Genomic DNA, 52,568 nt, shown 5'->3' on the forward strand with positions numbered 1-52,568 from the left:
CCCTGCACCCCGCTTACGGGGGCTGCGCCCCCGCCCCCGCTTCGGGGCTCCGCCCCGCACCCCGCTCCTCAAACGCCGGAGGGGCTGAATTCGCCAGGGCGCCGCCCCTCGCACGCCGGAGGGGCTGAAGGCGCCTGGCCCTCGCTCCCCTCACGCCGGAGCGGCTGAACGTGCCAGGGTGCCCGCCCCTCGCACGCCCGAGGGACTGGAGTTACCTAGGGGCGCGGGGAACCGCGCGACCAGCCCCCACCGAACCCGCAGACAAACCCCGGACCGGAAAAGGCGCGCGGAACCGCGCGACCAGCCCCCACCGAACCCACGGACGAACACCGGGCCCGAGGCGCAGCCCCCCGCGCTGAACCGGGTGGGCGTGGCACCCCGCCCCACGGACCCGGTAGCGTGGCTCGATGATTCCGTAGTCCCACGCGTAGGAGTCCCGGTGACGCAGAGCCGACAGGGTGACGAGCCGCAGCTGCCCGCTGTACGGCCCGCACACGAGGGCGTCGTGCTGCCCGCCGACGGATCCGCCCCGCTGCCCCCGGGGCCGCCCGGGGCTCAGCCCTGGGGGCAGCCATGGGGTCCGCAGGACCCGGCGCCCGTCTGGGGACAGCCCCTGCCCGCCGAGAGCGGCGACGCCACGCAGTACATCGCCCCCGTCCCGGCGGACGGCGGCGGCGCCGAGGAGACGCAGTACCTCACCCCGCCCCCGGCGAACGCCTCGGACGCGACCCAGTACATCGCGCCCGTCCCGCCCGCCCCCGGCGCCTCCGACGCCACCCAGTACATCGCGCCCGTCCCAGCCGCCCCCAGCGCCTCCGACGCCACCCAGTTCCTCGCGCCCGTACCCCCGGCATCTCCGGGCGCCCTCCCCCCGGAGGCCCCCGGCGGCGCCGAGGCGACCCAGTACCTGCCGCCGGTTCCGGCCGCCCCGCAGGACACGCCGTACGGCATACGTCCGGGCGCGCCCGAGGAGCGGCAGCCGCCCGCCGAGTTCGACAGCCTCTTCCGTACCGACGGGCCGCCGCAGGGCCAACGCCCGGGTGAGAACCAGCAGTTGCCCCGGTTCGCCCCGGCCCCGCCGGTCCAGGTCCAGGTGCAGCCCCAGCAGCAGGCCGCCCCGGCGTACCAGCCCCCGCAGCACCAGGCCCCGTACGACTCGTACGACGACGAGCCCCCGCGCCGCTCCCGTCTCGGCCTGATCGCCGCCATCGGCGTCGGCCTCGCCGTCCTCGGGCTCGGCGCCGGGTATCTGATCAGCGGCACCGGCGGGGGCGGCGGCGAGAAGAAGAACGACAACGCGCCCATCGCCGCGAGCACCCCGACCACCGGCGGCGGTGACGGCAAGGCCCCCGCCGACCCCGCCAAGGCGCAGGCCGTCGAGCTCGACAAGCTGCTCGCCGACAGCAACAACAGCCGCGACGCCGTCATCGGCGCGGTCGCCGACATCCGCGGCTGCGACAAGCTGGACGCGGCCGCCACGAGCCTGCGCGACGCGGCCCGCCAGCGCGGCGAGCTGGTCACCCGGCTCCAGAAGGTCGCCGTCGACAAGCTGCCGAACAACGCCAGGCTCACCGCCGAACTCACCAAGGCGTGGCAGGCGTCCGCGTCCGCCGACAACCACTACGCCGCCTGGGCCGACCAGTCCGGCAAGGACAAGGGCTGCAAGCACGGCCACGCCCGCCGTACGCCCGACGCCGCCCAGGGCGACCGCGCCAGCGGCGAGGCGACCCTCGCCAAGAAGCAGGCGTCGGGGCTGTGGAACGCGATCGCGGGCAAGTACGGCCTGACGAAGCGGTCTTCCGCCCAGCTCTGACCCGTAACGCCCCGCAGGAGCGCGTCAGCCCAGGGCCGACGCGTCCTCCAGCGTCGTGCTCACATCCGTGAAGCCGCGCTGCGCCGCCGTCAGCCGCCCGGCCTTCACCACCTGGAACGTCACCTCGCGGTTGACGATCCGGGGGAAGCCCGGCGCCGCCAGCATGTCCTCGAACTTCCACCGCAGCGTCGGCGTCAGCCCGCCCGTCTCCACGCTGACGCCCTTGTTGAGCGCGCGGACGAGGTCGTGCGCGGCCACGTCGTTCTTGTTCAGCGACTCGACGACCTTCTTCAGGACGGTGTACGCGATCCAGGTCGTCTGGACGCCCGCGTCCGCCGCGTCGATGGACTCGTCCCGGAACGCCTGCTCCCGGATGACCTGCCGCATCGGCCCCCAGCGCGCATCACCCGCCTCCGGGTACCAGCCGGTGATGTACGCGCCCTCGAACGGGCCGTCCGCGCCGCCCGTGCGGTCGATCAGCGGCTGCCCGACGGAGCCGAGCACCGAGGCGATCTGCACCTTCTGGCCGTCGTCCTCGACGCGCCGGAACGAGTCGAAGAACGTCTCGGTACGGGCGCCGAGGACCGCGGTGACGCACCCCTTGCGGGCCCGCTCCGCGGCCGCCTTCCTGCCGATCCTCCCGGGCAGTTCCGGGTCCGCCCCGGCCCGTACCAGCGCCTCCTGGGCCTGCGGGGTGTAGTCGCCCGCGTCCTCGGTCGTACGGATGTCGGCGGACGGCTTGCGGTGGCCGGTGGTCAGGCCGGAGTCGAGGAGTAAGGGCATGAGGTCGCCGGAGACGGTGTCCGGCCGCACCAGCGCGACCTTCTCGCACCACACCGCGAGCTGCTTGCCGGTGCCGGCGAGCAGGGTGGCCTGGCCGCCGTTGACGGGATAGGAGAGCGCGCTGGTGAACTCCTCGTCGGAGACGCCGTAGCCGCCTATGTACGGGATCCCGGCGGCCTCCAGGGGGGCCATGAAGGCGCGGCCGTGCTGGCTGTAGGAGCCGACGACGGCGACCGCGTTCTCCTTGACCGCGCGGCGGGCGCACTCGGCGGCGTCGGTCGCGGTGTTGTGCTCGTTGCAGGTGAGGACCTGGAGCTTGTGCCCGTCGATGCCGCCGTGCGCGTTGACCCATCGCGCGTACGCCTCCGCCATGGACGGCATTCCGGGCATATTGGTCGCACGGGTGCTGTCGGGCGCCCAGGTCATGACCGTGACGGGATCCCTGGAGCCCCCCGTGGTTCCAGGGATCACGCCACAGCCGGTCACCAGCGAGGCTCCGGCCGCCGTACACACGGCGACCAGCGCGACCGCCAGGGAGTGGAAGGGGCGGGGGGAGGAGGAGCTGCGCCATCCGGTCATGTCCCTGCACAATTCCGCCTCATGGGTAACGGCAGAGTGAGCACTTCTCAACGCTGGGTAACGCGCGGGTGAATTACGGGGGCGCCTGGGGGCCGGGAGAACATGAACGTACGATCGAACGCGTGCAGCAAGGTTCAGCCAGCTCTTCCCGTCGCGGCCGTCGCTCCCCCACCATGGGCGGCATGCCGTTGAATGACATGCCGTGGTGGCGCTGGCGCGCGAACGTGCGATCCGCGCTGCACATGCTCTCCGACGACGCCTTCCAGCAGGAGGTGTGGCTGGCCGGGCAGGAGGGGTACGGGGACATCACCGACGCCGTCTACCGGCTGGTGGAGGACACCTGGCTCGACAACTGGTCGGCCGAGAAGTACGTGGGCACGGTCTTCCGGGACTCCGGCGAGGCCGCCCTCGTCGACGTGGTGGTGCTGCGGGTGCTGCGGATCATGCACCAGGTCGGCGCGGACGCCCCGGTGTCGGGTTTCCTGGCCCACCACGGGTGGCCGGAGGCGGTACGGGCCGCGCGCGAGGCGCACGTACGGCTGGCGGTGAACGACGGGGACGACCCGGACGTCCAGCCGCGCTCCCTTGAGATCCTGAACATCCTCACCCGTTCCGCATCCTGAGCGGGGCGGGGGGCGGGGGGCCGGTTGTGGCATCCTGCCTGGATGACCGACCAGTACGTCCTCACGCTCTCCTGCCCGGACAAACAGGGCATCGTGCACGCCGTGTCGAGCTATCTCTTCATCACCGGCTGCAACATCGAGGACAGTCAGCAGTTCGGAGACCGCGACTCCGGTCTCTTCTTCATGCGGGTCCACTTCTCGGCCGAGGCGCCGGTGACGGTGGAGAAGCTGCGGGCCGGCTTCGCGGCCGTCGGCGACTCCTTCCAGATGGACTGGCAGATCCACCGCGCGGACGAGCGCATGCGGATCGTGCTGATGGTGTCGAAGTTCGGCCACTGCCTCAACGACCTGCTCTTCCGCTCGAAGATCGGCGCGCTGCCGGTGGAGATCGCGGCGGTGGTCTCGAACCACACGGACTTCTCCGAGCTGGTCTCCTCCTACGACATCCCCTTCCGCCACATCCCGGTGACGAGGGAGACGAAGGAGACGGCGGAGGCGGAGCTGCTCTCGCTCGTACGGGAGGAGCGCGTCGAGCTCGTCGTGCTCGCCCGCTATATGCAGGTCCTCTCCGACGACCTCTGCAAGCAGCTCAGCGGCCGGATCATCAACATCCACCACTCCTTCCTGCCGAGCTTCAAGGGCGCGAAGCCGTACCACCAGGCGCACGCCCGGGGCGTGAAGCTGATCGGCGCGACCGCGCACTACGTCACCGCGGACCTGGACGAGGGCCCGATCATCGAGCAGGAGGTCGAACGGGTGGGCCACGAGGTCACCCCCGACCAGCTGGTGGCGGTCGGCCGCGACGTGGAGTGCCAGGCGCTGGCGCGGGCGGTGAAGTGGCATGCGGAGCACCGGATCCTGCTGAACGGCCGCCGCACGGTGGTCTTCGCGTAACCCCATCTGGGGGCGCCCCCCCCAGTCCCCTTTCCTGGGCTGCGCCCGGGTTGCGTGTTCGGCTGCATGTTCCGCTGCGGGCCCGGTGGGGGCTGGTTGGGGGTGCGTGTGCGTCTGCGGGTTCGGTGGGGGCTTGTTGGGGGTGCGTGTGCGTCTGCGGGCCCGGTGGGGGCTGGTCGCGCAGTTCCCCGCGCCCCTTAGGCACCTCCAGCTCCGGCAGTACGAAAGTCAGCCCCTCCGGCGTTTGAGGAGCGGGGTCCGGGGCGGAGCCCCGAAGCGGGGGCGGGGGCGCAGCCCCCGTAAGCGGGGTGCAGGGGGCGCAGGCCCCGCCCGGAGGTCCGGGGGCGTAGCCCTCAGGAACCCTCCTCCACCCCCCACCCACCCCCGGAGGGTTAAGGGGACGGGGCGGGGTGGGGGGTCAGGCCGCCTGGACCTCCAGGCGGGCGCCGAACTCCCGTACCGACGGCTCGTCCGCGTACGGCTCCAGGCGTTGCTGGAGGTCGTCGAGATAGTCCGCGCCGCGGTTCGTGCGCAGCGTGGACAGCAGATCCACCGCCCGCGCACCCGTGGCGCACGCCAGCTCCACCTCCCGCTGCTGCACCTGCGCCGTGGCGAGCAGGACCAGCCCGATCGCCCGGCGCCGCGCCCGTGTCTCGGGGTGGCCCGCCAGGGACTCCTCGGCGCGCCGGGCGGCGGCCTCGGGCTGCCCCAGGTCCCGGTGGCAGTGGGCGAGTTCGTCCGCCAGGTACGCGTGGTCGAAGTGGGCGATCCAGGACGGGTCGTCGCCGGAGTCGGCCGAGGCCGCCTCCATGGCCGCGAGGGCCCGCCCCGCCACCGTCTGGCACGTACGCGCGTCGCCGAGCAGCGCGTGCCCCCGCGCCTCCGCCGCGAAGAACATCGCCTCGGCGCGAGGGGTGACCCGGCCCCGCGAGCCCTCCTGGGCGGCACGCGCCAGTTGCGCGATCTCGCGCGGATTGCCCAGCTGGGCCGCGAGGTGGCTCATCGAGGCGGCCAGCACGTACCCCCCGTAGCCCCGGTCCCCCGCCGCCTGGGCGAGCCGCAGCGCCTGGATGTAGTAGCGCTGCGCCAGGCCCGGCTGGCCGGTGTCGACGGCCATGTAGCCCGCCAGCTCCGTGAGCCGCGACACCGCCGCGAACAGCTGGCGCCCGACCGTCTCCCGGTACGAGCCCGCGAGCAGCCCGGACACCACGCTGTTGAGGTAGTGGACGACGACCGGGCGTACATGCCCGGACCCGAACCGGTGGTCGAGCTCGACCAGCGCGTCCGTCATCGCCCGCACCGCGTCGACGTCCGCGGCCCCGACCCGCTGCCCGGCGTTGCGCGCGACCTGCACGTCCGCGCTGGTGATCAGCCAGTCGCGGCTCGGCTCGACCAGCGCGGAGGCGGCGACCGTGGAGCCGGTCAGGAAGTCGCGGCGGCCCACGTCGCTGCGCCACAGTTCGCAGACCTGCTCGATCGCGCCGAGGACGGTGGGCGAGAACTGGAGCCCCACCCCCGACGCCAGGTTCTTGCCGTTCGCCATGCCGATCTCGTCGATCGTCACGGTGCGCCCGAGCTTGCGCCCCAGCGCCTCCGCGATGATGCCCGGCGCCCGTCCCCTGGGCTGCTGGCCGCGGAGCCAGCGCGCCACCGATGTCTTGTCGTACCGAAGGTCGAGCCCGCGCTCGGCGCCGACCATGTTGACGCGCCGGGCGAGACCCGCGTTGGAGCACCCGGCTTCCTGGATGAGCGCCTGCAGCCGTTCATTGGGCTGGCGGGCGACTAGAGGCCTGGCTGCCATGTGAACCCCCTGATGCGGCAGTTGATCACTCCTGTGATCACTGCCCTGCGAAAAGGCAGAGAATGCGAAGGAAGCGAAGGAAAGCGCGAGAAGCAGAAAATGCGCCGTAAATCTGATGAATGACGGTCGCGTGTGATGTCGGTGGTGGCGGCGATGTCGCGATGGTGAAGTGATGTCGAACCAACGGGCGCATTGTCCGTTTCCCCGGAGCCCCCCGCTTGTGGCTACCCGCCACGAGAGGCGCGGCCCCACGCGCGCCCCCGTCCATGCACCCATGCGCCCCGGATGCAGGATCGATGCTCCTGCGCCGCCCGGCGCGCGCCCGTAACCCGCGGTGGTGGCGGGAGTTGAGTCCTGCGTGGAAGAGACCATCACAGGCACGGAAGCCGCACAGATTCCCAAGCAGCGCGGTGACCAGCTCCTCGACAGCGCGGTGCGGTACGCGGAAGAGCGGCACTGGGACGTGTTCCCCGGCACCTGGCTGGAGGCGGCCGAGGGCGTGGAGCACTGCTCGTGCGGCGACGCCGCCTGCCCGTCGCCGGGGGCGCACCCGTCCCGGCCGGACTGGGCGACCCAGGCCACGGGGAGCGCGGTCGCCGCCCGCCGCATGTGGTCGAAACAGCCGAAGGCGTCGATCCTGCTGCCCACCGGCCGCACCTTCGACGCGATCGACGTCGCGGAGTCGGCCGGCTTCCTGGCGCTCGCCCGGATGGAGCGCATGGAGCTCACGCTCGGCCCGGTCACCTGCACCCCGGACCGCCGGATGCTGTTCTTCGTGCTGCCCGGAGCCGGCGCGAAGGTCCCCGACCTGGTGCGCGAACTGGGCTGGACGGCCCCCTCGATCGACCTGATCACCCGCGGCGAGGGGGACTACGTGGCGGCGCCGCCCACCCGTATCGGCGGCCACGGCGCGGTGCAGTGGGCCCGCCGCCCCACCCCCGCCAACCGCTGGCTGCCGGACGCGGAAGAGCTGATCAGCCCCCTCGCGTACGCCTGCGGACGCGAGGCCGCAGCCGCCCGGGCGCGCCACTCGTAGGGTGTCCCCGTAGACGTACGGACGTACGTACGGGGATGAAAGGCGCACCACCATGCCGGATCAGACAATCGACGGCGGCTCCGGCCCTGCGGAACCGGATCCCGCGGGCCCGCAGGCCACGGGTGCGGACACCGCGGGCGGGGTGCGGGACCTGCCGCCCGCCGTCCGGGTCAGCGATCTGTGGAAGCGCTTCGGCGACCAGATCGCCGTCGCCGGGATCGATCTGGAGCTTCCGGCGGGCAAGTTCATCGGCCTGGTCGGGCCGAACGGGGCGGGCAAGACCACCACCCTGTCGATGGTGACCGGCCTGCTCCGCCCCGACCGCGGCACCGTCGAGGTCGGCGGCCACGACGTCTGGCGCGACCCGGTCGCCGTGAAGTCACGGATCGGCGTACTGCCGGAGGGACTGCGTCTCTTCGAGCGTCTGACGGGGCGCGAACTGCTCGGCTACACCGGCCGGCTGCGCGGGCTGCCCGGCGCCGAGGTCGACAAGCGGGCCACCCAGCTCCTGGACGTCCTGGATCTGGCGGGCGCCCAGCACAAGCTCGTCGTGGACTACTCGACCGGTATGCGCAAGAAGATCGGGCTCGCGACGGCGCTGCTGCACAACCCCGAAGTGCTGTTCCTGGACGAGCCGTTCGAGGGCGTCGACCCGGTCTCCGCGCAGACGATCCGGGGCGTCCTGGAGCGCTACACCGCCTCCGGCGCGACCGTCGTCTTCTCCAGCCACGTCATGGAGCTCGTCGAGTCGCTGTGCGACTGGGTCGCGGTGATGGCCGCCGGGCGCATCCGCGCACAGGGCACGCTCGCCGAGGTCCGGGGCAGCGCGAGCTCGCTGCAGAACGCGTTCCTCGAACTCGTGGGCGCCCACGGCCGCGACACCGGCGAGACCCTCGACTGGCTCGGCGGCGGTGCGGCCCGATGAGTGCCACCGACACGGCCCCGAAGGCCGCCGCGCCTTTGGGCACGCCCTCTCTCACCCCGCTCTTCGTACGGCTGAAGCTGTCGCTGCTCAAGAACGGGCTGCGGCAGTCCGGCGGGCGCCGGGCCGCGTACATCACCTCGGCCGTGCTCGCCCTGCTCTTCGCCGCCCTCCAGCTCCTCGGCCTGCTGGCGCTGCGCGGCGACGCCCACGCGGCCACGGTGGCCGTCCTGGTCACCGCCGTCCTGGCGCTCGCCTGGACGGTGATGCCGCTGTTCTTCCCGAGCGGCGACGAGACCCTGGACGCGACCCGGCTCGTGATGCTGCCGCTGCGCCCGCGCTCGCTGATCGTGGCGCTGCTCGCCGCCTCCCTGGTCGGCATCGGGCCGCTCTTCACGCTCTGCCTGGTGCTCGGCTCGGCGATCGCGGCGGCCCACAGCGCGGCGGCGGCCGCCGTGGCGGTGCTCGCCGTACCGCTGGCGATCCTGGTGTGCGTGGCGCTCGCGCGGACGGTGGCCACGGCCAACACCCGGCTGCTGACCTCCCGCAAGGGCCGCGACCTCGCCGTGCTCAGCGGTCTCGTGATCGCCATCGGTTTCCAGTTCGTCAACTTCGGGGTGCAGAAGCTCGGCGACGCGGGCGGCCTCTCCGCACTCGACCCGGCCGGGAACGTGATCCGCTGGCTGCCGCCCGCCGCAGCGATCGGCGCGGTCGACGCGGCGAGCGAGGGCGCGTACGGTCGGGCGGCGCTGCAACTCGCGCTCACCGCCGTGGCGTTGGCGGCCCTGCTGTACGCCTGGCAGCGCTCGCTGGTACGGCTGATGACGACCCCGGACGGCTCGACGCTGCGGCCCGCCGACAGGGCCCGCAAGCAGGCGGACCGGCCGGGACTCGCCGGGCTGCTGCCCGAGGGACGTACCGGCACCGTCATGCTGCGCACCCTGCGGTACGCCTGGCGCGACCCCAAGACCAAGGCGGCGTGGATCACTTCGCTCGCCATCGGCCTGATCGTCCCGGTCGTCAACGCCCTCCAGGGCAACGGCACGGTGTACTTCGCCTCGTTCGGCGCGTTCATGCTGGGCGCCCAGATGTACAACCAGTTCGGGCAGGACACCTCGGCGTTCTGGATGGTCGTCCAGACGATCTCCACGCCCCGGGACGCCTTCCTGGAACTGCGCGCCCGTGCGTACGCGATCGCGCTGGTGACGGCCCCGTACACCGTCCTGGTCGCGGTGGTCACCGCCTCGCTGGTCGGCAACTGGGCGGCGCTTCCGCAGGCGTTGGGGCTCTCGCTCGGACTGCTCGGCGCGATGCTGGCGACGGGCGCGGTCGCCTCGGCGGCGTTCGCGTACTCGATCCCGCAGGACAGCCGCAAGAACGTGGCGCCGGGCCAGGGCGGCATCGCGTTCCTGGCGATCACCGGCGGGATGCTCACCAGCGGGCTGCTCTGCGCGCCGCTGATCGGCCTGACGATCTGGCTGCACACCTCGGACCGGCACGGCTCGCTGTGGCTGCTGCTGCCGGCGGGGGCGGTGTACGGGGCGCTCGTCGCGTACACCGGGCTGCGCGTCGCGGCCCCGCGCACGGCCAGGCGGCTGCCGGAGATCCTTCTGGCGGTCAGCCGGGGCTGAGGACCGCCGCATGCGGGCGTCACTCCGGCGGGTGACGCCCGCATGCGTGCCGGAGCGGGCACGGGTAGATCTTTTGTGTGACCGCGTATCGCATATCCCTCAGGGCCGTGGGCGCCGGGTTCGCCGCCTCGGTCCTGCTGTTCTGCGCCGGCTGCGCCACCGGCGCGGAGGTCTCCCACGCGCCCCGGGCCGCTCCCGTACGCCATGTGCACGAGGGCGACGAGAGCCCCCCGGAGGCCGCGCCGGGGGACGGCCGGGCCGCACTGCCGTACTCGCCGCTGTGCCGCACCGCCAAGTGCATCGCGCTCACCTTCGACGACGGGCCCGGCCCGTACACCGCGCAGCTCCTCGACATACTCGGCCGGGAAGGCGTGCGGGCGACGTTCTTCCTGGTCGGCGACAAGCCCGTGCACACCTATCCCGACCTCGTACGGCGGATCGCCGCGCAGGGCCACGCGATCGGCAACCACACCTGGACGCACCCGGTCCTGACCGGGCTGCCCGAGGCGGAGATACTGCGCCAGCTCACCCTCACCCAGTGGGCGCTCAAGGAGCTCACGGGCGTCAGGCCGACGCTGATGCGGCCGCCCAAGGGCCTCACCGACGCCCGGGTGACGGGCGCGGCCCGCGCGCTCGGACTCGCCCAGATCCTGTGGAACGTGACCGCGACCGACTACCACAACACGACCACCGAGCTCGTACGGAAGCTGGTCCTGGAGCGGGCCCTGCCGGGTGGCGTGGTCCTGCTGCACGATGTCCTGAAGTGGACCGTGCGCGCCGTGCCCGGCATCATCGCCGGGCTGCGCGGCGCGGGCTACACGCTGGTGACGGTCCCCCAGCTGTACGAGAACATGCAGCCGGGCGAGCAGTACCCGGTGTGGGTGACGCCCGCGCCGACCCCCGCCCCGGCGGCCTCGGGGCACGGCTGAGCCCTTCGGGTCCCCGGTTCAGGGGGACGAGGGGACCGGGTGCTCGGCCGCCTCCCGGAGGAACGGCTCGACCACCGCACGCCAGCCCTCCGGCTGGTCGTAGTGGACGAGATGGCCGGCGTCGGCCACTTCCGCGTACTGACCGCGGGGCAGTACGCGGACCATCTCCTGCGCCTCGGCGCGTCCGAGCTCGCCGTCGAGGCCGCGGACCACGAGCGCCGGGCAGCGGACCTGGGCCAGCTCCTCCCAGTGCGCGTCGAACACCCACGTCTCACGGGACTTCAGCATCTGGCGGCGGGAGAAGACCGGGCGCCAGCCGTCGGCCCGCTCGGCCATCACCTCGGCGAAGAACTCGCCGCGCGCGGGGCTGGGGCGCTCCACCCAGGGGTCGTCCTCGCCGAACCACTTCCGTACGTCCGCGAGCGTCGCGAACGGGACCGGCCAGGACTTGAACCAGTCCTCCCACTCGCGCTGGGAGGCCGCGCCGAGCGCAGAGGCGCGCATGTCGCAGATCACCAGGGCGCGGACGAGGTCGGGGCGGTGGGCGGCGAGCTGCCAGGCGGTGAGGGCGCCCATGGAGTGGCCGACAAGGGTGACCGGGGCGAGGCCCAGCTGCTCGATCGCCGCCGCCGCGTCCGCCACATAGGCCTCGCGGGTGAAGGGGCCCTCGGCGGGCTTGTCGCTGCGGCCGTGGCCGCGCTGGTCCAGGGCGACCGCGCGGTGCTTCTCGGCGAGCCAGCGGGCGGTGGGCGCCCAGTGCGCGGCGCGGCCCATGAGTCCGTGGAGCAGTAACACCCCGGGCGCCCGGTCGCTCTCCCGGGGGCCCTTGGGCGGGTCCGCGAACTCCCAGGCAGCGAGGCGTACGCCATCGGATCCCGTCACGTCGCTGCGTCGCACCATGTGTCCTGGCACCCCCTTCAGCCCCCGAAGCCCTGAGGTCAGTTCACGGCAGGGTATCGAACCTCTATTCGAAAACTCGCGTCTCTCGCGCAACACCCCTCGTTCGAGTGACCCGACTCAAGGATTGACTGGCCGCCCCGAGGGGAGATCTTCTGCGGGAGGCGGGCGGCCACGGTGGGACCGACCGGCCAGCCCGAGGGAGCTGACCCCGAGAGCTCGGGGCTCCGGGTCAGCACCGGGGAGGGCAGGCCCCGGCGCCGCAGGGCGTCGGGGCCCTCTGCGTCCTGGCAGGACCGGCAGGACCGGCAGGACCCGCCGGGCCCGCCAGGAGCGGGAGACAGTCGCGTCGGGACTCTCCGCACGATCCCCTCCCCTCCCGGCCGTACGCTCCCCGGCCGTTCGCCCTTCGCTCCTTCAGGTCATATGCCTCACCCGACAGCGTGGCACGCGAACCGCCCGTCCGCTGCCGATCCGACCGGAAACAACGGGCGGGGAGGGCGGTCGGCCCACCCTCTCAACTCCCGTACGCCCCAAAGGAAACGGGGGCGGCACCGCGCACCCGCGCGACACCGCCCCCGCCGACCCTGTGTTCCGTACGCTTCCTACCGCTTGGCCACGAAGACGTGGGACGCCACGTCCGCGCCGAGCTCGGCGGCCTCGCCGCTGCTGCCGACCAGGACGCCGCCCGGGGACCGCGTCACGCTGACGACAGCGCCGGGCTGCACGCCCGCGCGACGCAGCGTGTACATCAGCTGGGCGTCCGTCTGGATCGGCTCGCCGATGCGGCGCACGACGACCGTCATGCCGTCCTCCGTCGCCTCCAGCTCGTTGAGGCTGATGATGCCGTCCTCCAGGAAGGCGTCGGCCTCGGCCTTCTCGCCCAGCTCCTCCAGGCCCGGGATCGGGTTCCCGTACGGAGACTCGGTCGGGTGGCGCAGCAGCTCAAGCACCCGCCGCTCCACCGCCTCGCTCATCACGTGCTCCCAGCGGCAGGCCTCGGCGTGCACCTGCTCCCACTCCAGGCCGATCACGTCGACGAGCAGGCACTCGGCGAGCCGGTGCTTGCGCATGACGCGCGTGGCCAGGCGGCGGCCCTCCTCGGTGAGCTCCAGATGCCGGTCGCCCGCGACCTGGACCAGGCCGTCGCGCTCCATGCGCGCGACCGTCTGGCTCACGGTCGGCCCGCTCTGGTCGAGTCGCTCCGCGATCCGGGCGCGCATGGGGACCACACCCTCTTCCTCAAGTTCGAGGATGGTGCGGAGATACATCTCCGTCGTGTCGATCAGTCCGGACATACGTGCCCCTCGATGCTGTGAATGTTGAAAGCACTCGTGCGCTGGCCCTGGCTCAATTCTGACGCATACCACTGACAACCGTGCCCCGGCCGGGGCACGGCCCGAGAACGGGCGCTCGGGAGGACTGGGGGGAGGGCGTATTGACAGGGCAATGGTCCAGACCGCAACGTGTGCGGCGGCACGGACATTCCCTCCCCCGAGCATTCCCCCGGAAAGGGCCCAGGCGATGAGCGAGAGCAAACTGGCCGGTCAGTTCTTCGACGCCGCCATCGGGCTGCTCCAGCGGGTACGGGACGAGGAGGCCGGGAACGTCGCCGCCGCCGGGACCGCGATCGCGGACACCGTCGCGGCGGGCGGCCGCCTCTTCGCCTTCGGCGCCGGGCACTCCTCGCTGGCCGCGCAGGACGTCGTCTACCGGGCGGGCGGCCTCGCCCTGATGAACCTCCTCGCCGTGCCCGGCACGGTCGGGGTCGACGTGACGCCCGCGACGCTGGGCTCGGCCCTGGAGCGCGTGAACGGCCTGGCGGGCGCGGTCCTCGACTCCAGCCCCGCCAAGCCCGGCGACGTCCTCGTGGTCGTCTCCCTCTCCGGCCGCAACTCGCTGCCGGTCGAGATGGCGATGAACGCGCACGCGCTGGGCCTGAAGGTCATCGGCGTCACCTCGCTCGCGTACACCGAGGGCACGAAGTCGCGCCACGTCTCCGGCACGTTCCTGCGCGACCACTGCGACATCGTCCTCGACAGCAAGATCGCGATCGGCGACGCGGAACTCACCCACGAGGCGATCCCGGCCCCCTTCGCCCCCGCGTCGACGGTCGTCACCAGCGCCCTGATGCAGGCGATGATGGCCGCGGCGGCGGAGTCCTTGGCGGAACGGGGCATCGAGCCGCCGCTGCTGCGCTCCGGGAACGTGGACGGGGGCCATGAGTGGAACGGGCGGGTGCTGACGGAGTACGGGGACCGGATCTTCTTCCGGCACTGAGCGCGCGGCTTTTGGGCCCGGGGTTTGTCTGCGGGCCGGGGCGCGGGGAACTCTGTGGCTGGGCGCGCAGTTCCCCGCGCCGCTTTTTGACCCGGGGTTCGTCTGCGGGCCGCCTGTGGCTGGGCGCGCAGTTCCCCGCGCCCCTTCTTGGCCCGGGGTTCGTCTGCGGGCCGCCTGTGGCTGGGCGCGCAGTTCCCCGCGCCCCTTGGGTAGCTCCAGCTCCTCCGGCGTGCGAGGAGCGGGGTCCGCGCATCCTGCCCCTCCGGCGTTTGAGGAGCGGGGTCCGGGGCGGAGCCCCAGCGGGGTGCAGGGGCCGCAGGACCCGCCAGGGGGGCCGGGGCGCAGCCCCCGGGAGAGCCGGCTTCACCCCCACCCGCCCCCGGAGGGTTCAGGTGAAGGGGCGGGGTGGGGCTGACCCAGGGCCGCCGCCAGGTCCAGCGCCGCGGCGACCCGTACCGCCACACTCTCCGCGAACGTCGCGTCGGGGCGTTCGAAGGCCGGGCGGCCGGGGCCGCGCAGGAACGTGAGGACCCCCAGAGTCCGGCCCCGGCTGCGCAGCACCGTGCACAGCGCGTGCCGCGCGTCCGCCGGCCACTGCCGCTCCCGGGCCCAGCTCTGGGCGCCCGCACCCCCGCTGGCCCGTACCGACCCGATCCGGTCGACGGCCTGAAGGGCGGGGTGGCCCGGCGCGTAACGCACCGGGATGCCACCGCCCGACACCGGCGCGACCGGGCCCGGCGCGCTCGCGGGCGACGCCGCCGTACGCACCAGACGCTCACCCGCCGCCACGTCGATCAGCGCGTGCTCCGCGAACCCGGCGAGCGCGAAGTCCAGGTACGCCATCGCCGCCTCCGACGGGTCCTCGCACTCCGCGGCCGTACGCGCGGCCCGGTACAGCTGGTTCCAGCGGAACCGCAGCCGGTCCGCCTCCTGCTCGGCCAGCTTCGCGTCGGTCACGTCCTGGAAGAGCCAGGCGACGCCCAGCGGCACCGGCTCCTCGGCCAGCGGCGAGGCGAGCCGCAGGAAGCCGCTGCGCCAGCAGCGCCGCCGCTCGCCCTCGGCGGTGCGCAGCGTCACCCACAGCTCGGCGGGCGAGTCGGGCGCACCCTCCGCGAGTACGTGGTGGAGCGCGCCCTCCAGCTCCTCCACGCCCTGCACGATCAGCTCGGCGAGCGGCCGCCCGAGCAGCGTGACCCGCCCGGTCCCGAGCGCCCGCGCCGCGTACGCGTTGACGACGGTGGGCCGCAGGTCCACGTCCACGAGGACGACGCCCCACGACCCGTCCTCGAACAGGGCCTCGCTCAGCGCGATCGACCGCTCCAGGTCGATCTGCGCGTGCACCTCGCTGAACGCGCAGTACACGCCCGCCGGTTTGCCGTCCGCGCCCCGGACCCCGGCCGACTGCGTCCGTACGAGAACGCGCCCGCCGTCCTTCTTGAGCAGCGCGAACTCGTGCACCTGGCGGCCCGGCGCGTCCATCGCGGCCATCAGCCGGCCCTTGACCTCGCCCGCGTCGGCGGCCCGTACCGCCCACCCGGCGAAGCCCTGGCGGCCGACGGCCTCCTCGGCGCTCCAGCCGAGGATCCGCTCGGCCTCGCGGTTCCAGTGCGTGACCGCACCGCCCGCGTCGAACGCGCACAGCGCGGCGTCCATGCCGTCGAGCAGCGCGGCGAGCAGATCGCCGCCGTGCTCGGGCTCGGGCACCGGCGGACCGCCGGGATCGTCGTCGTGCCCGCGGTCCGGCTCGTCGGGACCGAGGGCGTTGGTGGTCTCACTCCGGGAAGCACTCATCCTGGCACCCCCTGCAGGACGTGTCGCCGCGTCACACCGACGCACCGACCCTCGTCGGATCATTCAACTGGAACGTGACGCATCCCACACCGACTTCCCCGAAATACCTTCACGGGAGGGATCGTTTTGCGACGCGGAAGTGAGGGGAAACGATCCGCGCGGGCTCACCCGGCGAGCTCCGCGCGCCAGCGCACCTCCCCGTCCTGCCAGACGGCGGGGTCGGACGACCCGGCCGTCAGTCGCGCGTACCGCGCACGCGGTTGCTCCACGCCCTCGGGTGCGCCCCCGATGAACCGGTGCAGCGCGGGATCCCCGAGCACCTCCGCCATCTCCTCGGCGTGCCCGGCCCGCAGGGGTTCCAGATCGATCCGTGCGCCCGACATCGCCCACGCGTGCGAAAAGGCCTTTCCCGCCCCGCCCTCGTCGAACATAGTGACGCCCATGACCTCACTTGTACGTCACGTGACGTTCGACTGCACCGATGCCCACGCCCTGGCCACCTTCTGGGCGGCGGCCCTCGACGGCAAGCTCTCCGACGAGGACTTCCCCGGCGACCCGGAGGCCCTGGTGACCAGCGAGGGCGCCACCCTCCTCTTCGTGGCGGTCCCCGACGCCAAGTCCGTCAAGAACCGCGTCCACCTCGACCTCCAGCCCCAGGACCGCACCCGCGACGAGGAGGTCGACCGCCTCCTGGCCCTCGGCGCCACCCTGGTCGGCGACCACCGCCTCCCCGGCGGCAGGGGCTGGGTCACCCTCGCGGACGTGGAGGGCAACGAGTTCTGCGTGGAGCGGGGCGCGGGGGAGCGGGCCGCGACCGCCCCGTAGGCCCTGTGGACCCGACTCCATTAATTCGGTTGTCGGGCTCCGCGCGGCTTCCTAGTGTGTCGTTCACACCAGAAAGCAAAGGAGGTGATCCGGAAGTGATTTCCCACCGGACGCGTGAGGTGACTGCGGGCTAGCGCCTGCCAGTCGCACTCTTTGTGCAGTGCCGGCTCGTCGCCGGCCGAATTCCCAGCAGTCACCGACCCGCGGGCTCGCCGGTACGTCCGGCCGGCTTCTCTTCGGAGGAACCCGAGCCCGCGGGTTTCTGCGTATCCAGGACCAAGTACTACGGGGCCAGGCGTTCCACCTGCCAGGTGCCGGCGGAGGCCGGCACATAGCGCAGGCGGTCGTGGAGGCGGTTCTCGTGGCCCTGCCAGAACTCCATCGTTTCCGGGACGATCCGGAAGCCGCCCCACTCCGGGGGGACCGGGACCTCGGTGCCTTCGGGATAGCGGGCCGCCAGCTCCTCGTAGCGGGTCGTCAGCTCGGCGCGGGAGACGATCGGCCGCGACTGGGGGCTCGCCCAGGCGCCGAGCCGGGAGCCGTGGGGGCGGGTGCGGAAGTACGCCTCCGTCTCCTCGCTCGGGATGCGTGCCGCCCTGCCCGTCACGATGACCTGGCGGGAGATCTGGTGCCAGGGGAAGAGCAGCGAGACCTGCGGGTTCGCCGCCAGTTCGGTCGCCTTGCGGGAGGCGTAGTTCGTGTAGAAGACGAAGCCCCGGTCGTCGTAGGCCTTCAGCAGGACCGTGCGCGTCGACGGGCGGCCGTCGGGGGTCGCCGTGGCGACGACCATGGCGTTCGGCTCGTGCAGGCCGCCGGTGACGGCCTCCTTGAACCAGCGCGCGAACTGGGCCATGGGAGTGGCGGCGAGGTCCGCCTCGTCCAGGAGGGTGGTGCGGTACTGGCGGCGCATGGCGGCCGGGTCGTGGTCGGTCACGGCGTCATCCTGCCGCAGGAGCGTGCGGCCGCGCCGGGGCCGCCGCCCGCCGCCCCTGGATGGCACGGCGTGTCAGTTTTCCCGGCACGGAGGGTCGCCAACCCTCTGCACGGCAAATGGGGCAGTGTGCCGGATGTCACGCTTCCCCGCACCCGTCGAACCCGCCAAACTCTCCGCTGGGCCACTGTGGCCCCCTTACGACCCGGTGGGTGGCTTTCCACCGCACGGGGCATCACGGGGGAAGGGGCGCCCCCTGCCCAACCCATCCCGCAGCTGTCGCACGCATCACGAGGAGCCGCCTGATGTCCGACTTCGTACCCGGACTTGAAGGAGTCGTCGCGTTCGAGACGGAGATCGCCGAACCCGACAAGGAGGGCGGTGCTCTTCGGTACCGAGGCGTCGACATCGAGGATCTCGTCGGCCATGTGTCGTTCGGGAACGTCTGGGGGCTGCTCGTCGACGGCGCCTTCAATCCGGGGCTGCCGCCCGCCGAACCGTTCCCCATTCCCGTCCACTCCGGGGACATCCGCGTCGACGTGCAGTCCGCGCTCGCGATGCTCGCGCCGGTGTGGGGGCTGAAGCCGCTGCTCGACATCGACGAGCGGACCGCCCGCGACGACCTGGCGCGTGCCGCCGTCATGGCGCTGTCGTACGTCGCCCAGTCGGCGCGCGGCCAGGGGCTGCCGATGGTGCCGCAGCGCGAGATCGACAAGGCCGAGTCGGTCGTCGAGCGGTTCATGATCCGCTGGCGCGGCGAGCCGGACCCGAAGCACGTGAAGGCCGTCGACGCCTACTGGACGTCGGCCGCCGAGCACGGCATGAACGCCTCGACGTTCACCGCCCGCGTCATCGCCTCGACCGGTGCCGACGTCGCCGCCGCGCTCTCCGGTGCGGTGGGCGCGATGTCCGGTCCGCTGCACGGCGGCGCCCCCTCCCGCGTCCTCGGCATGATCGAGGAGATCGAGCGGACCGGCGACGCCACCGCGTATGTGAAGAAGGCCCTCGACAAGGGTGAGCGCCTGATGGGCTTCGGGCACCGCGTCTACCGCGCCGAGGACCCCCGTGCGCGCGTGCTGCGCCGCACCGCCAAGGAGCTGGACGCGCCGCGCTTCGAGGTCGCGGAGGCGCTGGAGAAGGCCGCCCTGGAGGAGCTGCACGCCCGCCGCCCCGACCGCGTGCTCGCCACGAACGTCGAGTTCTGGGCGGCGATCATGCTGGACTTCGCGGAGGTCCCGGCGCACATGTTCACGTCGATGTTCACCTGTGCCCGTACGGCGGGCTGGTCGGCCCACATCCTGGAGCAGAAGCGGACGGGCCGCCTGGTGCGCCCCTCGGCCCGCTACATCGGCCCGGGTTCGCGCAACCCGCGCGAGGTGGAGGGGTTCGGGGACATCCGGGCCTGAGCCCCGGTCCGGCAACTCTGTCACGTGTGTGGCGTCGCCCCTGGGACGGGGGCGGCGCCACTCGTGTATGTGCCCCCACCCGGGGCCCCTTGATCAACTCGTGGCCGGATTGGATAGGGTTTTCGAGACCAGACCCCCCACAACGGGCTTTTCGAGCCCGGGATTTGGAGTACCACCCATGCGTCGTACCGTGACCGCTCTTCTGTCCGCCACGCTGCTCGCCGGTGGCCTGGCCGTGACCGTCGCGCCCGCCGCGCAGGCCGGTGTCATCACCTGCGCGCCGGCCCAACTGCGCCAGCAGGCCGCCCAGCTCGACCGGAAGGCCGAGGAGCTCAGGCACCTGGGCGAGCGCACCGCCGCCGCGAACGCGCACAAGCAGGCCGAGGCGCTGCGCCAGAAGGCCAAGGCGTGCGAGGACGCGGAGAACAACGCGTAATCGTCGAGGACGGGTACGGGGGCCGGGCGCACGCGCCCGGCCCCCGTTCTCATGCCCGGCCCAGCGCCCCGTCCACCAGCTCCGCCCACTGCGCCACCACCCGGCGCCTGCGCGCCCCGTCGTCCGTCAGGAGGTTGGCGAGGCCGAGGCCACGGGCCATGTCGAGGAGGCCCTGGACCGTTTCGCGTACGCCGGGCACCGACTCGTCGGCGCCGAGCAGGGCCACCGCGATGCGGTGCGACTCCCGGCCCACCCTGGCTTCCAGCTCCCGTACCCGCGCGTGCAGTTGGGGCTCGTTGGCGGCGGCCACCCACAGGTGCAGGGCGGCCCGGAACAGCGGGCCCGTGTAGAGGTCGACGAGGCTGGCCACCACGGTGTGGCGGTCGGTGGGACCCAGCGCCCGCAGGGCCGTGGAGCGCTCCTCGGCCACGTATTCGACGGCCGCCGTGAACAGGTCCTCCCGGGTGGGGAAGTGGTGCTGGGCCGCGCCCCGCGAGACGCCGGCCCGCTCGGCGACGACGGAGACCGTGGAGCCCGCCCAGCCGTGTTCGGCGAGGCAGGCCACCGCGGCCTCAAGGAGGCGCTGCCGGGTGACGCGGCTGCGGTCCTGTTTCGGTGGGTTGGGGCCCTTCGTGGAGGCAGCCGCCGAGGTCACAGCGCCCATGGAGGCTCCCGTCGTTCCAGGAACGCCGTCACGCCCTCCTTCGCCTCGGCGGAGGCGAACAGGGCCGCCGAACGCGCGCTCAGGTCTTGTGTCCAGCGGTCGAAGGTCTCCACCACGGTAGCCGTGACCAGTGCCTTCGATGCGGCCAGGCCCTGTGGGGAGGCCCGGCGCAGCCCGTCGAGGACCGGGGCGAGGGCCTCGTCCACGTCGTCGGCCGCCTCGGTGAGCAGTCCGGCGCGTACCGCCTCGGCGGCCCCGAACCGTTCCCCGGTGAGGTAGTAGCGACCGGCGGCGCGCGGGTCCATGCGGGGCAGCAGGGGCATGGAGATCACGGCGGGGGCGAGCCCGAGCAGGGATTCGGTGAAGGCGTACGTGGAGTCCGGTCCGGCCACCGCGATGTCGCAGGCGCCGAGCAGCCCGAGCCCGCCGGCCCGTACGTGTCCGGTGACCCGTGCCACGACCGGCTTGGGCAGCTCGACGACGCCTCGCATCAGGGTCACGAAGGCGGCAGGGTCCGGGGGTGACTTGAGGTCGGCGCCCGCACAGAACGTGGACCCGGTGTGGGTGAGCAGGACGGCCCGTACGCCCGGGTCGTCGGCGCAGTCGGCCAGCGCCGCGCCGAGCTCGCCGACGAGGGCGGCCGACAGGGCGTTGCGGTTGGCTGGCGAGTCCAGGGTCAGTGTGGTGATGCCCCGGTCCTGCGACCGGTGTACGACGGTCATGCGGTGCCCTTCTCGCTCTCCCGGACGTCCCGGCGTTCCCTGAGTTCGCGGCGGAGGATCTTTCCGGTCGCCGCGCGCGGCACCGTGCCGATGAACTCCACGCGGCGGATCTTCTTGTACGGGGCGACGCGCCCGGCGACGTACTCCATGACGTCCTCGGCGGTGAGGTCCTGGCTGCCCGGCGCCCGTACGACGTGGGCGCACGGCAGTTCGGTGCCGTCCTCGTCGTACACGCCGACGACCGCCGCGTCCGCGATGGCGTCGTGGGTGAGCAGCAGCGCCTCCAGTTCGGCGGGGGCGACCTGGAAGCCCTTGTACTTGATGAGTTCCTTGACCCGGTCGACGACGAAGAGCCAGCCGTCGGCGTCGGCGTGGCCGATGTCGCCGGTGTGCACCCAGCCGTCGGCGTCGATCATCTCGGCGGTGGCCTCGGGGCGGCCGAGGTAGCCCTTCATGACCTGCGGGCCCCGGATGGCGATCTCGCCGGTCTCGCCGGGGGCGACGTCGCGGCCCGGCTCGTCGAGGGAGAGAAGGCGCATCTCGGTGCCGGGCAGGAGTTTGCCGACGGTGCCGGGAGGCGGGTTCGCGGCCGCCAGGGGGACCGCGTGGGTGCCGGGCGAGAGTTCGGTCATCCCGTACGCCTGGCGCACCGGTGGGAGTTCGAGCCGGGCCGAGCAGGCCGCCGCGAGCTGGGCGTCCAGAGGGGCGGCGGCGCTGACGATGTACTCCAGGGAGGAGAGGTCATACCGGGCGACCGCCGGGTGCTTGGCGAGGGCGAGCACGATCGGCGGGGCCACGTACAGGCCGGTGATGCGGTGGCGCTCGATGGTGGCGAGGAACTGGTCGAGCTCGAAGCGCGGCAGCACCACGACGGTGGCGCCGTGCCGCAGCGGGGCGTTGAGCAGCGCGGTGAGGCCGTAGATGTGGAAGAAGGGCAGGACGGCGAGGATGCGGTCGCCGGGGCTCATGGGGACGAGCGGGTGGAGCTGGGCGAGGTTGGTGGCGATCGAGCGGTGGGTGAGCATCACGCCCTTGGGTACGCCGGTGGTGCCCGAGGAGTACGGGAGCGCGGCGATGTCCTCGCCGGGGTCGATCTCCACGGTGGGTTCGGGGGCGTCGGAGGTGAACATGTCGAGGACCGAGCGGTGGCCGTCCGCCCGGTCGCAGACGAATATCTCCGCGATGCAGCCGCTGAGTTCGGCCGCGCGGCGGGCCGTCCCCAGAAGTGGCGCGATCGTGACGATCCAGCGCGCCGAGGAATCGGCGATCTGTCTGGCGAACTCCTCGGCCGTGGCCAGCGGATGGACCGTGGTCACCGAGGCCCCGGCGCGCGTCGCCCCGTAGAACACGGCGGGGAAGAGCACCGAGTTGGGGCTGTGCAGGGCGAGGACGTCGCCCTTGCGCAGCCCGGCCTCGGCGAGCGCGGCGGCGACCCGGCGGTGCTGCACGTCGAGCAGGGCGTACGAGACGGAGGTGGCGCCCGTCGGGTCCGTGCCGTCGATGAGGGCGGTGGCGGCGCCGTACCGGGGCGCCGCGTGCCCGAGGACCGCCTGGTGGATGGGTTCGTCGACGACCGGGACGGCCGCGTACTCGCTGTGGAAGACCATGGGGGCACGTCCTAGTACGGCTAGTACGACTTGGGAAGCCCCAGCGTCTGATGCGAGACATAGTTGAGGATCATCTCGCGGCTGACCGGCGCTATCCGGGCCACGCGCGCCGCCGTGATCAGCGCCGCGAGCCCGTACTCGCGGGTGAGGCCGTTGCCGCCGAGGGTGTGCACGGCCTGGTCGACGGCCCTGACGCAGGCTTCGGCCGCCGCGTACTTGGCCATGTTGGCGGCCTCGCCCGCGCCCGTGTCGTCGCCCGCGTCGTAGAGCGCGGCCGCCTTCTGCATCATCAGCCGGGCCAGCTCCAGCTCGATGTGGGCCTGGGCGAGCGGGTGGGCGATGGCCTGGTGGGCGCCGATGGGCTGCTTCCACACCTGACGTTCGCGCGCGTACGTGAGCGCCCGCGCCAGCGCGTAGCGGCCCATGCCGATCGCGAAGGCGGCTGTCATGATCCGTTCGGGGTTGAGTCCGGCGAAGAGCTGGAGCAGCCCGGCGTCCTCTCCCCCACTGCCGAAAGCGTGGGAGGGGCCCCCACCGACGAGCGACTCGGGGGGCAGCCGCACCTCGTCGAGGGTCAGCTCGAACTGCTTCTCCTGGGCCTGGAGCTCCATGTCGATCCGGGAGCGCTGGAAGCCGGGGGTGTCGCGGGGGACGATGAACAGGCAGGGCTTGAGACTGCCTGTCCGGGCGTCTTCGGTACGGCCGACGATGAGGGTGGCGTCCGCGATGTCGACGCCGGAGATGAAGACCTTGCGGCCGCTGACGATCCAGCCACCGGTCTCCTGGTCGCGGCGGGCGGTGGTGGTGATGCGGTGCGAGTTGGAGCCCGCGTCGGGCTCGGTGATGCCGAACGCCATGGTCCGCGAGCCGTCCGCGAGCCCCGGCAGCCAGGTGCGCTTCTGCTCCTCGGTGCCGAAGCGGGCGATGACCGTGCCGCAGATCGCGGGCGAGACCACCATCATGAGCAGCGGACAGCCCGCCGCCCCCAACTCCTCAAGGACAATGGACAGTTCGGCCATGCCGCCGCCCCCGCCGCCGTACTCCTCCGGCAGGTTCACGCCGAGGTAGCCGAGCTTGGCTGCGTCGGCCCACAGCACCTCGCGGTCGTGGCCCCGGCCGTGCCGCTGCCCCAGGGCCGCCACGGCGGCTCGCAGGTCCTTGAGTTCCTGGCTCTCGATGGCGCTGCTGCGTGCTCCGGTCATGACGGCTGGTCCTCCTGTGCTTCGGGTGCGTCCTGGACGACGGCGAGCAGGGCGCCGACCTCGACCTGGCGGCCGGGGGCGGCGTGGAGCGCGGTGAGCGTGCCGGCGGCGGGGGCGGTGATGGGGTGGGTCATCTTCATCGCCTCCAGCCAGATCAGTGGCTGCCCCGCGACGACCCGGGCCCCTTCGGCGAGCCCGTCCGCGACCCGGACGACCACGCCCGGCATGGGGGCGAGCAGCGATCCGGGGGCGACGAGTTCGCTGGGGTCGGTGAAGCGGGGGTGTGCGGTGAGGGCGTGCGAGCCGGTGGCGGTGTCGACGTACACCCGGTCGCCGTACCGCGCGACCAGGAAGTCCCGGGAGACTCCGTCCACTTCGAAGCGCACGCGGCCGGGCTGGGCGGTTTCCAGGCGTACGTCCGGGAAGCCCTCGGCGGTGAGGCCGTGGCGGGTGAGGCGGTAGCGGATCTCGTGGTCCCCGTACCGCTTGGTCTGCGGCTGGGACGGCAGGTTGCGCCAGCCTCCGCCGAAGCGGGAGGCGCGGCCCGCCGCGTCCGCCAGGGCGGCGGCGAGGGCCGCGTGCGCCTCCCCCGCGCGCGGCTCGGTCAGAGCGGCCAGGTGCCGGTCGTAGAAGCCGGTGTCGACGCGGCCGGTGGTGAAGTCCGGGTGGCGCAGGGAGCGTACGAGCAGGTCGCGGTTGGTCTTCGGCCCGTGGATACGGGCGAGTTCGAGCGCGCGGGCGAGGGTGCGGACTGCGGCGGCGCGGGTCGGCGCGTGGACAACGGCCTTGGCGAGCATGGCGTCGTAGTGGACGCCGATGGCGTCGCCGTCGCCGTAGCCCCGGTCGAGGCGGACGCCGGGGACTTCGAGCCGGTGCAGGACGCCGGTCTGCGGGGTCCAGCCGCCCGCCGGGTCCTCGGCGTACAGCCGCGCCTCGACGGCGTGCCCGTTCGGCTCGGGTGGCTCGGTGGGCAGGGCGGCGCCCTCGGCGACCTGGAGTTGCAGCGCGACCAGGTCGACCCCGAACACGGCCTCGGTGACGGGGTGTTCGACCTGGAGGCGGGTGTTCATCTCCAGGAAGTACGCCCGTCCGCAGGGGTCGACCAGGAACTCGACCGTTCCCGCGCCCCGGTAGGAGACGGCACGGGCGGCGGCCACGGCGGCGGTGCGGAGCTTGGTGCGCAGGGCCTCGGGCAGGCCGGGCGCCGGGGCCTCCTCGATGACCTTCTGGTGGCGGCGCTGGAGCGAGCAGTCACGGGTGCCGAGCGCCCACACCGTGCCGTGCGCGTCCGCCATGATCTGCACCTCGACGTGGCGCCCGCGCTCCACATACGGCTCGGCGAACACCTCACCGTCCCCGAACGCGGACCGCGCCTCGGCGGACGCGGCCTCCAACTCACCTTCCAGATCGCCGAGTTCCCGTACGACGCGCATTCCCCGGCCTCCCCCGCCCGCCGCCGCCTTCAGGAGCAGCGGCAGATCGGCCCCGGTGGCCTTCGCCGGGTCGACGGGGGCGAGCAGCGGCACCCCGGCCGCCGCCATCAGCTGCTTGGCGCGGGTCTTGGAGGCCATCGCCTCGATGGCGGCGGGCGGCGGGCCGATCCACGTCAGCCCGGCGTCGACGACCGCCTGCGCGAAGCCGGCGCTCTCGGAGAGGAACCCGTACCCGGGGTGCACGGCGTCCGCGCCCGCCGCGAGCGCCGCCTTCACGACGAGGTCGCCGCGCAGATACGTCTCGGCGGGCGTGGCCCCCGGCAGCCGCACGGCCGCGTCGGCCTCGCGTACGTGCGGCAGCGACGCGTCCGGGTCGGAGTACACGGCGACCGTGGAAATGCCCAGGTCACGGCAGGTGCGGAAGACCCGGCAGGCTATCTCGCCCCGGTTGGCGACAAGAACGGACTGGATCATCAGCGCCTCACATCCTGAAGATGCCGAAGCCGCCGCGCGCGCCTTCGACCGGGGCCGTGTGGACGGCGGACAGACAGATGCCGAGGACCGTGCGGGTGTCGCGGGGGTCGATGACCCCGTCGTCGTACAGGCGCCCGGACAGGAACGCCGGCAGGGACTCGGCCTCGATCTGCTGCTCGACCATGGCGCGCAGCCCGGCGTCCGCCTCCTCGTCGTACGGCTGCCCCTTGGCCAGCGCCGAGGCGCGGGCGACGATCGAGAGGACCCCGGCGAGCTGCTGCGGCCCCATCACGGCGGACTTGGCGCTGGGCCAGGCGAAGAGGAACCGGGGGTCGTAGGCGCGCCCGCACATCCCGTAGTGCCCGGCGCCGTACGAGGCGCCCATGAGCACCGACAGATGCGGCACCTTCGAATTGCTGACCGCGTTGATCATCATCGCGCCGTGCTTGATGATGCCGCCCTGCTCGTACTCCTTGCCGACCATGTATCCGGTGGTGTTGTGGAGGAAGAGGAGCGGGATGTCGCGCTGGTTGGCGAGCTGGATGAACTGGGCGGCCTTCTGCGACTCCGCACTGAACAGCACGCCCTGGGCGTTGGCGAGGACACCGACCGGGTAGCCGTGCAGCCGCGCCCAGCCGGTGACCAGGCTCGGCCCGTAGAGCGGCTTGAACTCGTCGAAGTCGGAGCCGTCGACGATCCGGGCGATCACCTCGCGCGGATCGAAGGGCGTCTTGAGGTCCCCCGGCACGATCCCGAGCAGTTCGTCCTCGTCGTACTTGGGCGGCTCGTACGCGACGGACGGATCCGGTTGCGCCTTGCGGTGGTTGAGGCGGGCGACGATGCGCCGGGCCTGGCGCAGGGCGTCCTGCTCGTCCACGGCGTAGTGGTCGGCGAGGCCGGAGGTGCGGGCGTGCATCTCGGCGCCGCCCAGCGACTCGTCGTCGCTCTCCTCGCCGGTGGCCATCCTCACCAGCGGCGGCCCGCCGAGGAAGACCTTCGACCGCTCCTTGATCATGACGGTGTGGTCGGACATCCCCGGCACATACGCGCCGCCTGCGGTCGAGTTGCCGAACACCACCGCGATGGTGGGGATCCCGGCGGCGGAGAGCCGGGTGATGTCGCGGAACAGGGCCCCGCCCGGGATGAAGATCTCCTTCTGGGAGGGCAGATCGGCGCCGCCGGACTCGACGAGGCTGATGCAGGGCAGCCGGTTGGCGTACGCGATCTCGTTGGCACGCAGCGCCTTCTTCAGCGTCCACGGATTGGAGGCTCCGCCGCGTACGGTCGGGTCGTTGGCGGTGATCAGGCACTCGACGCCCTCGACGACGCCGATCCCGGTGACCATCGAGGCGCCGACCGGATAGTCGCTCCCCCAGGCGGCGAGCGGCGACAGCTCCAGGAACGGGGTGTCCGGGTCGACGAGCAGCTCGACGCGCTCGCGGGCGAGCAACTTGCCGCGCCTGCGGTGGCGTTCGGTGTACTTGGGGCCGCCTCCCGCGAGCGCCTTGGCGTGCTCGGCGTCCAGCTCGGCCAGCTTGGCGAGCATGGCGTCGCGGTGGGCGGAGTACTCGGCCCCGCCGGTGTCGAGGGCGGTGGGCAGCACGGTCACGACAGGGCCTCCGGGATCACGGCGCACGGGATCCCGGCGCACGGGATCCCGGCGTTCGGGATCACAGCCCACACTCCGGGCACACACTCCGGCTTCACAGCAGAACCTCCGGGATGTCCAGGTGGCGCGAGCGCAGCCATTCGCCGAGCGCCTTGGCCTGGGGGTCGAAGCGGGCCTGCGAGGCGACTCCCTCGCCGAGGAGGCCGTGGACGGTGAAGTTGAGGGCGCGGAGGGCGGGGAGCTGATGGCGCACGACTCTCAGCTGCCGACTCTCCGGTATCAGCTCCTGGAACCGGTCGACCGTCAGCGCGTGGACGATCCACCGCCAGGCGTCGTCGGACGTCACCCACACCCCGACGTTCGCGTCCCCGCCCTTGTCCCCGCTGCGGGCCCCCGCGACGAGCCCGAGGGGCGCGCGCCGGGTGGGCCCGCCGGGCAGCGGCGAGGGCGGCGCCGGTTCTACGACATCCTCAAGGACCCGAGTGCGTACAGGATGGGGCATCGCCTCCCGTACGCCATCGGGCAGCACCGCGAAGTGCGCGACCTCGCCCGCCGCGACGTACTCCGCCTCGAACACCCCATAGGGAGTGCCCTTTCCGGGCGGAGCCGTCACATGGAACCCCGGGTAGCTGCCGAGGGCCAGCTCGATCGCGGCGCCGCTGACGGTACGGCCGACGGCGTCCGGGTCGGGGTCGCGGACGACGAGACGGAGGAGGGCGCCGGCGGTCTCCTCGGTCGGGGCGTCGGGGCGGTCGGTACGGGAGAGCTCCCAACGGATGCAGGCAGGCCGGGACTTGGCGCGTTGGAAAGCGCCCTCGATCTGTTCTCTCACGATCTCGGCCTTGGCCTCGATGTCGAGGCCGGTGAGGACGAAGACGACCTCGTTGCGCCAGCCGCCGATGCGGCACAGGCCGACCTTGAGGGTGGGCGGCGGCTCCTCGCCGCGTACGCCCGTGATCCGCACCCGGTCGGGCCCGTCCGCCGCCAGCCGTACGGTGTCGAGCCGGGCGGTGACGTCGGGCCCGGCGTACCGGGCGCCCCCGGTCTCGTACAGGAGCTGCGCGGTGACGGTGCCGGGGTCGACGGCGCCGCCGGTTCCGGGGTGCTTGGTGATGACGCTGGTGCCGTCGGAGTGGATCTCGGCGAGGGGGAAGCCGGGGCGGCGGATGTCGTGGTCCCGGAAGAAGGCGTAGTTGCCACCGGTGGCCTGGGTCCCGCACTCCAGGACGTGCCCGGCGACGACGGCTCCGGCGAGGGCGTCGTACTCCTCGGGCCCCCACCCGTGCCACCAGGCGGCCGGGCCGGTGACAAGGGCGGCGTCCGTCACCCGGCCGGTGACGACGACATCGGCCCCGGCGGCGAGGCAGGCGGTGATGCCGGTGCCGCCGAGGTAGGCGTGGGCGGTGAGGCCGCCGGGGGGCGGGGGAAGGGAGTCGCCTTCGACGTGGGCGACGCGGGTGGGGAGGCCGAGCCGGGTGACCAACTCCCTTATTCGCTCGGCAAGTCCAGCCGGGTTCAACCCGCCCGCGTTGGCGACGATCCGCACCCCGCGTTCGTGGGCGAGCCCGAGGCACTCCTCCAGCTGCCGCAGGAACGTCCTGGCATAGCCGAGGCGGGCGTCCTTGAGCCGGTCGCGGCCGAGGATGAGCATGGTGAGCTCGGCGAGGTAGTCCCCGGTGAGCACGTCGAGCGGCCCGCCGGTGAGCATCTCGCGCATGGCGTCGAAGCGGTCGCCGTAGAACCCGGAGGCGTTGCCGATGCGCAGGGGCCGGGGCAGGGACCGGGGGCTGGGGTCGGACATCAGGCCCCCTTGGGCGCGCGCCCGGGACCGGCCGGGCCCGCGAAGGCCTGGGCGATGTCGAGCCAGCGGTCGGCGTCGGGGCCCTCGGCGCGTACGGCCGTGTCGGAGCGGTGGATGCGCTGGGTGACGAGGAGGCAGAAGTCGAGGGCGGGCCCGGTGACGCGCTGGGCGGCGTCGGGCGGCCCGTACGTCCAGAGGCCGCTCGGCCCGTTCAGCTCGACCCGGAACTCCTCGGCGGGCGCCGGCAGCCCCCGTACGGCGAAGGCGAAGTCCCGGGCCCGCACTCCGATCCGGGCGACGTGGCGCAGCCGGTCGGTGGGCTCGCGGGTGCGGCCGAGCGCGTCCCATACGTCCTGGCCGTGCGCCCAGGTCTCCATCAGGCGGCCGGTCGCCATGGAGGCGGTGGACATGGGCGGCCCGTACCAGGGGAAGCGGGCCCCGGCGGGCGCCGCCTCCAGGGCCTCGCGCAGCCGCTCCCGCCCGTGCCGCCAGCGGCCGAGGAGCTCGTCGGGGGCGAGACGGGCGCCGGCCTCGGCGCCCTCGTCGACGAAGGTGCCGGGCGAGGCGACGGCCTTCTCGACCTCCACCGCGAACGCGTCCGCGTCGGTGACGGCGAGCAGCGCGGCCCCGTCGGTCCAGGCCAGATGCGCGATCTGATGGGCGACGGTCCACCCTGCGGCGGCGGTCGCTCGCCGCCAGTCGCTTGCCCCCAACGCGCCGACGAGCCGGTCGAGTTCCTCCCCCTCGGCGCGCAGATCGTCGAGCACGGCGGTCTGATCGGACACGGGGCGCTTCCCTTCGGCTGGGGATACGGCGGTGTGCCCCGGAGCATGGCAGCGGCCCGTAAAACAAGCAAGCGTGCTTGCATTATCTTTTGCCAGGGGTTGCGCGGGGGCGCGGGAGGGGTGAACTCGGTTGGTGGAGTGCGCCCTTGACGGGGTTGCCTGGGCGGCGGGATGGTCGTTGGTGCAAGTCGGTGCAACCCCTCGTCGGCTCTGGAGGCTGATATGGCGCTGCGGTTCATCGGGATCGATCCGGAGACTGGGCAGGAGGGCTCCCCACCATTTGGGTGGATGAGAACCAACGGGAGCTCGTGTTCCAGGGCTTCAAGCCGGGCGCGGAGCTCAAAGCGGAGTGCGCGGCGTTCGAGGTGCCCGGGCACGCGGTCGGCATCCCGCCGCACGAGTCGGTGGTCCGCATGCCGTTCCGCATGGTGCCGATACTGAAGGAGGCGTGCGATGTCGCAGAGCGGACCGGGCTTCTTTGAGCTGGTGGAGACGGCCGAGTTCCAGGCCGTCCACCTCGAAATGCGGGACGTGTACGGCGTCGGCAACGAGTCCGAGGACTTCGCGTCCTGGGCGCGGACGGGCGTGTGCGACACGGACCCGGCGTCGGAGCGCTGGGCGCGATGGGTCGACCTGGTGCGCCGGACTGTCGGGCGGGGCGTCGCCATGCGCCGTGCGCGCATCGTCTCGGAGCCGGTGACGGACTACATCAGGTACGAGCACGCCATCACCGAGGTCAACGTCCACGCCGGCGAACAGGTCCGCTGGCTGCCCCGCCGCCTGGCCTCGGACCTGGCCCTGCCGGGGAACGACCTCTGGCTCTTCGACCGGACGACGGTCCTCTTCAACCACTTCACCGGCGACGGCGAATGGGCCGATCCGAAGTGGGAGGTCCGAACCGAGCCGGAGGTCGTCCGCTTGGTCTCCACGGCCTTTGAGGCGGTGTGGGAACGGGCGGTCCCGCACGAGAAGTACATGGTCTGATCCGGGGGTCCGCTCATGTCCGCCTCCCCCTCGTCCGGAGCCCAGGCCGCCCGCGAAGTGATCGCTGCGCGGCTGCGGGACCTCCGTGTCGAGGCCGAGCTGACCGGGCATGAGCTGGCCGTCCGGTGCGGCTGGAGCCCGGCGAAGTCCTCGCGCATCGAGCACGCCCGTACGCCCCCGTCCGACGCCGACATCCGGGCGTGGTGCGCGGCCTGCGGGGCCGATGAGCAGGCCGCGGATCTCGTGGCGGCGAACCGTCACGCCGATCAGATGTACGTGCACTGGAAGAAGCTCCACCGGCACGGAATGCGACGGGCGCAGGAGGAAGTCGTCCCGCTCTACGAACGCACCCGCCTGTTCCGCGTGTACTGCTCGAACGTCGTCCCCGGGATGCTCCAGACGGAGGCGTACGCCTCCGCGCTGCTCTCGACCATCGCCGCCTTCCAGGACACGCCGGACGACTCCTCCGAGGCGGCGGCGTCCCGCGTCGAGCGCTCGCACGTCGTTCACGAGGGCGACCACCGGTTCGCGCTGCTCCTGGAGGAGACGGTACTGCGCTACCGCATCGGCACCGCCGACACGATGGCCGGACAACTCGGCTGTCTGCTGGCGGTCATGGCGCTGCCGAACGTCAGCCTCGGCATCATCCCGTTCACCGCGCAGCGGCGGGTGTGGCCGCTGGAGGCCTTCTACCTCTTCGACGACCACCGGGTGAGTGTCGAGCTGCTGACCGCTGCCGTGCGGGTGTCCGCGCCGAGCGAGATCGCCGTGTACGCGAAGGCGTTCGCCGGACTGTCGAAGATCGCCGTGTACGGCGCGGCCGCCCGGGCCCGTATCGCGGAGGCGATCAACTCTCTTGAGTGATTGCGGTGCAAGCTCATGCAAGACCGTGGCTCGACGGTCCGACCCGAGCGAACCATGTCCCCATGCCCATCAAAAAGCAGACCACCACTCCCCAACCCACCCCCCGAGGCTGGCGCATCGACCCCATCCCGAGTCGCCCCGCCTACCGCGACAGCGACGGAAGCATCCGTGTCCCGATGTGGCTGGCCCGGGACGGGCGGCACGTGGCGGACACCGAGATGGTGCTACTGCCGTCGGAGGCCGAGCTGCTGTGCGAGCGGCTGGCGGCCGCCCTCGGCGGGGGACGGTCGAAAACCCGCGAACTGTTCGACGGACGTCCCGGCGTGACCCACATCGCCCCGCCCGTCTGGAACTGCGGCCCTCCGTGGGCTACCGCCCCACCCGCGACCGCACCGCCCCCACGCTCGCCCCGATGACCAGCGCGATCGCCATCGCGTCCGTGGCGGACAGGGCCTGGTGGAGGACCAGGAAGCCCGCTGTCGCCGCGATGGCCGGTTCCAGGCTCATCAGGACCGCGAAGGTGGAGGCGGGGAGGCGGCGCAGGGCGAGGAGTTCGAGGGTGTACGGGAGTACGGAGGAGAGGATCGCGACCGCCGCGCCCAGGCCGATCGTCGACGGGACCAGCAGCTTCGAGCCCGATTGGAAGGCGCCGAGGGGGAGCGACAGGACCGCCGCTACCGCCATTGCCAGCGCCAGGCCGTCCGCCTGCGGGAAGCGGCGGCCCGTACGGGCGCTGAAGAGGATGTACACCGCCCAGCACGCCCCCGCCCCCAGCGCGTACGCCGCCCCGGCCGCGTCCAGCGACCCGAACCCGTCGCCCCCGCCGCTGCCTAGCAGCGCCACACCGGCGAGCGCCAGCCCGGCCCAGACGAAGTTGACCAGGCGGCGGGAGGCCAGGACGGAGAGGGCGAGCGGGCCGAGTACCTCCAGGGTCACCGCCGTGCCCAGCGGGATGCGGTCGACGGCCTGGTAGAAGAGGCCGTTCATACCCGCCATCGCGACGCCGAAGGCGACCACCGTGCCCCAGTCGGCGCGCCGGTAGCCGCGCAGTTTCGGGCGGCAGAGGACCAGCAGGACCAGCGCGGCCGCCGCCAGGCGGAGGGTCACGACTCCCGCCGCTCCCGCCCTCGGCATCAGCATCACCGCCACCGCCGAGCCGAACTGCACGGATATGCCCGCCGAGATCACCAGCGCGACGGGGGCGAGGGCTGCCCCGCGACCGCGCGCGCCACCGAGCCCGCCCGCCGCCTCCGGCGTGCTGACGGTCGCCGCCGCACTGGCGGTCGGCTCTGCGGCGTGCTGAGTGGTCACCGGGTTCCCCTTGCTGGCTGGTTCGTCGCCACGCTGGATAGTTCACTTCGTTGGGCTGATTGTTTAAAATATTGCACCAGCGGTGCCGCCCGGTCCAGCCTTTTCCTTCCGGTAGCGGAATCACACCCTCCATCTAATGTAAGCGTTGCTCGACCCCTCTACCCCTCACCGCCCAGCCCGTCCGCCAGCACCTGCGCCAGATGCCTCGCCCGGCGCCCCACCAGCTGCTCCAGTTGCGTACGGCACGAGAAGCCGTCCGCCAGGACCTCCGCGCCGGGCTCCGCCGCCCGTACCGCCGGCAGCAGCTCGTCCTCCGCGCACGCCACCGACACCTCCCAGTGGCCCCGCTCGAAGCCGAAGTTCCCGGCCAGACCGCAGCAGCCGCCGCTCAGCGCGCCCGTCAGCCCGGCCCGCTCCCGCAGCCTGCGCTCGGCCGCGTCCCCGAGCACCGCGTGCTGGTGGCAGTGCGTCTGCCCGACGACGGCCCGCCCCACGTACGGCGGGGTCCAGTGCGGCGCGCACTCCTCCAGCGCCTGCGCGAACGTACGCACCGACGCCGCGAGCCGCGCCGCCCTCGGGTCGTCGGGCAGCAGCTCCGGCAGATCCGTTCGCAGCGCCGCCGCGCAGCTCGGCTCCAGGACGACGACCGGCAGACCACGGCCGAGCAGCGGCTCCATCTCGTCCAGCGTGCGGCGCAGGACCGCGCGGGCGCGGGTGAGCTGGCCGGTCGAGACGTAGGTGAGGCCGCAGCAGACCCTGCCCCGGGGCGCCACGACCCCGACCCCGGCCGCCTCCAGGACCCGCACCGCCGCGCGCCCGACCTCCGGCGAGAGGTGGTCGGTGAAGGTGTCCGGCCACAGCACGGCCGAGACCGGAACACCGTCGGCGAGGCGCCCCCGCAGCCACCCCCGCAACGTCTCCCCCGCCAGCACCGGCAGCGCCCGCTCCGGGGCGATCCCCGCCAGCCGCTTCGCGAGCGCCGCCAGCGGCCGTACCCGGGCCAGCGCGTTCAGCCCCCGCGCCCACGGCGCCGCCAGCCGCAGCCAGCGGGGCAGCCGGCCCATCGCGTAGTGGGACGCGGGCCGCAGCCGCCCCCGGTAGTGGTGGTGCAGGAACTCCGCCTTGTACGTGGCCATGTCCACCCCGACCGGGCAGTCGCTGCGGCAGCCCTTGCAGGACAGACAGAGGTCGAGCGCGTCCCGCACCTCCGGCGAGCGCCAGCCGCCGGTGACGACCTCGCCCGCCAGCATCTCGTGCAGCAGCCGCGCCCGGCCCCGCGTCGAGTGCGCCTCCTCACCGGTGGCCCGGAAGGACGGGCACATCACGCCGCCGCCCGAACCCGCGTCCCGCGTACGGCACTTGGCCACCCCCACACACCGCCGCACCGCCGCCGAGAAGTCCCCGCCGTCCTGCGGATAGCCGAACTCCACCTCCACCGGCCGCCTCGGCAGCACCTCGAACCGCAGGTTCTCGTCCAGCCGGGCGGGACGGGCCAAAATCCCCGGGTTCAGCAGCCCCGCCGGGTCCCACACATCCTTGAACTGCCCGAACAGCCCGACCAGTTCGTCCCCGTACATCTTCGGAAGCAGCTCGGCCCGCGCCTGCCCGTCGCCGTGCTCGCCGGAGAGCGAGCCCCCGTATGCGGCCACCAGATCCGCCAGCTCCTCGGAGAACCGGCGAAAGCGCGCCACGCCCGCCGCGCTCAGCAGGTCGAAGTCGATCCGGACGTGGACACAGCCGTCGCCGAAGTGCCCGTACGGGGTGCCGCGCAGGCCGTGCTCCCTCAACAGGGCCCGGAAGTCCCGCAGATACGGGCCGAGCCGCGCGGGCGGCACCGCGCAGTCCTCCCACCCGGGCCACGCCTCCGTCCCTCCCCCAAGGACTCCGTCCAGGGGGGACCCCCAGATCCGCGTCGCCGTCCCCGCCGCGTCCTCGCGTACGCGCCACAGCGCCCGCTGCCCGGCCGGGTCGGTGACCACGGCCGCGTCCAGCGGGTCGGCCACCCGCACCAGCTCGCGGGCCCGGGCCAGCGCCTCGGCCGGGGTCGAGCCGCCCGTCTCGACGAAGAGCCAGGCGCCGCCGCGCGGCAGCCCGGCACGGCCGCGCACCAGGTCGGCGGCCATGCCCTCGACGGTGAGCGGCCCGTACGGCAGCAGGGCGGGCGCCGCCTCGGCCGCCGCGCTCTCGTCCGGGTACCCGAGCACGGCGAGCGCCCGCGCCCCGGGCGTCTCCACCAGCCGTACGACCGCCTCGGTGAGCACGCCGAGCGTCCCCTCGCTGCCGCAGAACGCGCGCGCCGGATCCGTCCCGCGCTCGGGCAGCAGCGCGTCCATGGCGTACCCGGAGATCCGGCGCGGCAGGTCCTGCGGGTAGCCGGTGCGCAGGGCGGCGAGGTTGCGTTCGACGAAGCCGCGCAGGCCCGCCGGGGCGCCGGTCCAGCCCTGGCCGAGGCGGAGCAGTTCGCCGCTCCCGCTCACGGCGGTCAGCGCCCGTACGTTGTCGGCGGTCGTCCCCCAGGCCACCGAGTGCGACCCGCACGCGTTGTTGCCGATCATCCCGCCCAGCGTGCACCGGCTGTGCGTCGACGGATCGGGTCCGAACGTCAGCCCGTACGGCCGGACCGCCTCCCGCAGCACATCGAGGACGAGGCCCGGCTGGACCACCGCCGTCCGCGCCTCCACGTCCACCGAAAGCAGGGCCCGCAGGTGCCGGGTGAAGTCCAGGACGACCCCGGTCCCGGTGGCCTGGCCCGCGACCGAGGTCCCGCCGCCGCGCGGCACCACCGGCACCCCGTGCTCCCGGCAGACGGCGAGCGCCGCCGCCACGTCCTCGGCGTCCCGGGGCGCGACCACCCCGTACGGCACCCGCCGGTAGTTGGACGCGTCCATCGTCACCAGCGCCCGCGCGCCCGCCGAGAAGTCGACCTCCCCGCGCACGACCTCCCGCAGTTCCCGCTCCAACGCGCCCGAAGCCGCCGCCGTACGCCCCACGCCGCCCGCATCACCCGTGTCGCCCATGGGAAACAGCCTGCCCGCCGCAGGCCGGAACCACGGCAGGCCCCGCCTCCGGCGCGTCTCGCGGGGTGGACCCCGGCCGCGCGCGCCCCGGCGTGCCGATACCCTGCGCTCGTGGCTGAGATCCAGATTCCCGCTGACATGAAGCCCGCCGACGGCCGTTTCGGCGCGGGCCCCTCCAAGGTGCGTACGGAGGCGCTGGACGCCCTGGCCGCCACCGGCACCTCGCTCCTCGGCACCTCCCACCGCCAGGCCCCGGTCAAGAACCTGGTCGGCGAGGTCCGCCAGGGCGTACGGGACCTGTTCTCGCTGCCCGAGGGGTACGAGGTGATCCTGGGCAACGGCGGCTCGACCGCGTTCTGGGACATCGCGACGCACGGGCTGATCGAGAACAAGTCGCAGCACCTGAACTTCGGCGAGTTCTCGTCCAAGTTCGCCAAGGCCGCGAAGCTCGCGCCGTGGCTGGCCGAGCCCAGCGTGATCGCCTCCGAGCCCGGCACGCACCCGGAGCCGGCCGCCGAGGCGGGCGTCGACGTCTACGCCTTCACCCACAACGAGACCTCCACCGGTGTCGCGGCCCCCGTCAAGCGGGTCGCGGGCGCCGACGAGGGCGCGCTCGTCCTGGTCGACGCGACCTCGGGCGCGGGCGGCCTGCCGGTCGACATCACCGAGAGCGACGTCTACTACTTCGCCCCGCAGAAGTCCTTCGCCTCCGACGGTGGGCTGTGGATCGCGGCGTTCTCCCCGGCCGCCCTGGAGCGCGCGGCGCGCATCCACGCGTCCGGCCGCCACATCCCGGAGTTCTTCAGCCTGCCGACCGCGATCGACAACTCGCTGAAGAACCAGACGTACAACACCCCGGCGCTCGCCACGCTCTTCCTTCTGAACGAGCAGCTGAAGTGGATCAACGGCCAGGGCGGCCTCGCCTGGTCGACGGCCCGTACGAAGGACTCGTCGACCCGGCTGTACGGCTGGGCCGAGGACTCCAAGCACGCGGCCCCGTTCGTCACCGACCCGGCGAAGCGCTCGCAGGTCATCGGCACGATCGACTTCGCGGACGACATCGACGCGGCGGCGGTCGCCAAGGTGCTGCGCGCCAACGGGATCGTCGACACCGAGCCGTACCGCAAGCTCGGCCGCAACCAGCTGCGCGTCGCGATGTTCCCGGCGGTCGACCCGGCGGACGTCGAGGCCCTGACGGCCTGCATCGACTATGTGATCGAGCAGCTCTGATCAAGCAGCTCTGATCAAGCAGCTCTGACGGAAAGGGGCGGCCCTCGCCGGGCCGCCCCTTCCTCCGCTCACCCCCGCCGGAACTTCCGCTTCAGCCCCACCCAGGCCGCGCCCGCGCCCACGATCACGATCACCCCGTACACGAGGTTCCGGTTGTCGCCGCCCGAGCCGGAGCCGCCGCTGCTCGCGCCGCCGCCCGACGGCGAACTCCCCTTGTCCGAAGGGGACTTCCCGGCGGACGCGACCGGCACCCGCACCACATCGCTCCGCGCCCCCTCGGTCCCGAAGAGCAGCGCCTTCCCGTCCGGCGTGTACGTGACGGACTCCGCCTGGCGCATCAGCGGCGCGTCCACCCCGTGCCGAGCGCCGAGCTTCCCGTCCTTCCAGTCGTACTCGGCCGCCCAGAAGTACCCGCGCAGCGCCAGCTTCGTGCCGTCCGGGGAGAAGGCGCCGTCGGTGACCCAGGGCACGTCGCCGACCCGCCGGAACACGTTCGTCCCGCCCGTGGAGAGCCGCTCCGGGCCCTCGTAGAGCCCGCCGCCGCCCTCCTTCTTCGACGCGATGTAGAGGCGGCCGGTCCTGGGGTGGACCATCATCGCCTCGGCGTTGCGCGGCCCGTCGGCGTACTTCACCACGTACTGCGTCGCCTTGACCGTCGCGTCCTTCAGCCGGGCGGGCTCGGGGAACTTGTAGATCCAGACGTTCTTCCAGGTGCCGCCGAGGTTGTCGCCGATGTCCCCGACGTACACGTTCCCGTCCGAGCCGACCGAGATCGCCTCGACGTCGCGCGGCTTCCCGACGCCGGTCAGGGTGATGGTGGCGACGGTCTCGCCGGTCTTCGAGTCGACGGCGTAGACGTACGGCCCGTCGTCGCTGTCGTTGTGCGTCCAGTAGATCCCCGGGTGGGTCCGGCTGGCGGCGAGGCCGCTGGACTCCTTGATCCGGGGGTCCTTGATCGTGAAGTCGCCGTCGCCACCGTCGGCGGCGGCCGGTCCGGCGGCCCCCAGCAAGACGAGCCCGGCGGCCGTGGAGACGGCCGTGGCGGCGGACAGAAGCGAACGCATCGGGAAACGCATGGGACCAAGTGTCCATCGTCACGTGGCAGCCCGTCGAAGCCGTCCAGGTGATCGGCCATCATGGCCCCATGCGTTTCATGTTCGTCGGCGACTCCATGACCATCGGACGCGCCGGCGACATCACCTGGCGCTACCGCATGTGGCAGCACCTCAGCACGTCCTTCGACGGCCCCTTCGAGATCGTGGGCCCGCGCACCGGGCTGTACGACACGGAGGCGGGGGCGCCGCGGTCGTACGAGTACGGGGCACCGGACTTCCCCGCCGAGGCCCGCCGCCACCTCTCGGGCTGGGGCGAGGGCTGGCTGCACATGGCCCCGCTGATCGGGGACGCGGCGGCGGAGGCGGCCGCCGATGTCCTCCTGGTCTCCCTGGGCCTGATAGACCTCGGCTTCTACACGGACAGCGACCAGACGGCGGCCAACGTCCGCGCCTTCGTGACACAGGCCCGCACGGCGAACCCGGCCGTCCGCATGGCCCTGCTCCCGGTCATCCCGAACATCCGGGCCGAGTCGGACGCCCCCTTCGCGGCCGAGGTGACCCGCTTCAACGAACTCCTGGCGAAGGCGGTGGCGGACCTGGACCAGCCGGCGTCCCCGCTGCTCCTGGCCTCCCACCCGCCCACGTACGACATCCACCAGGACACGTACGACGGCACCCACCCCTCGGCGTCCGGCGAACACAAGCTGGCGGCGGCGTTCGCTGACGCGATGCATCAGGGGTGGGGGCTGGGAGGGGCGTACGCGCGCTGACGCGGACCGTCAGTGCGACGCACCCGTCAGGCGGTTGGCGAAGGTCGACACGGTGTACGTGCCGATGCCCAGGACGACCTCCAGGGCGTTCTGGCGGGTGTGGCCGTGGGACAGGAACGCGTTCAGGGCGTCGTCGGGGACCGCGCCCGCCGTCGCGTACACCGCGAGGGTGAACTCGCGTACCGCGTCGAGGCGTTCGTCCGTCAGCCGCTTCCCTTCCCGCAGCTCGGCCATCAGCTCCTCCGGCGCGCCGAGCCCGCGCAGCTTGGCCGTGTGCATGTCCACGCACAGGTCGCACGCGTTGCGGGTGGCGACCGTCATGATCACCACCTCGCGGGCGACCGGCTCCAGGGTCGTCCGCTCGAAGAGGGCGCTCATCCTGAGGAAGCCCTCCAGCGTGTGCGGCGAGGCGGCCAGCCGGGCCACGGCCGGGGAGAGATGCCCCAGGTTTTTGACCGTTCCCTCCATCGCGCGGCGCGACTCGGCCGGTGCGGACTCCAGGGTGTGCTCGACGAATGTCACTGCGGTCCTGCTCCCCATAAGATGGACAACGTGGTTGACGATAAGAAGGTAAACCAGGTTGTCGGTTCTCGCAATGGAGAAAACAGAGAAGGCGAGGGAGCGCCCACCCCCGGCTACGAGCTCCCCCTGCTCCTCCTCGGCGGCTTCCGTTCCCTCATCGACCGCCTCCACGCCGAGCTGGCCCGCCAGGGCCACCCGGACCTGCGGCCCGCCCACGGCTTCGCGCTCCAGTCCATCGGGCCCGGCGGGGCGACCGCGAGCGAGATCGGGCGGCGGCTCGGCGTCTCCAAGCAGGCGGCGGGCAAGACCGTCGACCGCCTGGAGGCCCTGGGCTACGCCGAACGCGCCGACGACCCCGCCGACGCCCGCCGCAAGGTCGTCCGCATCACCCCGCGCGGCCTCGACGCGCTGACCCGGTCGGCGGCCGTGTTCGACGAACTGCGCGCCGACTGGGTCCGTACGCTGGGAGCCGCCCCCGTACGCGACATGGAGGCGGCCCTGCGCACGGTCGTCCCGCCGGAGGCGTTCCGCCTCGACGCGTCGAGCTGGTTCGCGGGGTCCTAGCCGCGTACGCACTTGGGTTCGACAGCCCGTGTCCTTGGCGCCGTGCGTATCGTTGTACTAGGCGGCTGGCCGCTACAGAGCGGCGGCCGGGGAGGAGCGCCGCGATGACCTCCCCCACTGCCTTAAGGGCGTGGGAGGTGCCCCCAGAAACCGACAGGATCGAGATGGCCGAGAGGGACGACGAGCCCACTCTGGACGAGATGTTCGAGTGGATCGAAGAGATGCCCATCCCCGAGGGGTACAAGACCGAGATCGTCGGGGGGCACATCTTCATGACGCCGCAGCGGGACACCCACTGGGAGATCATCTTCGGCATCATCGAGCAGTTGCGGACCAAGTATCCGAGGAAGCGGCTCAAGTCCGACGTCCGCATCGACTTCCCCGGCCATCTCAACGGCTTCGCCTGCGACGTCGTGGCGATGAAGGACGGCGCGGTGCTGGACGGCAAGGGGCACTGGCGCTACGAGGACGTCGAATTCGTCGCCGAGGTGATTTCCAAGGCCACGGCCTCGAACGACTACGGCCCCAAGAAGGCCGCGTTCGCCGCCGCCGGCGTCCCGGCCTACCTGATCGTCGACCCGTACACCGGCAAGTGGCACCTGCACACCCTGCCGAAGGACGACGAATACCACTGCACGCTTTCGCTCGGTTTCGGCGACGACATCGATCTCACCCAGACCCCTGTGGGACTCACCCTCACCACCGACGAGTTCCCCCGGGACTGAACCCCGCTGCCCCCGCCGACCAACCCCTCTTGCTTGGAGCGCACTTCAAGAGGTTCGCTGGTGCCCCATGGAGTACACGCAGCTCGGACGCACGGGTCTCAAGGTCAGCCGCCTCGTCCTCGGCACCATGAACTTCGGCCCCCAGACGGACGAGGCCGACAGCCACGCGCTCATGGACGCCGCACAGGACGCCGGTATCAACTTCTTCGACACCGCCAACATCTACGGCGTCGCCGAACACAAGGGACTCACCGAGGAGATCGTCGGGTCCTGGTTCGCGCGGGGCGGCGGGCGCCGCGACAAGACGGTCCTGGCGACCAAGGGCTACGGGAACATGACCCAGGACGGCACCCCCTGGAACGTCACCTCCTGGCCCAACCACGACCGGCTCTCCGCGCTCAACATCCGCCGGTCGGTCGAGGCCAGCCTCAAGCGGCTGGGCACGGACTACATCGACATCTACCAGTTCCACCACGTCGACCGTCAGACCCCCTTCGAGGAGATCTGGCAGGCCATGGACGTCCTCGTACAGCAGGGCAAGGTGCTGTACGTCGGCACGTCGAACTTCCCCGGCTACAAGATCGCCCAGGCCAATGAACTGGCCGCGCGGACCGGCCGGTTGGGCCTGGTCAGCGAGCAGTGCCTCTACAACCTCGCCGAGCGCCGCGCCGAGATGGAGGTCATCCCCGCCGCGCAGGAGTACGGCGTCGGGATCATCCCCTGGTCCCCGCTCCACCAGGGCCTGCTCGGCGGGGCCCTGCGCAAGGAGCGCGAGGGCGAGGGGGCGCGTACCAAGGGCGGCCGGTCCGCCGCCGGGCTCGCGGATCCGGTGGTGCGGGCGCAGGTGCAGGCGTACGAGGACCTGCTCGCCAAGCACGAACTGGAGCCTGGGGAAGCGGCGTTGGCGTGGCTGCTCACCCGGCCCGGCGTGACCGGCCCGATCGTCGGTCCGCGCACGGCCGAGCAGCTCGAATCGGCTCTGCGGGCGGTGGAGCTGGAGCTGAGCGAGGAGGTGCTGGCCGGGCTCGACGAGATCTTCCCGGGACCGGGCCCGTCGCCGGAGGCGTTCGCCTGGTAGGAGTGGCATGGCGCGTGGTGCTTGCCTGGAGCGCACTTCAAGGCGTTCGCTGGTGCCTCATGGAGTACACGCAGCTCGGACGCACAGGTCTCAAGGTCAGCCGCCTCGTCCTCGGCACCATGAACTTCGGCCCCCAGACGGACGAGGCCGACAGCCACGCGCTCATGGACGCCGCGCACGACGCGGGCGTCAACTTCTTCGACACCGCCAATGTCTACGGCCAGAGTGCGGGGAAGGGCCGTACCGAGGAGATCATCGGTAACTGGTTCGCGCGGGGCGGCGGACGCCGCGACAAGACGGTCCTGGCCACCAAGGTGTACGGGAACATGTCCGCCGACGGCGCCCCCGTCTGGCCGAACCACGACCGGCTCTCCGCGCTCAACATCCGGCGGGCGGTCGAGGGCAGCCTCAAGCGGCTGGGCACGGACTACATCGACGTCTACCAGTTCCACCACGTCGACCGTCAGACCCCCTTCGAGGAGATCTGGCAGGCCATGGACGTCCTGGTGCGGGAGGGGAAGGTGCTGTACGTGGGCACGTCGAACTTCCCCGGCTACAAGATCGCCCAGGCGAATGAACTGGCCGCGCGGACCGGCCGGTTGGGGCTGGTCAGCGAGCAGTGCCTCTACAACCTCGCCGAGCGCCGCGCCGAGATGGAGGTGATTCCCGCCGCGCGGGAGTACGGGGTGGGGATCATCCCCTGGTCCCCGCTGTACGGGGGCCTGCTCGGCGGGGCCCTGCGCAAGGAGCGCGAGGGCGGGGGCTCGCGCTCGACCGGCGGCCGGGCGGCGGATTCGCTGAGAGACCCGGCGGTACGGGCGCGGGTCCAGGCGTACGAGGACCTGCTGGCCAAGCACGGCCTGGAGCCGGGCGCGGTGGGGCTGGCGTGGCTGCTCACCCGGCCGGGCGTGACGGGGCCGATCGTCGGCCCGCGCACGGCGGACCAGCTCGCCTCGGCCCTGCGGGCGGTCGAGCTGAAGCTGGACGAGGAGCTGCTGACGTCCCTGGACGAGATCTTCCCGGGGCCGGGGCCGTCACCGGAGGCGTTCGCCTGGTAGGCGGGACGTGGGCTGCCCGGGGCTTCCACCCCTGGCAGCCCCATGGGCGAGGGCGCCTCAGCCCCGCGCCGCCGCCACCACCACGACGACGAACATCAGCACGAGCACGCCGGCCATGATCCGGTTCCTGGTCTTCGGGTTCACGCGTACGAGCGTAACGAACCCCCGCCCGGCCCCGTTCGGCCGCCCCGGCGCGCCAGCCGTACACGAATGATGACGGAGTGTTACCGTCCCGAAGGTGGATCACGTACGGCGTCGACGACACCGCCTCGTTCCGGCCACCCTCCTCGCGGTGGGCCTGCTGCTCGCGGGCTGCTCCTCGGGCGGCGGCGACGAACCGCCGGGCCGGGAGAGCGACACCACGCAGCCCGAGGACAGCACTGAGCAGCCGCCCGCGGAGCCGACGGAGGAACCCCCGGGAGACTCGACCGGCGGCAGGACGCACGACGGGGGCGGGGGCGGCGGGTTCGACACCGCCGGGCGGGTCTCCCCCAGCTTCCAGGGGCAGTGGCCGGGCGGCGTGGTGACTCTGACGAACATCTCCGACGAGGCCTACACCGGCACCGCGACCTTCTCGGACTGCACTCCCGGCCCGGGCCGCTGGAGCACCGCATCGCCCGCCCAGTCCGTCTCGCTGCCTCCCGGCGAGGCCGTCCCGCTCGACTTCTCGTTCCCCACCCCGGACCCGGCCCCCGCTCCCATCGCCGAGCACATCCTGTGCGTCAGCCTGTCAGGCGGTGACAAACCGCTGAGTGGGGCCATTGCCGACCCTGCCTTCGTCTCGCCCGAGCAGTCCGACACCCCCTCCGACACCCCCTCCGACACTCCCTCCGAGACCCCCTCACCCTCCGAAAGTCCCACGGCCGAGTCCTGACGCCGGGAGAGGCAGGCAACAGATGGAGGAGCAGGATTCCGCCAAGCCCCAGTGGGGCGCCTGGCTCAAGACGATCGCCGGGTTCGTCGCGCCCACCACCCTCCTCACCGGCCTTCTCCTCTTCTTCGGCTTCGCCTACACCGACTCGTTCTACGAGTACTTCGCCATCGACCCCGCCACCCTCGGCTTCTCCACGCAGGACTATCTGCTGCGCAGCGCGCGGCCCCTCTACATGCCGCTGGGCGCGACGCTCGCCGTCGGGCTCGTCGGCGCCCTCGGGTACTCCTGGATCTCCACCGTGGACACCTCGCGGACGGGCGCCCTGCGCAACCTGGGCCGGGGCTCGCTCGTGCTCATCGTGTGCGGGACCATGCTGTTCGCCCTCGGGATGCTCGGCGGATTCCAGGTCTGGCCCGCCGGACCGCTCGACACCCCGCTGCTCCTCGGCGGGGGGCTGGTACTGGTGGTGTACGGGCGGGTGCTCCACCTCAAGTCCACCGGCCACCCGTTCCCCGGGGAGATGAAAGCGCTCTTCATCATCGCCGCGCTGATCTCGCTGTGCTGCTTCTGGGCCGTACAGGCCTACGCCCAGAGCAGCGGCCGGCACGACGCCCGGAACCTGGCCCGCCACCTGTGGCTCAGGCCCGCCGTCGTCGTCGACACCCCCGAGCGGCTCTACTTCGGGTCCGCGCCCGTACGGGAGACCGCCCTGCCACCGTCCGGGTCCGCGCAGAAGTACAAGTACCGCTACCGCGACCTGCGGCTGCTCGCCCAGTCCGAGAACCGGATGTTCCTCATCCCCGACGGCTGGACCCCCACCCGCGGCGCCGTGATGCTCGTCCCCGCCGACGGCACCGTCCGCATCGCCTTCCGCCCCGGCTGAGCCACGCCAGGTCAGACCCCCAACGCCCACCGTCCCACCACCTCGTACCGAGGCGTCTCCCCCGGCACCCCGGCGACGGGCAGCCGGCTGCGCACCAGCACCACCTCCCCCACCTCCCACACCGCCCCCTCGAACCCCGCCAGGGACTCCACATACGCGTGCAGGTCCACGCCCGTCCGGCTGCGGGCGAGCGTGAGGTGGGGGTGGTAGCGGCGGTGCTCGTCCATCGGCACGCCCGCGCGGCGGGCCGCCGCGTCCGAGCGCTCGGCCAGCAGCCGCAGCGCGTCGATCGCGCCCGCGACGCCCGCCCACAGCACCCTGTCCCCGAACCGGCCGCCCCCGTGCAGCCGCAGCTCGAAGGGCGGGGTGCGGTGGGCGGCGCGGGCCAGGCGCTCGTGGAGCTCCGGCAGCAGCCTCTCCTCCACCTCCCCGAGGAAGGCGAGCGTGAGGTGCCAGTCGTCGCGGCCCGCCCAGCGCAGCCGGTCCGCGCCGGGCAGGGCGTGCAACTCGTCCACCGCCGAACCGAGTTCGGCCAGCCGAGCAGGCGGGGGCAGCACGGCCACGAAGAGTCTCATGGGATCAGTCTCGCCCCATGAGACTCTGCGTGTCCGGACCCGTCACGCCGCCGTGGCCAGTTGCCGCCTCGGTACGAACTCCAGGTGCCGGCGGCCGCGCCGCAGGTCGACCTTGAGCTTCAGGTTGGCCGCCCGCGCCAGCATCAGGCCGACGCCGACCGCCGCGAACGCGCAGATCACACCGCCCAGGGCGAGGCTGACCCGTACGCCGTACTCGTCCGTGAGCCAGCCGAAGAGCGGGCCGCCCAGCGGGGTGCCGCCGGTGAAGACCATCATGAACAGGCTCATCACCCGGCCGCGCATCTCCGGGTCGGTGGCCATCTGGACGGAGGCGTTGGCGGTGACGTTCACCGTGAGGCCGAGGACGCCGATGGGGATCAGGAGTCCGATGAAGAGCGCCATGCCGGGCGCCATCGCCGCCGCGACCTCCAGGACCGCGAACAGGCCCGCCGCCCCCGCGAGCAGGCGCAGCCGGGTGGTGCCCCGGCGGGCCGCGAGCAGTGCGCCGACCAGGGAGCCGATCGCCATCAGGCTGTTGAACAGGCCGTACATCCCGGAGCCGCCGTGGAAGACGTCGCGGGAGAAGGCGCTCAGCCAGATCGGGAAGTTGAAGCCGAAGGTGCCGACGAATCCGACCAGGACGATCGGCCAGATCAGCTCCGGGCGCTTGGAGACGTAGTCCAGGCCCTCGCGGAGCTGGCCCTTGCCGCGCGGGGCGAGCTTCGTGGGCCGCAGGTCGGCCGTACGCATCAGAGCAAGGCCCGCCAGCGGCGCCAGGAAGGAGAGGCCGTTGGCGAGGAACGCCCAGCCGGGGCCCACCGCCGCCATCACACCGCCCGCGACCGCCGGGCCGACGAGGCGCGCCGACTGGAAGTTGGCCGAGTTGAGGCTGACCGCGTTGCGGACCTGGCCGGGGCCGACCATCTCGGAGACGAAGGACTGCCGGGTCGGGTTGTCGACCACCGTGACCAGGCCGGTGAAGAACGCGGTCAGGTACACGTGCCAGACCTGGACCTGGCCGGTGAGCGTCATGGCCGCCAGGAACAGGCCGCCGAGGCCCATCGCGCTCTGGGTGACGAAGAGGATGCTCCGCTTGGCGAAGCGGTCGGCGATGACGCCGCCGTACAGCCCGAAGAGCAGCATCGGCAGGAACTGCATGGCGGTGGTGATGCCCACCGCCACCGAGGAGCCGGTGATCTGGAGGACCAGCCAGTCCTGGGTGATCCGCGCCATCCACGTACCGATGTTGGAGACGATGGCACCGGAGAAGAACAGCCGGTAGTTGCGGATCGCGAGGGAGGAGAACGTCCCTCGTCCGCTGCCGGGGGCAGCGGGGTCGTGGGTGGATTTCGGTGCGGGGGCGGAGTCTGCTCCGGATCCCGTACTCAAAAGGTTCGCCTCCTATCGTGCGCGGTCAGTTCACAGGTGTGCGAGCTTCTCCAGCACGGGTGCGGCGGCGCGCAGCTTCGCCCACTCGTCCTCGTCCAGGCCTTCCGCGAGGGAAGCCAGCCAGACGTTGCGCTTGCGGCGGCTCTCTTCGAGCATCGCCTCGGCCTCTTCGGTCTGGCTGACCACCTTCTGGCGGCGGTCGTCGGGATGCGGCTCCAGCCTGACCAGGCCCTTCGCCTCCAGCAGCGCGACGATGCGGGTCATCGACGGCGGCTGGACGTGCTCCTTGCGGGCCAGCTCACCGGGGGTGGCCGAGCCGCAGCGGAAGAGGGTGCCGAGCACCGACATCTCGGTGGGGCTCAGCGACTCGTCGACGCGCTGGTGCTTCAGGCGCCGGCTCAGGCGCATGACCGCCGAGCGGAGGGAGTTCACGGCGGCGACGTCCGCGTCGCTGTCGTGGGGCAGGTCAGACATGTTCGTTAGAATAACTCATTACTCTGGCTAAATACCAGCCCGGGTACCACCGGCGCACCGTAACGGCCGCCAGACACCACTACACACATCACCTGAAAGAGTGAGAGCTATCGGAAAAGTGACGCGCCGGGGCGGGGCCTGCGGCGACCCTCGTCCCATGGGGACCAGCGTGCTCAGCCTGCGGATAGACGGTGAGCTGCTCGAACGGCTCCGGCAGCATGCCGCCAAACGCGGAATGAGCGTCCAGGACTATGTGGTCCGGACGCTCATTCGCGACGACTTCGACGAGCGGCTTCAGGCCGCTGCCGCCGAGACGGAGAAGTTCTACGGGGCGGCTTAGCGCCCCCTCCGGCTATGTGAGGCCCAGCGCCGGCATCAGGTAGTAGAAGCCGAACACCGCCGACACGATGTACATCGCCACCGGCACCTCACGGCCGCGCCCGGCCACCAGGCGCAGCACCGTGAAGGTGAGGAAGCCCATGCCGATGCCGTTGGTGATGGAGTACGTGAACGGCATCATCACCATCGTCACGAACGCCGGGATCGCGATCGTCCAGTCGTCCCAGTCGATCTGCCGGATCGAGCCGGACAGGATCAGGAAGCCCACCGCGAGCAGCGCCGGGGTGGCCGCCTGGGACGGGACCATGGTGGCGATCGGGGTCAGGAACAGCGCGACCGTGAACAGGCCGCCGGTGACCACGTTCGCGAAGCCGGTGCGCGCGCCCTCGCCGACGCCCGCCGTGGACTCCACGAAGCAGGTGGTGGCCGAGGAGGACGAGGCGCCACCCGCCGCGACCGCGATGCCGTCCACGAACAGCACCCGGTTGATGCCGGGCATGTTGCCCTCGGCGTCGGTCAGCTCGGCCTCGTCGCTGATGCCCATGATCGTGCCCATGGCGTCGAAGAAGCACGACAGCAGCACGGTGAAGACGAACAGGACGCCGGTCAGGACGCCGACCTTGTCGAAGCCGCCGAACAGGCTGACCTTGCCGAGAAGCCCGAAGTCGGGGCCGGCGACCGGGTTGCCGGGCCACTTCGGGGTGGTCAGGCCCCAGGACGGGACGGTCGCCACCGCGTTGATGATCATCGCGAGACCGGTCATCACGACGATCGAGATGAGGATCGCGCCGGACACCTTGCGTACGAGCAGCGCCAGCGTCAGCAGTACGCCGAGGACGAAGACCAGGACCGGCCAGCCGAGCAGATGGCCGTTGCCGCCGAGCTGGAGCGGGACGGTGGTGTGGGCGGCGTCCGGGATGCGGGAGACGAAGCCCGAGTCGACCAGGCCGATCAGCATGATGAACAGGCCGATGCCGATCGCGATGCCCTTGCGCAGCCCCAGCGGCACCGCGTTCATCACGCGCTCGCGCAGCCCGGTGGCGACCAGGAGCATCACGACGAAGCCCGCGAGGACGACCATGCCCATCGCGTCCGGCCAGCTCATCCGGGGCGCCAGCTGGAGGGCGACCACGGTGTTCACACCGAGCCCGGCCGCCAGCGCGATCGGCACGTTGCCGATGACGCCCATCAGGAGCGTGGTGAAGGCGGCGGTCAGCACGGTGGCGGTGACCAGCTGGCCGGCGTCGAGCTGGTGCCCGTACATGTCCTTCGCGCTGCCCAGGATGATCGGGTTGAGCACGATGATGTAGGCCATCGCGAAGAAGGTGGCGAAGCCGCCACGGATCTCCCGGCCGAGGGTGGAGTCCCGCTCGGAGATCTTGAAGTAGCGGTCCAGTGCGTTGACCGGCGGCTTCGGGGCTGACGGCGTGGCGTCGACCTTGGCGGTGGCCGAGGGGGACATGCGGAACCTCAGTCGTGAGACGGGGCGGGGGGCAAGGAAGTGCGAAAAGCGGCCTCAACCCGAACTTCTTTGGACGTTTCAACGAACAAAACGAGTCAGCCGTAAGCCGTTTCAGTATGAATACATAAGGCAAAGATCGCTATCTCCGCGCGTAGACACAAGGGGCGCCTGGGCGCCGAGAGGGTCGACCGGCCGCCGGACCCCTCCCCCCTACACTGATCGCATGGCGAAGTGGACACCCAAGTACGAGGCGCCGGAGCCCCTGGAAGGGCCCGTCGTCGCCACCATCACCGGCGGCACGATCCTCTGGTTCGTCCTCTTCCTCGTCCAGCTGCCGTTCTACGGCTGGTTCGACGACCACGGACACCTGTGGTGGGTGTGGACCTGCCTGGCCGGCGGCGGTCTCGGCCTGATCGGCATCTGGTACGTACGAGGGCGCGATGCGGCCCTCAAGCGGCACGCGGCGGAGCAGACGGACGCCGGGAGCCGCCAGGACAACCGGTAGAGCCGGTAGGAGTCGCTCCCTCCCCGCATACCGCCACAGGACCATTCGTCTCCTCCCCTGGTCTGATGTTCGACGCTCCTGGCAGGTGAACCGGGAATTCCCCCCGTACCGTCGAAAACATGACGCAGCGCGCCAATATCGACGCCGGGGCGGAACTCGACCCCGTCCACCCCGTGCCGCCGCCCGTGGCGTCCGGCCGGGCCACCGGTCTGACCACCGCCGAAGTCGCCGAACGCGTCGCCCGGGGCGAGGTCAACGACGTACCGGTCCGCAGCAGCCGCTCCACCGCCGAGATCGTCCGCGCCAACGTCTTCACCCGCTTCAACGCGATCATCGGCGTCCTCTGGCTGATCATGCTCTTCGTGGCGCCGCTCCAGGACAGCCTCTTCGGCTTCGTGATCATCGCCAACACGGGCATCGGCATCATCCAGGAGCTGCGCGCCAAGAAGACCCTGGACGGGCTCGCGGTCATCGGCGAGGCCAAGCCGACGGTCCGGCGCGACGGGGCCGCCGCCGAGATCTCCACCTCCGAGATCGTCCTCGGCGACCTGGTCGAACTCGGCCCCGGCGACAAGGTGGTGGTCGACGGCGAGGTGGTGGAGACCGACGGCCTCGAAGTCGACGAGTCGCTGCTCACCGGTGAGGCCGACCCCGTCCTGAAGAAACCCGGCGACCGGATGATGTCCGGGGCGTTCGTGGTCGCGGGCGGCGGCGCGTTCACCGCGACCAAGGTCGGGCGCGAGGCGTACGCGGCGCAGCTCGCCGAGGAGGCCAGCCGCTTCACGCTGGTCCACTCCGAACTGCGCTCGGGCATCTCGATGATCCTCAAGTACGTGACGTGGCTGATGATCCCGACCTCCATAGGCCTCGTGATCAGCCAGCTCGTGGTCAAGGACGACAACTTCAAGCAGTCCGTGGCGTACACCGTGGGCGGCATCGTCCCGATGATCCCCGAGGGTCTTGTGCTGCTCACCTCGGTGGCCTTCGCGATCGGGGTGATCCGGCTCGGCCGCAAGCAGTGCCTGGTGCAGGAGCTCCCGGCGATCGAGGGCCTCGCGCGCGTGGACGTGGTGTGCCTCGACAAGACGGGCACGCTCACCGAGGGCGGCATGGACGTCACGGAACTGCGGCCGCTGGGAGGCGCGGAGGAAGCGTACATACGCAAGGTCCTCGGCGCGCTGGGTGAGTCCGACCCGCGCCCGAACGCGTCCCTGCAGGCGATCATCGACGCGTATCCGGACAGCGAGGAGTGGCGGTGCAGGGAGTCGCTGCCGTTCTCCTCGGCGCGCAAGTACAGCGGCGCGGCGTTCAGCGAGGGCGACGGGGAGAACTCGACGTGGCTGCTGGGTGCGCCGGACGTACTGCTGCGGCCCGGCGACCCGGCGCTGGCGGAGATCGACGGGCTGAACGAGCAGGGTCTACGGGTCCTGCTCCTTGCCCGGGCCCGCCGCGAGCTGGACGATCCGCAGGTCGCGGCGGACGCGCGCGCGACGGCGCTGGTGGTCCTGGAACAGCGGCTGCGCCCCGACGCGGGGGAAACCCTGCGCTACTTCGAGGAGCAGAGCGTCCACGCGAAGGTCATCTCCGGAGACAACGCGGTGTCGGTGGGCGCGGTGGCGGGGAAGCTGGGCCTGCCGGGCGCGGAGAACACGGTGGACGCGCGGCAGTTGCCGGCGGACCGGGCGGAGATGGCGACGGTCCTGGACTCCAACGCCGTCTTCGGGCGCGTAACCCCCCAGCAGAAGCGGGACATGGTGGCGGCGCTCCAGTCGCGCGGGCACACGGTGGCGATGACGGGGGACGGCGTCAACGACGTACTGGCCCTGAAGGACGCGGACATCGGCGTCTCGATGGGGTCGGGCTCGGAGGCGACGCGGGCGGTGGCCCAGATCGTGCTGCTCAACAACAGCTTCGCCACGCTGCCGTCCGTGGTGGCGGAGGGGCGCCGGGTGATCGGCAACATCACCCGGGTAGCGACGCTGTTCCTGGTCAAGACGGTGTACTCGGTGCTGCTGGCGCTGCTCGTGGTGTGCACCCAGGTGGAATACCTGTTCCTGCCGCGCCACTTGACGCTGCTGTCCACGCTGACGATCGGCATCCCGGCGTTCTTCCTCGCCCTGGCGCCGAATACGGAACGGGCTCAGCCGCACTTCGTACGGAGGGTGATGCGGTACGCCATCCCCGGCGGGGTGATCGCGGCGGTGACGACGTTCGCGACGTACTTGCTGGCGCGGCACTACTACGTCGGGGACGGCGCGCGGGAGGCGGAGACCAGCGCGGCGACCCTCACGTTGTTCCTGGTCTCGATGTGGGTCCTGGCGATCATCGCCCGCCCGTACACGTGGTGGCGGATCTGCCTGGTGCTGTCGATGGGCGCGGCGTTCCTCCTGGTCCTGGCGGTCCCGGGGCTCCAGACGTTCTTCGCGCTGAAGCTGGTCGGGACGACGTTGCCGTGGGCTGCGGTGGGGATCGCGGGGTTGGGGGCGGCGGGGTTGGAGTTCGCGTGGAGGTGGGTGGACCGGAGGGGCGCGGCGTAGCCGTCTCGGGGAAAGCTGTCGTCGCGGGTTCGGTGGGGCTGGCCGCGCCCCGTTTTGGCCCGGGGTTTGGCTGCGGGCCGTCTGTGGCTGGGCGCGCAGTTCCCCGCGCCCCTTCTTGGCCCGGGGTCTGGCTGCGGGTTCGGTGGGGGCTGGGCGCGCCCCGTTTTGGCCCGGTGTTCGGCTGCGGGCCGTCTGTGGCTGGGCGCGCCCCTCCTTGGCCCGGTGTTCGGCTGCGGGCCGTCTGTGGCTGGGCGCGCAGTTCCCCGCGCCCCTTTCAGGCAGAACGGGGCCCGGGCACATTTCAGCCCCTCCGGAGGGCGAGGAACGGGCCCAGGCACCTCCAGCCCCTCCGGCGTTTGAGGAGCGGGGGCAGGGAGCGAAGCTCCCGCTCCTTCAGGGGCGCGGGGAACTGCGCGCCCAGCCACAGACGGCCCGCAGCCGAACACCGGGCCAAGGAGGGGCGCGCCCAGCCACAGAC

At 72.2% G+C, this 52,568-nt stretch carries 47 protein-coding genes and 1 pseudogene; 25 read left to right on the plus strand and 23 right to left on the minus strand.

What is annotated here, in order from left to right:
* The first annotated feature begins 439 nt into the window (after positions 1 to 439).
* Positions 440 to 1,813: a hypothetical protein gene (locus ACFWA7_RS22570; RefSeq protein ID WP_385550241.1), complete on the plus strand. Its 1,374-nt coding sequence runs from the start codon at positions 440 to 442 to the stop codon at positions 1,811 to 1,813.
* Positions 1,814 to 1,837: 24 nt separating this feature from the next.
* Here the strand turns inward: ACFWA7_RS22570 and ACFWA7_RS22575 are convergent, their stop codons facing one another.
* A complete protein-coding gene (locus tag ACFWA7_RS22575) occupies positions 1,838 to 3,175 on the minus strand; it encodes an ABC transporter substrate-binding protein (RefSeq protein WP_385550244.1) in 1,338 nt (445 codons plus the stop codon).
* A gap of 182 nt (positions 3,176 to 3,357) precedes the next feature.
* Between ACFWA7_RS22575 and ACFWA7_RS22580 the strand changes: the two genes are divergently transcribed.
* Together ACFWA7_RS22580 and purU are read left to right on the plus strand one after the other, a co-directional pair.
* The gene (locus tag ACFWA7_RS22580; RefSeq protein WP_385550246.1) at positions 3,358 to 3,798 is read left to right on the plus strand and encodes a hypothetical protein; all 441 of its coding nucleotides are present in this window, start codon (positions 3,358 to 3,360) and stop codon (positions 3,796 to 3,798) included.
* A 42-nt stretch (positions 3,799 to 3,840) separates the two neighbouring features.
* On the plus strand, positions 3,841 to 4,692 hold the full coding sequence (purU, locus tag ACFWA7_RS22585; protein WP_385550249.1) for a formyltetrahydrofolate deformylase: 852 nt from the start codon (positions 3,841 to 3,843) through the stop codon (positions 4,690 to 4,692).
* A 418-nt stretch (positions 4,693 to 5,110) separates the two neighbouring features.
* On the opposite strand, the gene ACFWA7_RS22590 is transcribed toward purU, so the two are convergent.
* The gene (locus tag ACFWA7_RS22590) at positions 5,111 to 6,493 is read right to left on the minus strand and encodes a transcriptional regulator (protein WP_385541559.1); all 1,383 of its coding nucleotides are present in this window, start codon (positions 6,491 to 6,493) and stop codon (positions 5,111 to 5,113) included.
* Positions 6,494 to 6,851: 358 nt separating this feature from the next.
* Between ACFWA7_RS22590 and ACFWA7_RS22595 the strand changes: the two genes are divergently transcribed.
* The 4 genes from ACFWA7_RS22595 to ACFWA7_RS22610 all read left to right on the plus strand — a co-directional run bounded on the left by ACFWA7_RS22595 (position 6,852) and on the right by ACFWA7_RS22610 (position 11,011).
* On the plus strand, positions 6,852 to 7,529 hold the full coding sequence (locus ACFWA7_RS22595; RefSeq protein WP_385541561.1) for a bifunctional DNA primase/polymerase: 678 nt from the start codon (positions 6,852 to 6,854) through the stop codon (positions 7,527 to 7,529).
* A gap of 52 nt (positions 7,530 to 7,581) precedes the next feature.
* Positions 7,582 to 8,454, plus strand: a complete 873-nt coding sequence (locus ACFWA7_RS22600) for an ABC transporter ATP-binding protein (RefSeq protein WP_385824799.1) — start codon at positions 7,582 to 7,584, stop codon at positions 8,452 to 8,454.
* Positions 8,451 to 10,082 carry a transporter gene (locus ACFWA7_RS22605; RefSeq protein WP_385824801.1) on the plus strand — a complete coding sequence of 544 codons (1,632 nt, stop codon included), beginning with the start codon at positions 8,451 to 8,453 and terminating at the stop codon, positions 10,080 to 10,082. The genes ACFWA7_RS22600 and ACFWA7_RS22605 overlap by 4 nt, the downstream gene beginning before the upstream one ends.
* 77 nt (positions 10,083 to 10,159) lie before the next feature.
* Positions 10,160 to 11,011 (plus strand): polysaccharide deacetylase family protein, encoded by an 852-nt coding sequence (locus ACFWA7_RS22610; RefSeq protein WP_385824803.1) that lies wholly within the window; start codon positions 10,160 to 10,162, stop codon positions 11,009 to 11,011.
* A gap of 18 nt (positions 11,012 to 11,029) precedes the next feature.
* Here ACFWA7_RS22610 and ACFWA7_RS22615 read toward each other — a convergent pair whose 3' ends face one another.
* Both ACFWA7_RS22615 and ACFWA7_RS22620 read right to left on the minus strand, forming a co-directional pair.
* Positions 11,030 to 11,911, minus strand: a complete 882-nt coding sequence (locus ACFWA7_RS22615; protein ID WP_385824805.1) for an alpha/beta fold hydrolase — start codon at positions 11,909 to 11,911, stop codon at positions 11,030 to 11,032.
* Positions 11,912 to 12,513: 602 nt separating this feature from the next.
* On the minus strand, positions 12,514 to 13,206 hold the full coding sequence (locus ACFWA7_RS22620; RefSeq protein ID WP_067162907.1) for a metal-dependent transcriptional regulator: 693 nt from the start codon (positions 13,204 to 13,206) through the stop codon (positions 12,514 to 12,516).
* A 226-nt stretch (positions 13,207 to 13,432) separates the two neighbouring features.
* Between ACFWA7_RS22620 and ACFWA7_RS22625 the strand changes: the two genes are divergently transcribed.
* Positions 13,433 to 14,188: an SIS domain-containing protein gene (locus ACFWA7_RS22625; protein ID WP_385824807.1), complete on the plus strand. Its 756-nt coding sequence runs from the start codon at positions 13,433 to 13,435 to the stop codon at positions 14,186 to 14,188.
* A gap of 363 nt (positions 14,189 to 14,551) precedes the next feature.
* On the opposite strand, the gene ACFWA7_RS22630 is transcribed toward ACFWA7_RS22625, so the two are convergent.
* Positions 14,552 to 15,979, minus strand: a complete 1,428-nt coding sequence (locus ACFWA7_RS22630) for a PAS domain-containing protein (RefSeq protein WP_385824809.1) — start codon at positions 15,977 to 15,979, stop codon at positions 14,552 to 14,554.
* Positions 15,980 to 16,143: 164 nt separating this feature from the next.
* Positions 16,144 to 16,422, minus strand: coding sequence for a GNAT family N-acetyltransferase (locus ACFWA7_RS22635; protein WP_385824811.1), 279 nt, complete (start codon positions 16,420 to 16,422; stop codon positions 16,144 to 16,146).
* On the opposite strand from ACFWA7_RS22635, the gene ACFWA7_RS22640 reads away from it, so the two are divergent.
* Entirely contained in the window at positions 16,421 to 16,804 is a 384-nt protein-coding gene (locus ACFWA7_RS22640; RefSeq protein WP_385541574.1) for a VOC family protein, read from the plus strand. The two genes, ACFWA7_RS22635 and ACFWA7_RS22640, sit on opposite strands and share 2 nt — an antisense overlap.
* A gap of 283 nt (positions 16,805 to 17,087) precedes the next feature.
* Here ACFWA7_RS22640 and pdxH read toward each other — a convergent pair whose 3' ends face one another.
* Complete coding sequence (gene pdxH / locus ACFWA7_RS22645; protein WP_385541627.1) at positions 17,088 to 17,714, minus strand: pyridoxamine 5'-phosphate oxidase; 627 nt, start codon at positions 17,712 to 17,714, stop codon at positions 17,088 to 17,090.
* Between the two features lie 326 nt (positions 17,715 to 18,040).
* Between pdxH and ACFWA7_RS22650 the strand changes: the two genes are divergently transcribed.
* Together ACFWA7_RS22650 and ACFWA7_RS22655 are read left to right on the plus strand one after the other, a co-directional pair.
* Positions 18,041 to 19,141: a citrate synthase 2 gene (locus ACFWA7_RS22650; protein WP_385541575.1), complete on the plus strand. Its 1,101-nt coding sequence runs from the start codon at positions 18,041 to 18,043 to the stop codon at positions 19,139 to 19,141.
* Between the two features lie 178 nt (positions 19,142 to 19,319).
* Positions 19,320 to 19,577 carry a hypothetical protein gene (locus ACFWA7_RS22655; RefSeq protein ID WP_385541577.1) on the plus strand — a complete coding sequence of 86 codons (258 nt, stop codon included), beginning with the start codon at positions 19,320 to 19,322 and terminating at the stop codon, positions 19,575 to 19,577.
* 49 nt (positions 19,578 to 19,626) lie between these two features.
* Here ACFWA7_RS22655 and ACFWA7_RS22660 read toward each other — a convergent pair whose 3' ends face one another.
* The 8 genes from ACFWA7_RS22660 to ACFWA7_RS22695 all read right to left on the minus strand — a co-directional run bounded on the left by ACFWA7_RS22660 (position 19,627) and on the right by ACFWA7_RS22695 (position 29,874).
* A complete protein-coding gene (locus tag ACFWA7_RS22660) occupies positions 19,627 to 20,241 on the minus strand; it encodes a TetR/AcrR family transcriptional regulator (protein ID WP_385541578.1) in 615 nt (204 codons plus the stop codon).
* Positions 20,229 to 20,963 carry an enoyl-CoA hydratase family protein gene (locus ACFWA7_RS22665; RefSeq protein ID WP_385824813.1) on the minus strand — a complete coding sequence of 245 codons (735 nt, stop codon included), beginning with the start codon at positions 20,961 to 20,963 and terminating at the stop codon, positions 20,229 to 20,231. Before ACFWA7_RS22665 ends, ACFWA7_RS22660 begins: the two co-directional genes overlap by 13 nt.
* On the minus strand, positions 20,960 to 22,570 hold the full coding sequence (locus ACFWA7_RS22670) for a 4-coumarate--CoA ligase family protein (protein ID WP_385824815.1): 1,611 nt from the start codon (positions 22,568 to 22,570) through the stop codon (positions 20,960 to 20,962). Before ACFWA7_RS22670 ends, ACFWA7_RS22665 begins: the two co-directional genes overlap by 4 nt.
* 20 nt (positions 22,571 to 22,590) lie before the next feature.
* Positions 22,591 to 23,772 carry an acyl-CoA dehydrogenase family protein gene (locus tag ACFWA7_RS22675; protein ID WP_385824817.1) on the minus strand — a complete coding sequence of 394 codons (1,182 nt, stop codon included), beginning with the start codon at positions 23,770 to 23,772 and terminating at the stop codon, positions 22,591 to 22,593.
* The gene (locus ACFWA7_RS22680; RefSeq protein WP_385824819.1) at positions 23,769 to 25,679 is read right to left on the minus strand and encodes an acetyl/propionyl/methylcrotonyl-CoA carboxylase subunit alpha; all 1,911 of its coding nucleotides are present in this window, start codon (positions 25,677 to 25,679) and stop codon (positions 23,769 to 23,771) included. Before ACFWA7_RS22680 ends, ACFWA7_RS22675 begins: the two co-directional genes overlap by 4 nt.
* 7 nt (positions 25,680 to 25,686) lie before the next feature.
* Complete coding sequence (locus ACFWA7_RS22685) at positions 25,687 to 27,288, minus strand: acyl-CoA carboxylase subunit beta (RefSeq protein ID WP_385824821.1); 1,602 nt, start codon at positions 27,286 to 27,288, stop codon at positions 25,687 to 25,689.
* 94 nt (positions 27,289 to 27,382) lie between these two features.
* Positions 27,383 to 29,089, minus strand: a complete 1,707-nt coding sequence (locus ACFWA7_RS22690) for an acyclic terpene utilization AtuA family protein (protein ID WP_385824823.1) — start codon at positions 29,087 to 29,089, stop codon at positions 27,383 to 27,385.
* Positions 29,089 to 29,874 carry a TIGR03084 family metal-binding protein gene (locus ACFWA7_RS22695; RefSeq protein ID WP_385824825.1) on the minus strand — a complete coding sequence of 262 codons (786 nt, stop codon included), beginning with the start codon at positions 29,872 to 29,874 and terminating at the stop codon, positions 29,089 to 29,091. The genes ACFWA7_RS22690 and ACFWA7_RS22695 overlap by 1 nt, the downstream gene beginning before the upstream one ends.
* A gap of 222 nt (positions 29,875 to 30,096) precedes the next feature.
* Between ACFWA7_RS22695 and ACFWA7_RS22700 the strand changes: the two are divergent.
* The 3 genes and pseudogenes from ACFWA7_RS22700 to ACFWA7_RS22710 all read left to right on the plus strand — a co-directional run bounded on the left by ACFWA7_RS22700 (position 30,097) and on the right by ACFWA7_RS22710 (position 31,722).
* Positions 30,097 to 30,356, plus strand: a pseudogene (locus ACFWA7_RS22700) (hypothetical protein).
* Positions 30,328 to 30,858: a DUF6879 family protein gene (locus tag ACFWA7_RS22705; protein WP_385824827.1), complete on the plus strand. Its 531-nt coding sequence runs from the start codon at positions 30,328 to 30,330 to the stop codon at positions 30,856 to 30,858. The pseudogene ACFWA7_RS22700 and the gene ACFWA7_RS22705 overlap by 29 nt, the downstream one beginning before the upstream one ends.
* Before the next feature lie 15 nt (positions 30,859 to 30,873).
* Positions 30,874 to 31,722 carry a helix-turn-helix domain-containing protein gene (locus ACFWA7_RS22710; protein ID WP_385824829.1) on the plus strand — a complete coding sequence of 283 codons (849 nt, stop codon included), beginning with the start codon at positions 30,874 to 30,876 and terminating at the stop codon, positions 31,720 to 31,722.
* 369 nt (positions 31,723 to 32,091) lie between these two features.
* Here ACFWA7_RS22710 and ACFWA7_RS22715 read toward each other — a convergent pair whose 3' ends face one another.
* On the minus strand, positions 32,092 to 33,033 hold the full coding sequence (locus ACFWA7_RS22715) for a DMT family transporter (protein WP_385824831.1): 942 nt from the start codon (positions 33,031 to 33,033) through the stop codon (positions 32,092 to 32,094).
* A gap of 158 nt (positions 33,034 to 33,191) precedes the next feature.
* On the minus strand, positions 33,192 to 36,050 hold the full coding sequence (locus tag ACFWA7_RS22720) for an FAD-binding and (Fe-S)-binding domain-containing protein (RefSeq protein WP_385824833.1): 2,859 nt from the start codon (positions 36,048 to 36,050) through the stop codon (positions 33,192 to 33,194).
* Positions 36,051 to 36,161: 111 nt separating this feature from the next.
* Between ACFWA7_RS22720 and serC the strand changes: the two genes are divergently transcribed.
* Positions 36,162 to 37,280, plus strand: a complete 1,119-nt coding sequence (gene serC / locus ACFWA7_RS22725; RefSeq protein WP_385541602.1) for a phosphoserine transaminase — start codon at positions 36,162 to 36,164, stop codon at positions 37,278 to 37,280.
* A gap of 68 nt (positions 37,281 to 37,348) precedes the next feature.
* On the opposite strand, the gene ACFWA7_RS22730 is transcribed toward serC, so the two are convergent.
* Entirely contained in the window at positions 37,349 to 38,356 is a 1,008-nt protein-coding gene (locus tag ACFWA7_RS22730; protein WP_385824835.1) for a WD40 repeat domain-containing protein, read from the minus strand.
* Between the two features lie 68 nt (positions 38,357 to 38,424).
* Here ACFWA7_RS22730 and ACFWA7_RS22735 point away from each other — a divergent pair, with 68 nt between their 5' ends.
* Entirely contained in the window at positions 38,425 to 39,105 is a 681-nt protein-coding gene (locus tag ACFWA7_RS22735; protein WP_385541604.1) for a GDSL-type esterase/lipase family protein, read from the plus strand.
* Positions 39,106 to 39,114: 9 nt separating this feature from the next.
* On the opposite strand, the gene ACFWA7_RS22740 is transcribed toward ACFWA7_RS22735, so the two are convergent.
* A complete protein-coding gene (locus tag ACFWA7_RS22740; protein ID WP_385541631.1) occupies positions 39,115 to 39,573 on the minus strand; it encodes a carboxymuconolactone decarboxylase family protein in 459 nt (152 codons plus the stop codon).
* Positions 39,574 to 39,648: 75 nt separating this feature from the next.
* On the opposite strand from ACFWA7_RS22740, the gene ACFWA7_RS22745 reads away from it, so the two are divergent.
* The 6 genes from ACFWA7_RS22745 (at position 39,649) to ACFWA7_RS22770 (ending at position 44,809) form a co-directional block, all read left to right on the plus strand.
* Positions 39,649 to 40,191, plus strand: coding sequence for a MarR family winged helix-turn-helix transcriptional regulator (locus tag ACFWA7_RS22745; protein WP_385824837.1), 543 nt, complete (start codon positions 39,649 to 39,651; stop codon positions 40,189 to 40,191).
* 104 nt (positions 40,192 to 40,295) lie between these two features.
* Positions 40,296 to 40,916, plus strand: a complete 621-nt coding sequence (locus ACFWA7_RS22750) for a Uma2 family endonuclease (protein WP_385824839.1) — start codon at positions 40,296 to 40,298, stop codon at positions 40,914 to 40,916.
* A 67-nt stretch (positions 40,917 to 40,983) separates the two neighbouring features.
* Entirely contained in the window at positions 40,984 to 41,994 is a 1,011-nt protein-coding gene (locus ACFWA7_RS22755; protein WP_385824841.1) for an aldo/keto reductase, read from the plus strand.
* A 59-nt stretch (positions 41,995 to 42,053) separates the two neighbouring features.
* The gene (locus ACFWA7_RS22760) at positions 42,054 to 43,052 is read left to right on the plus strand and encodes an aldo/keto reductase (protein ID WP_385824843.1); all 999 of its coding nucleotides are present in this window, start codon (positions 42,054 to 42,056) and stop codon (positions 43,050 to 43,052) included.
* 238 nt (positions 43,053 to 43,290) lie between these two features.
* A complete protein-coding gene (locus ACFWA7_RS22765) occupies positions 43,291 to 43,926 on the plus strand; it encodes a hypothetical protein (protein WP_385824845.1) in 636 nt (211 codons plus the stop codon).
* Between the two features lie 22 nt (positions 43,927 to 43,948).
* Positions 43,949 to 44,809 carry a hypothetical protein gene (locus ACFWA7_RS22770; RefSeq protein WP_385541615.1) on the plus strand — a complete coding sequence of 287 codons (861 nt, stop codon included), beginning with the start codon at positions 43,949 to 43,951 and terminating at the stop codon, positions 44,807 to 44,809.
* Between the two features lie 11 nt (positions 44,810 to 44,820).
* Here ACFWA7_RS22770 and thpR read toward each other — a convergent pair whose 3' ends face one another.
* Genes thpR through ACFWA7_RS22785 form a run of 3 tightly spaced genes read right to left on the minus strand, consistent with a single transcriptional unit; the run spans position 44,821 to position 47,247 of the window.
* On the minus strand, positions 44,821 to 45,384 hold the full coding sequence (thpR, locus tag ACFWA7_RS22775) for an RNA 2',3'-cyclic phosphodiesterase (protein WP_385541617.1): 564 nt from the start codon (positions 45,382 to 45,384) through the stop codon (positions 44,821 to 44,823).
* A 42-nt stretch (positions 45,385 to 45,426) separates the two neighbouring features.
* Positions 45,427 to 46,773 (minus strand): MFS transporter, encoded by a 1,347-nt coding sequence (locus tag ACFWA7_RS22780; RefSeq protein WP_385541619.1) that lies wholly within the window; start codon positions 46,771 to 46,773, stop codon positions 45,427 to 45,429.
* Positions 46,774 to 46,803: 30 nt separating this feature from the next.
* Positions 46,804 to 47,247, minus strand: a complete 444-nt coding sequence (locus tag ACFWA7_RS22785; RefSeq protein ID WP_371653368.1) for a MarR family winged helix-turn-helix transcriptional regulator — start codon at positions 47,245 to 47,247, stop codon at positions 46,804 to 46,806.
* A gap of 157 nt (positions 47,248 to 47,404) precedes the next feature.
* Here ACFWA7_RS22785 and ACFWA7_RS22790 point away from each other — a divergent pair, with 157 nt between their 5' ends.
* Positions 47,405 to 47,587 (plus strand): ribbon-helix-helix protein, CopG family, encoded by a 183-nt coding sequence (locus tag ACFWA7_RS22790; protein WP_101388865.1) that lies wholly within the window; start codon positions 47,405 to 47,407, stop codon positions 47,585 to 47,587.
* Between the two features lie 12 nt (positions 47,588 to 47,599).
* Here ACFWA7_RS22790 and ACFWA7_RS22795 read toward each other — a convergent pair whose 3' ends face one another.
* On the minus strand, positions 47,600 to 49,048 hold the full coding sequence (locus ACFWA7_RS22795) for an NCS2 family permease (RefSeq protein ID WP_385824847.1): 1,449 nt from the start codon (positions 49,046 to 49,048) through the stop codon (positions 47,600 to 47,602).
* 223 nt (positions 49,049 to 49,271) lie between these two features.
* Here ACFWA7_RS22795 and ACFWA7_RS22800 point away from each other — a divergent pair, with 223 nt between their 5' ends.
* Both ACFWA7_RS22800 and ACFWA7_RS22805 read left to right on the plus strand, forming a co-directional pair.
* Entirely contained in the window at positions 49,272 to 49,553 is a 282-nt protein-coding gene (locus tag ACFWA7_RS22800; protein ID WP_385541623.1) for a DUF2530 domain-containing protein, read from the plus strand.
* A gap of 119 nt (positions 49,554 to 49,672) precedes the next feature.
* Positions 49,673 to 52,090 carry an HAD-IC family P-type ATPase gene (locus tag ACFWA7_RS22805; protein WP_385541625.1) on the plus strand — a complete coding sequence of 806 codons (2,418 nt, stop codon included), beginning with the start codon at positions 49,673 to 49,675 and terminating at the stop codon, positions 52,088 to 52,090.
* Positions 52,091 to 52,568 lie beyond the last annotated feature (478 nt).

It is taken from the genome of Streptomyces sp. NPDC059994, from assembly GCF_042737755.1.
Classification (GTDB): Bacteria; Actinomycetota; Actinomycetes; order Streptomycetales; family Streptomycetaceae; genus Streptomyces.

What these genes read in the sequence shown, in the direction of transcription:
- ACFWA7_RS22575 (WP_385550244.1), bottom strand. Translation starts at nt 3,175, where the DNA reads ATGACCGGATGGCGCAGCTCCTCCTCCCCCCGCCCCTTCCACTCCCTG.
- ACFWA7_RS22580 (WP_385550246.1), top strand. Translation starts at nt 3,358, where the DNA reads ATGCCGTTGAATGACATGCCGTGGTGGCGCTGGCGCGCGAACGTGCGA.
- purU (WP_385550249.1), top strand. Translation starts at nt 3,841, where the DNA reads ATGACCGACCAGTACGTCCTCACGCTCTCCTGCCCGGACAAACAGGGC.
- ACFWA7_RS22590 (WP_385541559.1), bottom strand. Translation starts at nt 6,493, where the DNA reads ATGGCAGCCAGGCCTCTAGTCGCCCGCCAGCCCAATGAACGGCTGCAG.
- ACFWA7_RS22600 (WP_385824799.1), top strand. Translation starts at nt 7,582, where the DNA reads ATGCCGGATCAGACAATCGACGGCGGCTCCGGCCCTGCGGAACCGGAT.
- ACFWA7_RS22605 (WP_385824801.1), top strand. Translation starts at nt 8,451, where the DNA reads ATGAGTGCCACCGACACGGCCCCGAAGGCCGCCGCGCCTTTGGGCACG.
- ACFWA7_RS22615 (WP_385824805.1), bottom strand. Translation starts at nt 11,911, where the DNA reads ATGGTGCGACGCAGCGACGTGACGGGATCCGATGGCGTACGCCTCGCT.
- ACFWA7_RS22620 (WP_067162907.1), bottom strand. Translation starts at nt 13,206, where the DNA reads ATGTCCGGACTGATCGACACGACGGAGATGTATCTCCGCACCATCCTC.
- ACFWA7_RS22625 (WP_385824807.1), top strand. Translation starts at nt 13,433, where the DNA reads ATGAGCGAGAGCAAACTGGCCGGTCAGTTCTTCGACGCCGCCATCGGG.
- ACFWA7_RS22630 (WP_385824809.1), bottom strand. Translation starts at nt 15,979, where the DNA reads ATGAGTGCTTCCCGGAGTGAGACCACCAACGCCCTCGGTCCCGACGAG.
- ACFWA7_RS22640 (WP_385541574.1), top strand. Translation starts at nt 16,421, where the DNA reads ATGACCTCACTTGTACGTCACGTGACGTTCGACTGCACCGATGCCCAC.
- ACFWA7_RS22635 (WP_385824811.1), bottom strand. Translation starts at nt 16,422, where the DNA reads ATGGGCGTCACTATGTTCGACGAGGGCGGGGCGGGAAAGGCCTTTTCG.
- pdxH (WP_385541627.1), bottom strand. Translation starts at nt 17,714, where the DNA reads ATGCGCCGCCAGTACCGCACCACCCTCCTGGACGAGGCGGACCTCGCC.
- ACFWA7_RS22650 (WP_385541575.1), top strand. Translation starts at nt 18,041, where the DNA reads ATGTCCGACTTCGTACCCGGACTTGAAGGAGTCGTCGCGTTCGAGACG.
- ACFWA7_RS22655 (WP_385541577.1), top strand. Translation starts at nt 19,320, where the DNA reads ATGCGTCGTACCGTGACCGCTCTTCTGTCCGCCACGCTGCTCGCCGGT.
- ACFWA7_RS22660 (WP_385541578.1), bottom strand. Translation starts at nt 20,241, where the DNA reads ATGGGCGCTGTGACCTCGGCGGCTGCCTCCACGAAGGGCCCCAACCCA.
- ACFWA7_RS22665 (WP_385824813.1), bottom strand. Translation starts at nt 20,963, where the DNA reads ATGACCGTCGTACACCGGTCGCAGGACCGGGGCATCACCACACTGACC.
- ACFWA7_RS22670 (WP_385824815.1), bottom strand. Translation starts at nt 22,570, where the DNA reads ATGGTCTTCCACAGCGAGTACGCGGCCGTCCCGGTCGTCGACGAACCC.
- ACFWA7_RS22675 (WP_385824817.1), bottom strand. Translation starts at nt 23,772, where the DNA reads ATGACCGGAGCACGCAGCAGCGCCATCGAGAGCCAGGAACTCAAGGAC.
- ACFWA7_RS22680 (WP_385824819.1), bottom strand. Translation starts at nt 25,679, where the DNA reads ATGATCCAGTCCGTTCTTGTCGCCAACCGGGGCGAGATAGCCTGCCGG.
- ACFWA7_RS22690 (WP_385824823.1), bottom strand. Translation starts at nt 29,089, where the DNA reads ATGTCCGACCCCAGCCCCCGGTCCCTGCCCCGGCCCCTGCGCATCGGC.
- ACFWA7_RS22705 (WP_385824827.1), top strand. Translation starts at nt 30,328, where the DNA reads ATGTCGCAGAGCGGACCGGGCTTCTTTGAGCTGGTGGAGACGGCCGAG.
- ACFWA7_RS22710 (WP_385824829.1), top strand. Translation starts at nt 30,874, where the DNA reads ATGTCCGCCTCCCCCTCGTCCGGAGCCCAGGCCGCCCGCGAAGTGATC.
- ACFWA7_RS22720 (WP_385824833.1), bottom strand. Translation starts at nt 36,050, where the DNA reads ATGGGCGACACGGGTGATGCGGGCGGCGTGGGGCGTACGGCGGCGGCT.
- ACFWA7_RS22730 (WP_385824835.1), bottom strand. Translation starts at nt 38,356, where the DNA reads ATGCGTTTCCCGATGCGTTCGCTTCTGTCCGCCGCCACGGCCGTCTCC.
- ACFWA7_RS22735 (WP_385541604.1), top strand. Translation starts at nt 38,425, where the DNA reads ATGCGTTTCATGTTCGTCGGCGACTCCATGACCATCGGACGCGCCGGC.
- ACFWA7_RS22740 (WP_385541631.1), bottom strand. Translation starts at nt 39,573, where the DNA reads ATGGAGGGAACGGTCAAAAACCTGGGGCATCTCTCCCCGGCCGTGGCC.
- ACFWA7_RS22745 (WP_385824837.1), top strand. Translation starts at nt 39,649, where the DNA reads ATGGACAACGTGGTTGACGATAAGAAGGTAAACCAGGTTGTCGGTTCT.
- ACFWA7_RS22750 (WP_385824839.1), top strand. Translation starts at nt 40,296, where the DNA reads ATGACCTCCCCCACTGCCTTAAGGGCGTGGGAGGTGCCCCCAGAAACC.
- ACFWA7_RS22755 (WP_385824841.1), top strand. Translation starts at nt 40,984, where the DNA reads ATGGAGTACACGCAGCTCGGACGCACGGGTCTCAAGGTCAGCCGCCTC.
- ACFWA7_RS22760 (WP_385824843.1), top strand. Translation starts at nt 42,054, where the DNA reads ATGGAGTACACGCAGCTCGGACGCACAGGTCTCAAGGTCAGCCGCCTC.
- ACFWA7_RS22770 (WP_385541615.1), top strand. Translation starts at nt 43,949, where the DNA reads ATGGAGGAGCAGGATTCCGCCAAGCCCCAGTGGGGCGCCTGGCTCAAG.
- thpR (WP_385541617.1), bottom strand. Translation starts at nt 45,384, where the DNA reads ATGAGACTCTTCGTGGCCGTGCTGCCCCCGCCTGCTCGGCTGGCCGAA.
- ACFWA7_RS22785 (WP_371653368.1), bottom strand. Translation starts at nt 47,247, where the DNA reads ATGTCTGACCTGCCCCACGACAGCGACGCGGACGTCGCCGCCGTGAAC.
- ACFWA7_RS22790 (WP_101388865.1), top strand. Translation starts at nt 47,405, where the DNA reads ATGGGGACCAGCGTGCTCAGCCTGCGGATAGACGGTGAGCTGCTCGAA.
- ACFWA7_RS22795 (WP_385824847.1), bottom strand. Translation starts at nt 49,048, where the DNA reads ATGTCCCCCTCGGCCACCGCCAAGGTCGACGCCACGCCGTCAGCCCCG.
- ACFWA7_RS22800 (WP_385541623.1), top strand. Translation starts at nt 49,272, where the DNA reads ATGGCGAAGTGGACACCCAAGTACGAGGCGCCGGAGCCCCTGGAAGGG.
- ACFWA7_RS22805 (WP_385541625.1), top strand. Translation starts at nt 49,673, where the DNA reads ATGACGCAGCGCGCCAATATCGACGCCGGGGCGGAACTCGACCCCGTC.